The organism is Marinospirillum sp. (assembly GCF_035271045.1).
Lineage (GTDB): Bacteria > Pseudomonadota > Gammaproteobacteria > Pseudomonadales > Halomonadaceae > Marinospirillum.
This window is the reverse complement of record NZ_DATESC010000013.1, coordinates 1-57,604: the sequence shown is the minus strand read 5'-3', so window position 1 is coordinate 57,604 and position 57,604 is coordinate 1. Positions and strand designations below refer to the sequence as shown.

The window sequence follows — 57,604 nt, the reverse complement described above, 5'->3', positions numbered from 1 at the left end:
GACTCTGCAATAGCAGCTAAGCCGTCGCGGTCGGTGTTAGCATCACGAACAGCAGCCTGAGTTGCCACGCCACCTAATAGACGTGAAAGCAAGGAAACCTCTGTTCTACTGACTTGTGTATCAATTAAAGCGGCACCTTTCGCTGGTGACGTAACACCCGATTGTGCGCTTTGATTGTTAGCTTGCGATGGTCGTGCAGTGGATGTACCAAGCGGATTGATTCCGTTCATATTAGATTCCTCTATAAATAATGATTTACTTGTTTCTTATTAAGGTATTAAGGGGGTAGCTTCTATTTATTTTAAGTGCCGATAAATTATCGACCTCACAAAACAAAGCTTTAGAAGTAACTAATATGCTTGTTGTATAGGTAATCAGCACATGATTACCTATAAATTCACGAAAACGTAGTAAGACTACGCTCATGGGTGGGTTTTAGTTGATTAATTGGATGATAAATTTTTTTAATTAAGAACGTAAGTAGCTGAGTGTTAAATAAACGTAATACCTACGGTAAATAGCTTTTCAACTTCACGAATTTTATGTTTATCAACTAAAAATAAAATAACCTGATCGCCGGTTTGAATAACTAATTTATCGTGGGCAATCATGACTTCTTTATCTCTAACTAATGCGCCAATGGTAACGCCTTGTGGCAGATCAACGTCTTCAATGGCACGGCCAACAATTTTAGAGCTTTTTTCATCACCAATCGCCACGGCTTCTATGGCTTCTGCTGCACCGCGTCGCAGTGAGTGAACGTTTTTAACCTGCCCTCGCCTAACGTGGGTTAATAAGCTACCAATAGTTGCTTGTTGAGGCGAAAAAGCAATATCCACTTCACCAGCTTGTACTAGATCAACGTAAGCTGCGTTGTTAATTAAAGTCATTACTTTGCCAGCGCCCATGCGTTTAGCCAATAATGACGACATAATGTTCACTTCATCATCGTTAGTGACCGCACAAAAAATATCAATGTCATCAATGCTTTCTTCTTGCAGCAGGCTTTTATCGGTAGCAGAACCATTTAATACCACGGTGCGTTCGAGTTTTTCGGCTAATTCAATGCAGCGCTGTGGATTGTTTTCAATTAATTTAACTTGATATTCGTGTTCTAAACTTTCGGCAAGGCGTTCACCAATATTGCCACCACCGGCAATAACAATGCGTTTATAACTATGGTCAATTTTACGCATTTCACTCATCACGGCACGAATATCTTTGCGTGCAGCAATAAAAAACACCTCGTCATCGACTTGAATAATCGTATCGCCTTGGGGAATTAAGGCACGATCCCCTCTATAAATAGCAGCAACACGGGTATTAATATTGGGAATGTGTTTACGCAGCGCCGAAAGTTCTTGTCCGATTAAAGGGCCGCCATAATGAGCTTTTACTGCCACAAGTTGTACTAAGCCACCGGCAAAGTCTAGCACTTGTAACGCACCTGGGTATTCAATTAAGCGGCGAATATGGCTGGTAACGACTTGTTCAGGGCTAATCAGTACATCAATATCAAACCCTTTGCCCGGTTGGAAAATACCCTTGCGTGACAAGTAAGCGGCTGAACGTACCCGCGCTATTTTAGTGGGAGTGTTAAACAATGCTTGAGCAATTTGACACGCAACCATGTTGACTTCATCAGAGCTAGTCACAGCAATCAACATATCGGCATCTTCACAACCCGCTTGGCGCAACACAGCAGGGTAAGAGGCTTTGCCTTGAATAATGCGAATTTCAAGCTTATTTTGTAAATCGCGTAAACGGTTAGCATCGCTGTCAACAACGGTAATGTCGTTTTCTTCACCAGCAAGGTTTTCGGCTAAGCTACCACCAACTTGCCCTGCACCTAAGATAATAATTTTCATGCTAAAACCCTTTTAAGTACGCCAGAAAGCACGGGTGAAAAGAATCATAAAAGTAACGATTTCAAGTCGCCCTAGAATCATCCCAATGCTCATAAGCCACTTTCCTAAATCTGGCAAACTAGAAAAATTACCGGCAGGGCCAACCGTATCACCCAAACCAGGCCCTATATTAGCAACAGCGGTAACGGCTGAAGTAAAGCTGGTAATAAAATCTAAGCCCATAAAAGAAAGGGCTAAAGCCAAAATAGCGATGGTGGCAAAGAAGAAAAATGCAAAAGCAACCATTGAGCGAATGACGTCATCAGGCACGGGGCGACCGTTGTATTGTTGCGAGAAAACGCCACGAGGATGTAGCAGTGTCATCATTTGGTTACGCATAAGCACTAGCGATAATTGGTGACGAAAGACTTTAAAACCACCGCTAGTCGAGCCAGAGCAACCACCAATAAACATAATGTATAAGAAAAAAAGCACCGCAAAGTTGCCCCAGCCATTGTAGTCGGCGGATGAGAAGCCCGTTGTACTAACGACAGAGACAATATTAAACGCCGCTTGAGTTATGGCGGCTGACCACGCCCAATCGTGTTGAGTGACTAGGTAAAGTGCCATAATGATGACGGCAGTGACTAAAATTTTAGCCAAGGCTTGGGCTTGACTATCTTTAAACATAGGCAACGGATTGCCTTGAATCATGTGTACAAACAGCACAAAAGGCAGCGATCCTAAAAACATAAATACTACGCCAATCCATAAAATACTGGGCGTTGCCGCAAATTGCCCCATAGACGCATCGTAATTAGAAAAACCGCCCGTTGCAGAGGTTGTCATACCATGCACGATAGCATCAAAAATATTCATGCCAGCCAGCCAATAACTTAGAATGCAAAGTGTTGTTAAGCCCACGTATACCTTACCGATTGCTTTGGCAAGTGTGCCAGAACGGGGCAAGGCTTTTTCAGACCAGTCTGATGATTCGGATTGGAACAGGCGCATACCACCCACCTGCAAGAAGGGCAGAATTGCCATACCTAGAACGATAATCCCTATACCGCCTAACCACTGTAAAATAGCCCGCCATAACAAAACACCCTGCGACATACTATCCAATCCCGTTAAGATAGTGGCGCCAGTAGTGGTTAAACCAGAAACGCTTTCAAAAATAGCATCAGCAATAGAGAGTTGTGTTGAACCAAAAAATAATGGTAAAGCTGAAAAAAAACTTAACACCACCCAGCTAAGGGTCGTCAGCAAAAAAATCTGCCTGCCACGTAAGTGAAATGGGGCTAAAGAGCCAACAAAAACCATTGCGCCGCCACAGCTTAGTGTAAAGAGCATCGACAAGAAAAAAACATTGGTGTCTGTTGATTCCTCTTGAGAAGCCAGCAGCAATGTTGGTGCAATTTTAAAGCTACCCAGTAATAACAGCAGTAAGCCTAGCAACTTTATTAAAGGTGCTACCCATTCAAAACCCAGCCGCAGTAAAGAACTCTCTTGACGGCGCTTAGAGCGGCTTGTTTTTTTAGGGAAATTAGGTCTTGTAACAGACGACATAAGAGTCCTTGAGTGGTACTTTATTTTGGTCAGCAAGGATAACGTTAGTGCAGCAAAGTGGCTAGTATTCAGCGTTTTAAATAGTCATTTAAATAAATCAATAAATAAATGACTAGATAGCGAGTGTGGCAGTGGGTGGGATAAGGCGTTAATATTTTTCTTCAGAAAGCCATAATTCAGGTGTGAAACAGACTACTTGGTTACGTCCGGCATCTTTAGCTGCATAAAGCGCTACATCCGCATATTTTAAAACCTGCCAAAAGGCTTGCCCATTACCAGGGTAGTCAGCCAAACCTGCAGAAATGGTTTTATTAATTAATACGCTACCGGCTTTAAATTGAAATTTCTCAACGGCTTGGCGAATTTTTTCAGCAACCAAAAGACCTTGCTCGGCATTGGTATCGGGCAAAATAATTAAGAACTCTTCACCGCCATAACGGATTACCAAGTCAGAATCACGCACGTTGGCTTTAAGTATATTGGCCAAGTCAATTAAAATACTGTCACCAATATCGTGCCCGTAAGTATCATTTACCTTCTTAAAGTAATCTAAGTCCATCATGATTAAAGTCATGGATGTGCCGCGACGTTTGCATTGACTGACTAAGGTTTCTGAATATTCTTCAAGGAAACGGCGGTTGCGTAAGCCAGTCATGGCATCATTTAAAGTTGATTCTTTTAAGCTTGCCATTAAACTTTTTGCTTGTAATACCGGCGCTGCTTCACGTAGATAGGATTCTATTAAAGGCCGTGCATTTTTAGCACGTTGTAAATCTTCAGGCTGTAGCACTAATTGAATGACACTACCCACGCCACCGGATTGAATAACAGGTAAACAAAAATAGACCTTGTCATTTTGACGCGCTTCATTAGAAAAAGAACGGCAAATAAGCGTGTTTTCAGTACCGTTAATGCTGTGTCCTGTACGTACTACACGGCAGGCCGTACATTTTTCAGTGATGTCATTGTTGCACCAGTGAATCGGTGCTTGTGCTATACCATCAACACAAATAATATCAATTTTTTTCTTATTTTGATCGACTTCGTAAATAGAAAAATGATTAAAATTAAACTCTGTTTGAATAACCTCACTAATGCGTTGAAAAACTTCCTCGCTGGATTCGTCTTCTTCAATGGCTTGTTTAAACTGTGATACTTTGACCAAGCCAGATACGGTATTGGCAGTATCAGCCAATAAATCACCGTTTGTTGAGGGTTGTGATTGAATTAGGTGTGCTACGTTATGACGAATTTCACTAAGCTTGGTGGTAATGCCTTCAGATAAGCTATTAAAGTGGCGTGCAATCGCGCCTATTTCATCGTTGCTGCGCTGCTCAATACGAATACTAAAATCACCAGCTTTTGCTTGGCGAACAGCTTGTTCTATTTCATTGGCAGTTTTGACGAGTGGTTGTAATAAACGGCGTAAAAATAATAAAGAAATGATGGATAAAAGCGTTGTCGCCCCAACCAATATTAGAATAGTGATTAAAGCAGCGATGCGCATATGTTTTATAGATGCCGTTAGCGTAACCGCACCTAAGACTGAGTCTTCAGGAACGGCATGGCAATTTAAACAGTTAACATCACTTTTGTTGCTAGCAATATAAGGTACGGTAGCACGAAAATCAGCACTAAAATAACCACCTACTAGGGTATAAACTGCTTGGCCACTTTTAAGAACTTGTGAATCTATTGGGTCGGTAATACTTTCAATGGTTAAACCATCGCCAAACTGCTGCTGCACTAAAGGGCCGCGTATTACCCTTGCTTCATCTAAACCATCAATTTGTGCAATTCTATTAAGTAATGAGTCACGTTGATGAATCGTGCCATTTAGCATTGATTCAGTAAGCGCCACTCGTATCATTTCTGCTGCTGTGCGTGTGTGTTCTGTTGCAGAGCGTATCGAAAAGTCACGAAAAGATGCCAAGCTAGCTAAGGCGATAACAACAATAAGCACCAGCATAACTGAAGCGAGTGCTAATAGCGTTTTGGTTTGAAGTTTAAGCGTCGTCATGTCACTTTCCTTAGAGCGCTGTTATTATTTTCAAAGTGATTCTTAATACAGTCTTAATACCATAAGTAATTATTTTGTAACACAATTTCCTGTTAAGATTTTGTCCTATGGCAAAGCTTTAGTAAATATTTGTTGTGCTTATTTTTTATGGATTAAGTAAATTATGCTTAGGTATCAATATTTGAGTGAGGTAAATCTCTATGGAAGACTGGCGTAAATTAGCAGCTAAATCTGAACGTCACCCTGAGAAGATTCCTGAAAGACGTAAAAAAACAGGGCCATTACTAAAAATTATTAGTGTTTTTGGTTTTGTATCTTGGTTGCTTATGTTGCCTGTTCTGGTGCTCTTAGAAAAAGCGAAACCTGAATTACAAACTTTTTTTGACCGTTGGATGCATTTAGATGTTCAGTCAAGCTGGGATGTAACCTTGTATCGTTATGCTTTTTATTTAATGTTGTTGGTTATGTTTTTATCTTTTTTTGGTCTTGTGCTTAATGCGCTTAGAATGCGTCGCAGCACAGATACTTGGCGAATTAATTTGATCCTAGTTTTTTTGCTGTCTTTGTCTGGCGTTATTTATTACCTGCTCATTAAATAAAAACGCTAGGGTGGAATGCCCTAGCGTTATTTTACTTAGCTATTGGCTAATTTTTCTTTCAAAAAACTAACCGCATCTGCTAATTTAATGTTACTGGCTTCGGCATCTCGGCGGCCTTTGTATTCTAACTCGCCTTCATTAAGACTACGCTCACCAATCACGATGCGGTGTGGAATGCCCATCAGTTCTAAGTCAGCAAACTTAAAGCCAGGTCTGCCTTCGCGGTCATCTAGTAATACATCAACACCCGCTGCTTGTAGGTCTTTATATAATTGCTCGCTGGTTTCTTTAACCAACTCAGACTTGTGTGCGTTCATCGGCACTAATGCGACTTCAAAGGGTGCAATCGCAGCAGGCCAAATAATACCAGCTTCATCGTGGTTTTGTTCGATAGCAGAAGCAACGACGCGCGTTACACCTATGCCATAACAGCCCATTAACAGGGTCGCAGCCTTGCCATTTTCATCTAAGACAGTGGCATTCATCGCTTCAGAATATTGTTTGCCTAGTTGAAAAATATGCCCTACTTCAATGCCGCGCTTAATTTGTAATGTACCTTGACCATCGGGGCTAGGATCGCCTTCCACAACATTGCGCAGATCAGCCACGTCAACTAGCGGTAAATCACGTTCCCAATTAATGCCTAAATAGTGTTTGTCGTCTTGATTCGCACCGGCAGCAAAGTCGCTCATTAAGGCAACAGAACGGTCAATAATACACGGAATGGTTAAACCGATAGGGCCAATTGAACCGGCTGCAGCACCGACTGCTGCAGTGATTTCGGCATCGCTGGCCATTTCTAAGGGGTTAGCAACTTGGGGTAAGTTACCGGCTTTAATTTCATTTAGCGCATGATCGCCACGCACGACTAGGGCAATTAACCCCCCTTCAGTCGCTTTAACAATGAGCGTTTTAACGGTTTTTTCAATGCTTAAATTTAACGCTGCAACAAGCTGGTCAATGGTTTTAATGTCCGGTGTATCAACCAAACGCAGCGCTTCTGTTGCAGTCGCGCGTAACGTTGCAGTAGGTAGTGCTTCAGCTTTTTCAATATTAGCAGCGTAATCAGACGTATCAGAAAAAACGATATCATCTTCTCCTGAATTAGCGAGCACATGAAATTCATGTGAGCCACTGCCACCAATTGAGCCGTTATCCGCAATAACTGAACGAAATTTTAAGCCAATACGATTAAAAATATTAGTGTAGGCTTGGTGCATGATATCGTAAGTTTGCTGTAACGATTCTTGCGTTAAGTGAAATGAATAAGCATCTTTCATAATGAATTCGCGTGAGCGCATCACACCAAAACGGGGGCGAATTTCATCCCGAAATTTAGTTTGAACTTGGTAAAAATTCACCGGCAGTTGCTTGTACGAGCGCAGCTCTTTACGTACTAGGTCGGTAATTACTTCTTCGTGTGTTGGTCCAACACAAAATTCGCGATTATGGCGGTCATGCAAGCGTAATAATTCTTTGCCATACTTTTCCCAGCGCCCGGATTCTTGCCATAATTCAGCCGGTTGAATGGCCGGCATTAATACTTCTTGAGCACCTGCTTTGTCCATTTCTTCACGAACAATACGCTCTACTTTACGCAGCACGCGCAAGCCAACTGGCAGCCAAGTATAAAGCCCTGAGCTTAGGCTGCGTACTAAGCCTGCACGTAGCATTAGTTGGTGGCTAATCACTTGAGCGTCGTTGGGTGTTTCTTTTAAAGTAGCAATTAATAACTGTGATGCACGCATGAAATCAGTTTACCTTTTTAGTTAGCTATTCTTTTAGTCAAATATTTTTTAATTAGATAGTGGCTGTTGTAAAGCCATTTTCTCTGGTTTTATTGTGCCATCTAAGCCTGCAAAAAGCTGCTTGCTGTGCGTTAAAAATTCTTTTAAATCAGTACCTTTTAATTTATCTACACTGGGTAGCTCTGCTCGCATAGCATCAACGGGACGGCCACCAATATGCAGTTCATAATGCAAGTGAGGGCCGGTGCTGCGCCCAGTATTGCCAGTTTTACCAATAAGTTGCCCGCGCTTAATGTCTTGCCCTACTTTTACTTGTGAGCGCAATAAATGTAGGTAACGGGTTTCAAAGCCTTGGCCGTGGTCAATCGCAATGTAATTACCGGCAAAAGCGTGCCACTGGCTACGTACTACGCGGCCATCAGCGGGCGCTCTTACTTGTGTTCCTGTTGGTGTAGCAAAGTCAGTGCCATAATGTGGTTGCACGCGACCAGTAATTGGGTGGCGACGATTTAAGTTAAAGCGTGAACTAATGCGAAAGCGTTCTGCTAAAGGAATGCGGTCAAAAGGGGGAATTAAACTAATGCCTTCTGGGGTATAAAAACGACCGTCATTATGACGCGCTGCCCGAATTTGCATTCGATCGCCACTGTAATCAAAAGCAATTAAACGGGTTGAGTAAGGTCTAGGGTCGTTGCTTAACCATTCTTGTTCAACCAGTAAACTAAACGTATCACCATCACGCGCATCGCGGCGCAAAGGTAAGTGGCGGTCTAACGCCGTGGCAATAACGCCTTCTTGCCCTGCAATTTCTGGCATATTTTTTAAGCTGGTCACTAGTACGCCATTTAAAGTACCGGCTAAACGAAGCAATTTAACCTCACGTTGTGAAGTGAGATCACGAAAGCTAAAACCTTCATTTTCTCTTAGCCATTCTCGACCCACTGCACGGCTTTGCCATAAACGTAATGCTAACAATTGTCCGTCGCGGCTAGTTAGCCATTCAACGTGTTGCCCTGGTTGAATGCGGTTAAGGTAACGTTTGCCTTCTTTGTTATCGAGTAATGTATAGAGCGTTGCTAAAGGTAAGTGCCATTTTTCGGCCCAAAGTAGCGATAAAAGGTCGCCTTTTTGTAAGGTGTATTGCTCCCAATCAGGCGGTGGCGATAAAGGCGGGATCAGTGCATTATGAAAGTCAGTGGCTTCTAGGGCTTCTAACACTTCACTCATTTCTGGTGGTGGTTCTTCAGGTAAAGGTTCATCTTTGCTGTTGATAAAGTAAACCGCTAAAACTGTTGTTAAAATAAGGCTGCTAAAAAAAATTAAAGCCCAGTTTCTTGGGCGAGTTTTGGTGCGGTCTAGCATTATGGTCTCAAATATCGAGCCGGTAATAAGTGAAAAAGTAAAAAATCCGGCCAGCAGGTGCTTGGTTGTTGATTAGGATAAGCGCAAAAAAGTAAATAATAGCAAACTTATGCTATAACAATTTACTTTTCTCTTGCAAAGCCAATTGTAAGGGAAAGTTAAAAGTACTGCACTTTAGCAATGCTTTTGTACTATAAAAAACGTTTTTGTACTATAAAAAATAAAAGGAACAAATAGGTGAACCTTGAGGTGAAATGGCTGGAAGATTTTTTAGCCTTTGCGGCTACGCGTAATTTTTCAAAAGCCGCTGCACGGCGTTTTGTTACACAGCCCGCTTTTAGTCGTCGTATTCAGTCGTTAGAACGCGCCGTTGGCGTTACTTTGGTAGAACGGGGGCGATCACCTTTTGATCTCACTCCCGACGGGCAGTTGTTTTTAATCACAGCACGTAACGTTGTTGAACAGCTTAGCGATGCGCTGCAACACCTGCACGGTTTAGATCCCGCTTCCATTCAGTTATTAGAGTTTGCCGTAGCTCACTCGTTAGCATTTAATTTTTTTCCACAGTGGCTAAAGCGCTTACAAGTGGTGGTGGGTGAGGTTAGCACGCGTATGACGGCGATGAATGTGGGTGAGGCCACCCATGCGCTACGGGAAGGGCGCTGCGACTTAATGTTGGCTTACCATGACCCCTTGGGCAGCTTACAGCTTGATAATCGCTATTTTCCTTCTTTACGCATGGGGACGACAGAAATGTTGCCGGTTTGTGCTGTTAATACGCAAAACCAACCACTGTTTGCTTTAGATGCTTTAGAAGAACAAGAAGTCCCTTTATTGGCTTATACGCAGGGCGCTTTTTTAGAACGCTCGTTACAGATTTTATTACGCCAAAAGCCGGTGGGTTTACAGCTACGCACCGTTTATGAAACTGCGATGGCTGAAGGTTTAAAAGGCATGGCATTAGAAGGGCAGGGTGTGGCTTGGGTACCTAGATTAAGCATTGAGCGTGAACTGGCTGAAAATAAATTAGTGGTTTGTGGCGGTGAGCGTTGGACTATTCCTTTAGAAATACGCCTTTACCGCTGCACCTTAGTCCACAAACCTTCGGTAGAGCGGCTATGGCAAAGGCTAGCTAGTGATGCCGCTCAGGTAGAAGTGAAGGTTTAATTATCTATTTTTTGCCAATCAATCGGTAGATTAAGGCTGCTATTTGAACAGGCTAGCTGCAATTCTTCAGTGATAGATTTTACAGCAGCTAAGCCATAAGGTTCAGCCGTGCCAGAACCCCAAACGGGGTTAGGCCAAGCCGTATCGCTAGTGAAACGGGCAATGAGGTGTAAATGTAGCTGGGGTACTAGATTGCCCAGTGTTGCTACATTTAACTTATCAGCTTTTGTTAAAGGCTTAATCACTTGGCTTAAAAAATGCACTTCTTGCCATAGTTGCTGGTGATCGGTGCTGCTTAAATCGTGCAGTTCGCTAACATCAGCAATTTTAGGTATCAGTAGCAGCCAGTAAAACCGCTGGTCATTAATAAGCCGTAATTGGCAAAGTTTTAAATTAGCAAGGTGCAAGCTATCTTTAGCAAGCTTTGGGTGGAGTTTAAAAGTCATGATTAGCTCCTAGGCTTCTTATTGGGTGGTTTGTGTAGAACTTGGCGTAATGGCGTTAGTCTAGGCTATAATAACGCCTCGTAAAAATTCAGAAGCAATTAAGCAAACCATTTTATTTTTTATTTCTAAACACCTATATAACGGGAACTACTTATGCGAAGCCATTACTGTGGTGATTTGAACACAAGTCACTTAGATCAAGAAGTCGTTTTATGTGGCTGGGTTCATCGTCGCCGTGACCACGGTGGGGTTATTTTTCTTGATTTGCGTGATCGTAATGGCATTGCTCAGGTGGTGGTTAATCCTGATTGCGAAGCGGCTTTTACTAATGCCGACCGTTCACGCAGCGAATACGTTTTAAAAGTAACGGGCACGGTTCGTCATCGCCCTGAAGGTACGGTGAACCCTAATATGGCAACAGGCGAAATTGAATTACTTGCCAGCGCAGTTGAAGTGCTTAACACTTCTGAAACACCACCTTTTATGCTGGACGAACACGGCAAAGTGGGTGAAGAAATTCGCTTAAAATACCGTTATGTTGATTTACGCCGTACAGAAATGGCTGAAAAGCTACGTTTTCGTTCACGCGTTACCCATCAAATTCGTAACTTTTTAGAAGAGCAAGGTTTTTTAGACATAGAAACCCCTATTCTTACCCGTGCAACGCCAGAAGGTGCGCGTGATTACCTAGTGCCTAGCCGTACTCACGAAGGTCAGTTCTTTGCCTTGCCTCAATCACCGCAGCTCTTTAAACAGCTATTAATGGTGGCGGGTTTTGATCGTTATTACCAAATTGCTAAATGTTTCCGCGATGAAGATTTACGTGCGGATCGTCAGCCAGAATTTACCCAGATAGACATCGAAGCGTCTTTTATCGACGAAGCCAGCATTATGGGCACGGCAGAAAGCATGATTCGCAAAATCTTTAAAGGCTCGCTGGATGTTGAGCTAGGCGATTTTCCACATATGCCTTATGCAGAAGCGATGGAACGTTACGGTTCAGATAAGCCAGATTTGCGCATTCCATTAGAGTTGGTTGATGTAAGCGACTTAATGGCTGGTGTGGATTTTAAAGTTTTCTCTGGCCCAGCTACCGATCCTAAAGGCCGTGTTGCAGCGCTGAAAGTTAAAGGCGGCGGCGACCTTTCACGTAAGCAAATTGATGACTACACCAAGTTTGTTAGTATTTATGGCGCACGCGGTTTGGCGTGGATTAAAGTAAACAAACGTGCTGATGGCTTAGAAGGCTTGCAGTCGCCGATTGTTAAGTTTATGGAAGGTGTTGTTGAGCAGCTATTAGACCGTGTTGGCGCTGAAGATGGCGACATTATTTTCTTTGGTGCAGACAAAACCAAAATTGTTAACGAAGCGTTAGGTGCGCTACGTTGCAAGCTGGGTGAAGATTTAAACCTTTATACCACCCAGTGGGCACCGCTTTGGGTTGTTGATTTTCCTATGTTTGAAGAAAACAGTGATGGCAGCCTAAGTGCGCTTCACCACCCGTTTACCGCGCCTAAGTGTACACCTGAAGAACTAGAAGCCAGCCCTGCTGATAAGCTGTCACGGGCTTATGATATGGTGCTTAACGGTACTGAATTAGGTGGTGGTTCGATTCGTATTCATAACCAAGCCATGCAGCAAGCTGTGTTTCGTGTATTGGGTATTAGTGCCGAAGAACAGCAAGAAAAGTTTGGCTTCCTACTTGATGCATTAAAATTTGGTGCGCCACCGCACGGTGGTCTAGCTTTTGGTTTAGACCGTTTAATGATGCTGATGACTGGCGCTAAATCCATTCGTGAAGTGATTGCTTTCCCAAAAACTCAGTCTGCTGCTTGTGTAATGACCGATGCGCCGGGTGATGTTAGCCAAGCGCAGTTAAAAGAATTAAACCTACGTTTGCGTGTTAAAGCTCAAACTGAAGAATAAAAAATCTGAAATTGTGTGTAATTTAAGGAGTTAAAATGGCAGGTCACAGTAAGTGGGCCAATATCAAGCATCGTAAAGCATCGCAAGATGCTAAACGCGGTAAGATTTTTACTAAACTTATTCGTGAACTGACTGTGGCCGCCAAGGAAGGCGGTGCAGAAGTTGCCGATAATCCAAGACTGCGTGCGGCTGTTGATAAAGCTTTATCCAATAACATGACACGCGACACCATCGAGCGTGCTGTTGCGCGGGGTGCTGGCACTAACGAAGTCGACAATATGGAAGAAATTGTCTATGAAGGCTATGGGCCGGGTGGTGTTGCTGTTTTAGTGGAATGTTTAAGTGATAATCGTAATCGCACGGTAGGCGAAGTGCGTCATGCTTTTACCAAAAATGATGGTAATTTAGGCACGTCCGGTTCGGTCGCTTATTTATTTCAAAAGCGTGGTTATCTAATTTTTTCAGCAGAAGTAGAGGAAGATCAGCTATTAGAAGCAGCTTTAGAAGCCGGCGCTGAAGATGTAGTTACGCAAGACGATGGCAGTTTTGAAGTCTTCACTGAACAACAAAACTTTTTAGCCGTAAAAGAAGCTTTGGCTGCGGCTGGTTTTGAAGCAGAACAAGCCTCGGTTGCTATGTTGCCCGATGTGAATGCTGATGTGACAGATTTAGCGCTAGCAGAAAAAATCATTAAGTTAGTGGATATGTTAGAAGATTTGGATGATGTGCAAGAAGTCTATTCTAACGTTGATTTTTCTGCTGAAGTCATGGAACAACTGGGCTGATATGGCGCTTATCCTTGGCATTGATCCGGGTTCACGCATCACTGGTTATGGCTTAATTCATGCTAAAGGTAGTCAATTTAGTTACCTAGCCAGTGGCTGTATTCGGGTTAAAGCCGATGATTTACCTCAAAAGCTGGCACAAATTTATGCTAGTTTGTCGGAAATTATTGCACGCTATCAACCTGAACAAGTTGCCATAGAGCGCGTTTTTATGGCTAAAAATGCCGACTCAGCACTCAAGTTAGGACAGGCCAGAGGTACTGCTGTGGTTTGTGTTGCTAATCACGGCTTAGCGGTTAGCGAATACTCGGCCAAAGAAGTAAAGCTTGCTGTTACTGGCACAGGTGCTGCTGATAAAATTCAAGTGCAACACATGGTTAAATCCATTCTAAAACTGTCTGCTACACCCCAAGAAGATGCTGCCGATGCTTTAGCCATTGCTATGTGTCACGCCTATGCTAGCAGTGGTTTATTAGCTTTATCGGGGCAGCTTGCTGCTAAACGTGGCAGTAGCTGGCGCAATTTTGATCCCAATAGTCTTGTGCAGCGTTCCTAGGTGCAGGCTTGTTTGGTTTAAGAGCCAAGTAAGATAAGCAAGTAAAAAGAGTAAAAAGTTATGATGATAGGCCGTTTACAAGGTAAATTAGTGGTTAAGCAGCCGTCTTGGATTATTTTGGATATTCAAGGCGTAGGCTATGAAATTACTTTACCACTGTCGGTATTTGCTAGCTTGCCTGCTGTTGACGAACCACTAACGCTTTGGATTCACCAAGTGATTCGTGAAGATGCTAATTTACTTTATGGCTTTGCACGTTTAGAAGACCGTCAGTTATTTCGTGAGTTAGTCAAAGTTACTGGCATCGGCCCTAAAGTGGGTATCGCAATTATGTCTGCGATGGCCAGCAGTGCTTTGTTACAAGCGGTTCAAAATGAAGATTTACAAGCTTTAACGCGGATTCCAGGCATTGGTAAAAAAACCGCTGAACGCCTATTGATTGATTTAAGGGATAGATTAAAAGCTTGGCAGCCGCAACAAATGGCGCGTTTAGAATTAGAAGACGGCGTTGAAGCCAATTTTGCTACGGCTTTGCCTGTGGTGAACCCGATTGCTGAAGCAGAATCTGCTTTGGTGGCTTTGGGTTATAAATTAACCGAAGCTAGCCGTGCGATTGCTGCTGTTGCGGTGCAAGGCATGGATACTCAAGATTTAATTCGCGCAGCATTAAAAGGCATGGCTAAGTGATTGAAGATGATCGGCTGATTGCCGCCACTGAACAACCCCAAGATTACAGCCATGACCATGCGATACGCCCCAAAACTTTGGCGGATTACCGTGGTCAGCCGCAAGTTTGTGAGCAGATGGCGATTTTTATTCAAGCGGCGCGTGGGCGTAAAGAAGCTTTAGACCACACGTTGATTTTTGGCCCACCCGGTTTAGGTAAAACTACTTTAGCCAATATTATTGCCAGTGAAATGGGCGTTTCCATTAAAAGTACCTCTGGCCCGGTTATGGAAAAAGCCGGTGATTTAGCGGCCATGTTAACCAACCTTAGCGAAGGCGATGTGCTCTTTATTGATGAGATTCATCGCCTTAGCCCTGTTGTTGAAGAAATTCTTTACCCAGCAATGGAAGACTATCAGCTAGACATTATGATTGGTGAAGGCCCTGCGGCGCGTTCCATTAAATTAGATTTGCCACCTTTTACGTTAGTTGGTGCGACCACGCGTGCGGGTATGTTAACTGCACCTTTAAGAGACCGTTTTGGTATAACCCAGCGCCTAGAATTTTATTCTGTTCCTGATCTAACTTACATAGTTACCCGTTCCGCTAATCTTTTAGGTTTAACGGTTGAAGAAGGCGGCGCAGAAGAGATTGCCCGTCGTTCACGCGGTACACCACGCATCGCCAACCGTTTATTGCGCCGTGTTAGGGACTTTGCCGAAGTGAAGTTTGATGGTTGTATCAGTAAAAATTCAGCGGATATGGCGTTAAATCTATTGAATGTAGATACGCACGGTTTAGATTCGATGGATAGACGTATGCTGCTGGCGTTAATGGAAAAATTTGCAGGTGGCCCAGTGGGTGTTGATAGTTTGTCAGCGGCGATTTCTGAAGCAAGGGATACCATTGAAGAAGTCATCGAACCTTATTTAATACAGCAAGGCTTTATGATGCGTACCGCCCGTGGTCGTCAAGTAACCGATCAGGCTTGGCAGCACTTTGGCTTGATAAAACCATAATGAACGATTTTAGTTTACCCGTGCGCGTTTATTATGAAGACACTGATGCTGGCGGGATTGTTTATTATGTGAATTATTTGAAATTTATGGAAAGAGCGCGGACTGAATGGCTGCGTAGTTTAAATTTTAATCAATCTAATTTACCGGTGTTATTTGTGGTGCGTGATGTGCAATTAACTTACCACTTACCGGCGGTGTTAGACGATTTGTTAACCGTGCAGGTTAAGGTGATTAGCTATAAAGGTGCAAGAATAACTTTTAAGCAGCAAATAATCCGTGGAAGGGCGTTATTGTGTGCAGGAAGCGTTGAAGTCGCTTGTGTCGACCGTCAAAGTTTGCGACCCTGTCGCCTGCCTAAGTCGCTATTAGCGCACTTGCCGCAGCCACCTACTAAGTAAGTAAGATACCTTTTTATTATTAGCAAAGACGCAAGGAGTTCAAGTGCAACAGCTTACTTTTTTGGACATGATGTTAGGGTCCAGCGTATTTATTCAGTTTTTAATGCTGTGCCTTTTGCTTGGCTCTATTTTTTCTTGGGTCAGTATTTTTCAACGTTGGCAATTGTTTCGTCGCGCCCGCGCTGGGCATGAAAATTTTCGTGAGCGCTTTTGGTCAGGCATGGAATTATCTGAATTATTTCGTGATACCGAAGCTAACGAAGCTGAAGGTGCTGAACGCATTGTTTTTTCAGGCTTTAAAGCGTTTAACCGGATTCGTCAAAAAACCAATGACGCAACGGCGATTTTGGAAGCTGTTGACCGTTCGATGCGAATTGCTATTGCTGAAGAGCAAGACCGTTTAAATACAGGATTGCCTTTTTTAGCCACGATTGGTTCGGTTAGTCCACACGTTGGTTTGTTTGGTACGGTGTGGGGTATTATTGAAGCTTTTCGTAGTCTTGCTACTGTGCAACAAGCCACCTTTGCGGTGGTTGCGCCAGGTATGGCAGAGGCATTGATTACCACTGCGCTGGGTTTATTTGTAGCCATTCCTGCTGTAGTTGCTTACAACCGTTATTTGGCTTTGGGTGAGCTGTTATTAAACAACTATGAGAATTTTGCGGATGAATTTTCAGGCTTGTTACACCGCAGCCTAGTCACTAAAAAAGTAGACGCTGAGAAAGCTAATGGCTAAGTCCAGATTTCGTCGTAGAACGCCCAAATTGCCCATTTCTGAAGTTAACGTCTTGCCTTACATAGACGTGATGTTGGTATTGTTGGTTATTTTTATGATTACCGCACCGATTCTTACCCAAGGCGTTGACGTTGAGTTACCACAAGTGACTTCTGAGCCCATTAACAACGATGCTGAGCATGAGCCTGCTGTTATTTCGCTGGATGCTCAGGGGCGCTATTACTTAGAAATTGGCGCAGATTCTGATGAGCCTATGGAGTTATCTGTCATTATTAACCAAGTGGCGGCGTTAAAACGCCAAAACCCTCAATTGCCAGTGTTAGTCAGGGGTGATCGTCGTGTTTCTTATGGTGAGGTGGTTGTCTTGATGAGTGAGTTACAAGCAGCAGGTGTGACACAGGTGGGTTTGATTTCAAAGCCCTTAGAAGACCAGTAGTCGTCTTGGGTGAATAGGACTTTTGGATGAATAGGAATCTTGGGTGAAGCCAGTTAATTTGCCAATTTCAGTCACGCTAGCCTTGCTAATGCACGCGCTAGTTTTGGCGTTGTTGGTTTGGCAAAGTGCTGCTGAGCGTCAGATAAAACCACCAAAAGCCAGCGTCCCGATTATTAAGGCCACTATGATGGCAGAAGACCCTGCCACAACAAGGCGTGAACAAGCCATTAAAGATGCTGCTGAAGCGGCTAGGCAAGCGCAACTTAAACAAGAGCAACTTAAAATAGAAGCACAACGTTTAGCTGCTGAACAAGCCAAACAATTGCAAATAAAGCGCCAACAAGAAGCTGAACAAGCAAAAAAAGCTGAACAAGCAAAAAAAGCTGAACAAGAAAGACTGCTGCAGCTGAAACGTCAGCAAGAAGAAGCACGTAAGAAAAAGCTTGAAGAAGAGAAAAAATTACAGCAACAAAAAAAGCTTGAGCAAGCTAAAAAGTCTGAACAAGAAAAACAGCGTGAGTTAAAGCGTCAGCAAGAAGCAGAAGAAAAGCGAAAAATTGAAGAAAAAAGAAATACCCAAGCAGAGCAGCAACGCGCTGAAGAAGAAGCTATTCGCCGCCGCATAGAACAACAACGTGAACAAGAAAATCAGCGTCAACGGGCTGAAGAAGCAAGAATTTGGCAAGAAGCCGAGCGGGTTCGTGCAGAAAAAGTAGCGGCACAAGCAGTCGTTGATGCCGATGCGATTGCGAGTATGGAAAGCATTATGTTTGACATGATTTCAAGGCAATGGACAAGACCGCCGGGTATTAATAATGAACTAGAAACCATTTTACAAGTGCGCTTGCTGGGTACGGGAGCGTTGGCAATTAATGGTATTAGTATTGCTAAGAGTAGTGGCAATACGGCTTTTGACCGTTCGGCAATTCAAGCCATTGAGCGTGCTGCACCCTTTCCTTTACTGCGTTTAGAGCCGCGTCAACGCGATAGATTTAGGCAAATTGACTTTATATTCACACCGGAGGACTTAACGCAGTGATTAACTTATCAGTGATTAAATCTCGTCACTTCTTTGCGACGGTTATGTTGGTATTTGCATTGCTGTTAAGCTCTTTGGCACAAGCTAATTTAAGTATTCGTATCACCAAAGGCAGCGACCAAGCCATTCCTATTGCTATCGTGCCTTTTAGTTGGAGCGGCTTGGGCGGCTTAGATCAAGACGTTGCTAGCATTATTGGCGCTAACTTTACTAGAACGGGTTTGTTTCGTACTTTGCCGCGCGAAGATTTAGTTAGCTTGCCTACTAAAGGCAGTCAAGTGGTTTACCGCGATTGGCGTTTATTAAAAGTTAATTATTTAGTTATAGGCAGTATTGAATCGCTTGGCGGTCAACAAATACGCATTAATTATGAGTTGTTTGATGTTGCTAACCAAGAGCGGTTATTAGCAGAAAATGTGACTGGTAAGGTTATGGATTTACGCCGCCAAGCGCATTTAATCAGCGACCGAATTTATGAAAGGTTAACGGGTCAGCAAGGTATTTTCTCAACAAAAATCGCTTACGTGACAGCAAAGCAACAATATAAATCAGTTAATTATCGCTTACACGTTGCTGATGCTGATGGTCAAAGATCACGCAGTATTTTAAGTTCTATTTATCCGCTATTGTCGATTGATTGGTCGCCCGATGGTAAAAAGTTGGCGTATGTTTCCTTTGAAACCGGCCGCCCAGCAATATTTATTCACGAGCTAGCAACGGGTAAACGTATTCAGCTGACTAATTTTCAAGGCTTAAACGGTGCGCCTAGTTGGTCGCCCGATGGTAAAAAAATTGCAATGACTTTATCACGTGATGGTAATGCTGAAATTTATATTTACCATTTAGATAACCCACGTTTAACCCGAGTCACGCAACATTACGCGATAGACACTGAACCTTCGTGGTCGCCCGATGGAAAAAGTATTATCTTTACTTCAGATCGTAGTGGTGGCCCACAGGTTTATCGTATTAACTTAGCCAGTGGTGAAGAAGGTCGTGTGAGTTTTGATGGCAATTATAATGCGCGTCCTCGCTACTCGCCTGATGGTAAAGAAATTTTTATGATGCATAGGCCTTCGGGTGGTGGACTATTTGGCATTGCAGCACTTAATATGAGCACGGGTCGAACCCGAGTATTATCAACGTCACCTTTAGATCATTCACCGAGTGTATCGCCTAACGGTGCAATGGTTATTTATGCTTTAATGCGAGGTGAAAAAGGTGTGCTGGGTGTTGTCTCGACTGATGGCAGAATTCAGTACGAATTACCTGCTGAAAGTGGTGATGTATTGGAACCTGCTTGGTCGCCTTATCTGAAATAAAGAAATTTTAACTGTTAGGTTAAAGTAGTGACCTTAAACAATGGTTGTTAATGGTCGAGATGTAATAAAAAAAGTAACTGGAGAAAACTATGGAACTTATGAAAATCAGTAAGGTTTTTGCATTAGCAGCGGTTTTTGCATTGGTTGCAGGTTGTGGTGATGCGAACACACAAGATGATTTAGCTGAAGATGTCGTTGCAGAAGAAGTGCATTCTACTGACGCGACAGGCGTTAGCGTTGAATCTTTAGAAATGGATGCGAATAACGCGATGGCTGAAGCTGAAATTGCTGCTGCGGAAGCCGCTGCTGCGGAAGCCGCTGCTGCGGAAGCTGAAGCGAATAAACTCAAGGTGATTTTGCCTGCAATTCGTACTATTTATTTTGATTTTGATAAATCAAACATCCGTAGCGAATTCTACGATGTATTAAATGGTCACGCTGCTTACTTAATGGCTAATCCTTCTGCAAAAGTTAAACTAGAAGGCCACACTGATGCCCGTGGTTCTGCTGAATACAACAATGCACTAGGTGAATACCGTGGTAACGCTGTACAGCGTTATTTATCACTACAAGGTGTGTCTGCTAACCAGCTAGAAGTTGTGAGCTACGGTAAAATGAAGCTTGCAAATAAAGCTAATTCTAGTGAAGCACACAGCAAAAACCGTCGTGTAGTGTTTAATTACTAAACACAGTTGATGGAGTCCTCTGACGTGAAAGCAATTCAATATTTTGCCAAAGTCAGGGAAAGTGAGGGGGCTAATTTAGCCCCCCGTTTTCTTTTTACTTTAGCCTTTTTAATTCTTTTGTTGTTGCTTGCTGTAACACCTGTGCAAGCCAACGCTCGTTCTGCTGCCGTTGCTAACGCTGAGATTATGATGCAGTTGGAGCAAATGCAGTTAGAAATAAAAGCGTTGCGTAATATGGTTGAAAAGCAAGAAAACAACCTTTCAAAAATGCAAACAGAGCAGCGTAATCGTTATTTAGATTTAGACCAACGCGCCCAAGACTATGCCAAACGTATCCTTAGTTTAGAAGAACGCCCGATAAGTTTGCCACCTAGCCTTGCTACTGCACCTGTCGCAGTAACTGCACCTCTAGTCACTGCTGCTGCACCATCAGCTTCAAAAACGACTTTAAAAACCACTTCAGAAGCAACCAGTGATCGTGATGCTTATAATAAAGCTTATGCACACGTTCCAGAGCAGCGTTTTGAAGATGCCATTAACAGCTTTCAAACTTTTATTCGCCAATACCCAGACTCACGTCTAATCGGTAATGCTTATTATTGGTTAGGCGAAATTTATATGGCGCAAAACCGCACTGCTGATGCTGAAAAAATGTTTAATGTGGTGATAAATAATCACCCAGACAGTTTTAAAATTGCGGACTCTAAATATAAATTAGGTTTAATTTATTCGCGCTATGGCAATAATGATAAAGCACAAGAAATGATGGAAGCGATTATTGCTAAACACCCGCGTGAACCAGCCGCTGACCATGCGCGTGGCTACCTTAAAAAGTAACGCGTTTAAAAATAACGACCTTAAAAACAACTTTGGATTTAAATTATGTTGTGTCAATTTGATTATCAGCCAGCGCAAGATTTATTAAAAGATAAAGTTATTTTAGTAACCGGTGCCGGTGCAGGCATTGGACGCGCTGCTGCTAAAGCCTATGCCGCACAAGGTGCAACAGTGGTTTTATTGGGTAGAACCATTAAAAAGCTAGAAGCCGTTTATGATGAGATTGTAGCAGCAGGTGGCGCAGAGCCAGCTATTTATCCATTAAACCTAGAAGGTGCTGTTTGGCCTGATTACCAAACGATGGCAGATAAACTGTATGAAACCTTTGGTCGCCTAGACGGTGTTTTGCATAATGCCAGTATTTTAGGCACGCTTAGCCCAGTGCAGTCTTATAATCCTGAGTTGTGGCAGCGAGTCATGCACATTAATTTTAATGCCCCTGTTATGCTGCAACAAGCAACTTTAGCACTCTTGCAAGAAGCAGACGATGCTTCGATTATCTTTACTTCTTCTTCGGTAGGTCGAGTAGGGCGAGCTTTTTGGGGGCCTTATGCGGCGTCTAAATTTGCGACGGAAGGTTTGGTGCAAATACTGTCACAAGAGTTAGAAAACATTAGCAATGTGCGTGTAAACAGCTTGAATCCAGGCGCTACGCGTACCCAAATGCGTGCGGATGCTTTTCCAGCGGAACACCCTAATACTTTACGTCCACCAGAAGAAATTATGGGTACTTACCTGTATTTAATGGGTGCTGACAGCAAGGGCGTGACTGGGCAAATGTTTAATGCCCAGCTAGATCGGTAGTTACAGTTTTGGCAGCTTAATCGTTACGCTTAATCCACCACTGGCTAGATTATGCAGAGTAATGCTGCCGTTATGCGCTCGAATCACTTTTTTAGCAATCGACAAACCTAGCCCAATACCGCCGGTTTCGGTGCTGCGGCTATTATCTCCACGCACAAAAGGTTCAAACACCTTTTCTAGCAGTGCGTCTGGAATACCAGGACCTTTATCTTCAAGGGTAATTACCGCATCGGTTGCGTTGCAGAACAAGCTCACCCGCGCTTCTTTGCCATAACGCAGGGCGTTATCAATTAAATTCCCAAATGCGCGTGTTAACTCAACCTGTCTGCCCATCAAAGTTAGTGGTTTGGTTTGGTCTACAGCCATGTCTAAAGTTACGCCACGGTTGTCACAAAGCCAAGTTAATAGCTCAGCTAAATCAATCAGTTCTAATTTTTCAAATGCCCCTTCACCGCGTGCAAAAGCCATTAAACCTTCTGCCATTACTGCCATTTCTTCTAAGGTGCGAATCATAGGATCACGCGCTTCATCGTCCAACATTTCGGCACGAATTCGCAAAGAAGTAATGGGTGTGCGTAAATCATGCCCAACGGCTGCTAAAGTTCGGGTGCGTTCGGCATCAAAACTGGCAATTTGTGCTTGCATGGTGTTAAACGCTTGGGCAGCATCGCGTACTTCTTTGGCACCTGTTTCCACCAGCCGTACTGAACGATCACCGCATCCAGCCGCTTTTGCTGCTTTTGCCAAAGCATTTAAAGGCTGTGTCAGGCGGCGTACAAACAATAGTCCAACACCAAGAACGGCAATCAGTGATACGCCCAAGATTAGTAAAAATAAGCCTTTATCCGTGTTTGCGCTTTTATAGCGTTCACCACTGGTCGCCACATTTAGCCAAGCCGTTGTTTTAATATTTGGGCTTGTATTCTGTTCGTTATACAGTGCAATCGACAGGGTGATAACGTTAAAACCTCGGGGTGGTAGCGGGTGATGGCTATTGCTACGGCGCTCGCTGACTTCACGTATTGCAACGCGTACTTCACGTCCATTAAGTGCTTCAGCTAACCTTTTGCTTAACGAAATAGACCTTGGGTCACTGGCTTGGATGACAACTAATGGCGCAGGTGTCACGCTGACTCTTGCCATACGTGTAGAAGCATTGCGTGTAATCCTTGATCGAATATTAGGTGCTACTGATTCCAACGCAGGCACTAACGCTACAATCCTTTCAACTTCTTGACCTTCGCGTGCGGCTTGATCTTGTTGCGTTTGTTGTAGTGAAAAAGCCCCAAAAACTACCAGATTAGCCAGTAACAGTGTAATAACTAATAGCCAAGTAAAACGTGCTGCTAAACCATCGGGAAGGTAGTTTATCCAACGTTTTTTCATGCTTTGTCAAGCTTTGTTGTAGGTTGAATATCGGTAACTAGGGCATAGCCGCCACCCCAGTCAGTTACTAATAGCTGCGGTTGCTTGGGATCGCGTTCAATTTTTCGGCGCAAGCGACTGATCTGGTTATCAATAGCGCGATCATAAGCTTTGGCATCGCGTCCAGCGGTTAAATCTAACAAACGTGAACGGCTAATCACTTGGTGAGGATGGTCTAAAAAAACCTGTAATAGTTTATTTTCTGCTGACGTTAGCTCTACTCGCCGACCGTCTTGGTGATTAAGTTTTCGGGTGATTGGGTCGTGTGTCCAACCGGCAAAGCAGCGTTGTTCGGTTAAAATAACTGCAGCTAAAGGCGGTACGCGCCGGAACACTGCCCGAATTCTTGCCAGTAATTCCCGTGGATTAAAAGGCTTTACCAAATAATCATCGGCACCCATTTCTAAGCCAATAATGCGATCTGTTTCATCTGCCATCGCTGTTAACAAAATCACCGGTGGCCCACCTTGCGCGACCAACCAACGGCACAGGCTTAATCCATCTTCGCCAGGCATCATTACATCTAAAACAACTAAGTCAATTGCTGCTGTGTCAAGGCTTCGGCGGGCTTCGGCAGCATTGGCAGCCAGCTGGATACGATAACCCTGTTTACGCAGGTATTGACCTAAAGGTTCACGAATATCGCGTGCGTCATCCACAATTAAAATGTGTGGTTCAATTGAATCCGACATAGATTAACGGCTCTCTATTGGTTTTTTTTGACTTATCTATAAATCTAAATGTACTGAATTAAGTCTAGTTTGCTTAGAAATTGGTGATATAGCCATTGGCTAGCACTGTGTTTGTTCATTCATTTGTCGCAAATGGTATCAATGCTTAGTGTTGCGACACATAACGACAAAACAGCACCTTGACTGACACACCTTTAGCTTATTAATGGCTTAGATTAGTGGCTTGAGCAACAAGCTGATTCAAATTTTAATTCAAACTAAACAAGGTACTTAATAATGAAATTTACTCAAACTTTTTCAATGCTGCTGGTTGTTTTAATTACATTGGCTGCTGGTGCTGCAATGGCTAACGATAAAGCCTCTTCCTCTCATCACTTTGCTAAATCTGGTTTTGGGAAGCATCATGGTAATCGCGGGCATTTTGGTATGCAGCAACAGTTCTTTAAGCAAATTGATGCCGATGCCGATGGTGAAATTACGCAACAAGAATTAGATACCTTTCGTGCTGCTAAAGTTAAAGCGGCGGATGCTAATAAAGACGGTGCATTAAGCCTTAAAGAGTTTGAGCCTGTTTATCAGGAAATGACTAGAACGCGTATGGTTCGTGCTTTTCAGGGGTTAGATAGCAATGGTAATGGTGTGATTAGCAAAGAAGAAATGGATGATCGTTTTGGTAATATGATGCAACGCATGGACAAAAAAAGATCGCAACGTCAGCAGTAATTAATAACCTTTTAGCATTGAAAATATAAAGAAAAGTAGAATTTTTTATGAAAATTTAGGTCGAAGTATAATATACCTAGATGATGGCAGATTTACTTTCTATTTCTGCTGTTTAATTGACTAAAAATGACCAAAAGGCAAGCAAGTATGTCACGATACTTTAGCTGGACTCACTTAACTTTAATTACTTTGCTAATTGCTATCATAGGCTTGATATTAACCAGCAGCCCGCTTGCCAAAGCTAAGGCTGCTCAATCTGATTTCTTGCAATCGTTAGTCGCGTTGCAAGGTGTAACAGGTGGAGACTTTACTGTGAAACTTGATAATAGCCAGCCTACTTTAATTAAACTTTGGGCAAGTTGGTGTCCACTGTGTTTATCTGAATTAGCGCAAACAGAAGCTTGGGTTATTGACCCAGATTTTGCTAATGCTAATTTAGTGACCTTAGCATCCCCCGGTCAGTTAGGAGAAATGCCGCTTAATGAATTCAAAGACTGGTATGCGGGTTTGGATTACCCTGATTTGCCGGTGCAGCTAGACCCTACTGGTGACTTGGTGAAAAGTTTTGGTGTGCAAGTTTACCCTAGCTGGGTTGTTTTGGATGCGAATGGTAAATTACAGCGAGTGATTAAAGGCAGTATTAATAAAGCACAAGCCTTGGCGTTAATTGCGAATCCTGATACTGATTTGAAGCAGCATCAAGCTACTTTTTATCAACCAAAACAACAGCAAGCCGCAGCGCTAATTAACACCAAAAGTATTTATTTAGCTGGTGGCTGTTTTTGGGGTGTTGAAGGTTATTTTGAACGCATTAATGGTGTGGTTGACGTTGTTTCTGGTTATGCCAATGGTCGCACTAAAAGCCCTAGTTATGAAGATGTGATTTATCGTAATACGGGTCATGCTGAAGCCGTTAAAGTGACTTATAACCCTGATTTATTAAGTGTAGATGATTTATTGCTATACTTTTTTCGGATTATTGACCCGACCAGTTTAAACAAACAAGGTAACGATAGAGGCACGCAATACCGCACAGGTATTTATACCACTGACTTAGCCGAGCAGCGTATCGTTGCTACTGCTTTAGCCAAGTTAGAAGAAAAATATACCAAGCCGATTGTGGTAGAAAATATGCCTTTAAGTCATTTTTATTTGGCTGAAGAGTACCATCAAGATTACTTACTTAAAAATCCGAATGGCTATTGCCACGTTGATTTAAATAAAGCTGATATTCCATTGCCTAATCAATCGACTAACAAAGCTGCCACAGATAAACATACTAGCCAAGCTTTTGATGCAAGTAGTTATCAAAAACCTGCTGCTGATGTGCTTAAACAGCGTTTAACGGCTAACCAGTATTATGTGACGCAAAATAGCGGTACAGAAAGAGCATTTACGCATGAATATGACGACCTATTCGAATCAGGTTTGTATGTCGATGTGGTCAGCGGTCAACCTTTGTTTAGTTCTAAAGATAAATATCAGTCAGGTTGTGGTTGGCCCAGTTTTGTAAAGCCAATTCAAGCTGAAGTTGTGACTGAAATAGTTGATAATAGCTATAATATGCGCCGCATAGAAGTGCGTAGCCAGTTAGCCGATTCACACCTAGGTCATGTTTTCCCTGATGGCCCAAGCGACAGAGGTGGTTTACGTTATTGCATCAACGGTGCTAGCTTGTTATTTATTCCTTTGGCTGATATGCAAGCTAAGGGCTACGCCAACTGGTTGCCAGCGGTTAAATAACGAATAGAAAAAACCGCTGCTAATATGCTTCCCTATGTATTTTATCTAGGAACTACCCTGTGCTAGACCTTTTTTATGCTGGCGGTTGGTTGATGTTGCCCCTGTTGTTGAGTTCTGTCGTTGCACTTGCGATTATCTTGGAGCGTTTATGGGCGTTGCGCTCTAGTTATGCTATACCGCAGGCGTTGCAACGCATTCGGGCTGCGGGTACTAAAAAAGATGCCATCAAAACGGCGGGCGCTCATGAAGTGCATCGACTAGAAAAATACCTAAGCCCGCTGGGTACGATTGCCAGTATTACGCCTTTGTTAGGCTTGTTGGGAACGGTGGTGGGGATGATTGATGTCTTTCAGCAACTTGACTTAGCTGCTGGCAACGCGCAACAGTTAGCGGGTGGTATTTCGTTAGCCTTAATGACGACTGCAACGGGGTTAAGTGTTGCGATTCCTACTTTGGTGATGCACCGTTATTTTATTCGTAAAGTCGACGATCTGGTGGTTATTTTAGAAGCTGAAGCACAAAAAATATGCGATTTAAACGCCAACGCTTAGAACCTGCTGATTTGAATATGACACCACTGATTGACGTGGTGTTTTTGTTGTTGATTTTTTTTATGGTCAGCGCTCGCTTGCCAGAACAAGCACTTAATTTACAATTACCCACAGCTAATACCGCTGAAATACAAACACCATCTTTACCTAATATCAGTGTGTTAAGTTTATATGCTAATGGGCGTATTTTATTTAACGACCAAACCCAAGTTAGCCTTGAACAACTTGAAGCTGACCTAATTCAGCTTAACAAGGATTCATCCAGTATAATTGAAGCCTTGTTAATTCAAGCTGAAAGTAATACCCAACACCAGCAACTGGTCTTTGCATTAGACTTAGCAAGGCGTTTAGGCATCGAAAAGGTTAGAATAGCCACTCAGCCGTTATAGCGTTTAAAAGTTAGTTTTTAAAAAGAGATGCTTGTGAAAGAACAAATTCCTCCCGTTGCACCTATTAAACCTGTACCAACTGGCATAAAAGCCTATCTCCGTTTATTGTCCTATGTTCGTCCTTATTGGCCTGCTTTTGTGCTGAGTGTGATGGGTTATGCCCTTTATGCGGCTTCTAGTACGGCTTTTGCACAGGTGATGAAATTGTTGGTCGACTCCATTCAAGATGGCATGGGGGAGCAGCGTTTGTACTTTCCGTTGCTGGTCGTGGGTATTTTTGTTTTACGCGGTGTGGGTACTTTTTTTGGTACTTATTTTATGAGCTATGTGGCTAGGCAGTTAGTTCATTACCTTCGCCTTGATTTATTCAAACGTTTTTTAGTTTTGCCTTCACGTTTTTATGACCAGCATTCTTCAGGGCATCTAGTTTCGCGGCTTACTTTTAATGTGGAGCAAGTCACGGGTGCAGCCACCAATGCGGTTACTGTATTGGTGCGTGAAGGTTTGTTTGTTATTGGTTTAATGAGCTATTTACTGTGGGTTAACTGGCAGTTGGCACTGGTTTTTGTGGCGGTGTCGCCCATTATTGGTGTGGTGGTTAGTTATGCGAGCAGGCGTTTTCGTAGAATAAGCCATCGCATTCAAAACTCGGTGGGTGATGTGACGCACGTTGCCTCTGAAACGCTGCAAGGTTATCGCGTGGTGCGTAGTTTTGGCGGTACTGAATTTGAATACCAGCGCTTTTTAAAAGCCAGCGAGTATAACCGCACACAAGCCATGAAAATGGCGCTAACCAAAGCGATTAGTACGCCGGTGGTGCAAACTATTGTCGCTATGGCGCTGGGTTTGTTAGTTTGGTTGGCACTATCGCCTGATTTAATGGGCGAAATGACCCCAGGTGAATTCATTGCATTTTTAACTGCTGCCTCACTAATGGCAAAACCACTGCGTCAACTCACTGAAATCAACAATACCATTCAACAAGGTTTGGCTGCTGCACTGGATGTTTTTACTTACCTCGATGCACCAGAGGAAGAAGATACGGGCACAAAAACGTTAGTCCGTGCTAAAGGTGAAATTTGCTTTAAAAATGTTAGTTTTCGTTATGGCGAAGACCTACCACTGGCATTGACTAATATAAACTTCACGGCGCAATCGGGTGAAATGATTGCCCTTGTGGGGCGTTCAGGTGGCGGTAAATCAACCCTTGCCAACTTAATTCCGCGTTTTTATGATGCAACTGAAGGCGAAATTCAGCTAGACGGTGTTGCGTTGCCAGCGTTAACTTTAACGAATTTGCGTGAACACATTGCCCTAGTGACTCAGCAGGTTACGCTGTTTAACGCTACCTTAGCCGCCAACATTGCTTATGGCATAAAAGATCCCGACCCTAAAGCCGTAGAAGCAGCCGCCAAAGCAGCTTATGTGCTGGACTTTGCTGAAAAATTACCACTGGGCTTAAATACGCTAGTGGGTGATAACGGTGTTTTATTATCGGGTGGACAGCGCCAACGCATCGCCATTGCGCGTGCGATTATGAAAGATGCACCTATTTTAATTTTAGATGAAGCAACATCAGCCTTAGACACCGAATCAGAACGCTACATTCAACAAGCGCTAGAAGAGGTTATGAAAAATCGAACAACGTTTGTGATTGCTCACCGTTTATCCACTGTTGAAAAAGCTGATCGCATTCTAGTCATAGATAAAGGTCAAATTGTAGAAGAAGGTGACCACCAAACCTTGCTCGCTAAAAACGGTGCTTATGCTCAACTACACCAACTGCAATTTCAAGATAGTTAATTTTAAGGATGATTAATCCAAATGCTTAAATTACAACATTGGATCGAAGCGCGTTGGTATGCCGTTAGTCCGGGTGCTTTAAAATTATTAATGCCTTTAGAAAAGCTGTATTTACAGTTATTGGCGCAACGAAAAAAAGCGTATCACAATGGTCAGAAAACTGCCTATCATCCAAGTGTGCCGGTGATTATTGTGGGTAATATCACCGTAGGTGGCAGTGGTAAATCACCGTTGGTGGCTGCGTTGGCTAAACATTTTGCCAGTCTTGGCTATAAACCAGGCATTGTGAGCCGAGGTTATGGTGGTAAAGCCCGTTGTTACCCACAAAGCGTGACGATTCATAGTGATCCGCAACAGGTGGGCGATGAGCCATTAATGCTGGCGCAGCAAACGGGTTTACCTATCGTAGTAGACCCCAAGCGTTCTAATGCAGTTAAGCAGCTAATTGAAGAAGAAGGTTGCGATTTAATTATTGCAGACGATGGATTGCAGCACTTGGCATTAGGCCGTGATATTGAGATTGTAGTGATTGATGCCCAGCGCGGTTTAGGCAATGGTCGCTGTCTGCCGATTGGCCCGTTGCGTGAACCACCTAGTCGTTTAAGCAGCGTAGATTGGGTTATCGTTCAAGGTACGCTAGCCAGTCAAGCACCGCTGTTTAATGTACCGTTAAAAAATCCGCTGCAAAACTATGAGCTGGAATTTTCAGGCTGGCGCAGGGGTGATGGGCATTGGCAAAAAAATTGCCCTTTTAGCCAAGGTGAAGCCGTTCATGCATTGGCTGGTATTGGTAATCCGTCACGGTTTTTTAACCAGTTAAAAAACTTAGGTTTAATCGTTACTGAACATCCATTAGTTGACCATGCTCAATTGACTCAGCAACATTTAGAATTTAATGATGACCAGCCTCTAGTGATGACTGCTAAAGATGCAGTAAAGTTGCAAGAATGGATGAACGAAAAACACTGGATAGCAGAAGTAACCGCAAATTTGCAGCCAGACTTTCTCTGCCAGTTACAAGAAGAAGTTGCAGATATTTACAAAAGTTATGTAAACTCAACTGGAAGTACACATAAAAAATAACAGGCTACCGCCGAGGAAATACTATGAAAAATCTACTCAAACCCAGTCGCCTTGCCCTAGCGGTAGCAGCAATAGCGCTACCCTTAACTGCTACAGCAAACCAATCACTCAACGCTGCAGGTTATGCCAGCACTATTGGTGGCGTAATAAATGAAGGCAGCGTACATTCCAGCAGCTTCAACCCAGCCGGCAACAACCTATTAGTTAATAAAACCGACAAGTTCCGTTTTGGTTATTTAAGTAATTTAGGTGGTTATGTAGAAATAGGCGAGTCTGACGACCTAGACAAAAAAGTTGATGGATTAGTAGATGATATGGATGCAGTGGATAATTTTACTGCTCAAGACATAAATTACCTAAAAAGTCGCTATGGTGATTTAGGGAATAATGAAGCTGCTTATTACGAAGCCATAGCTAACCGCGCCAACACAGAAATTATTGCCGACCTAGAAAAAGGCGGGCAATTAAGAGCAGGTGGGCAACTGCAAGTACCACTAACACCCTTCTTAATTCGTAGCAATTCAGCACGTGGTACTTTTAGTATTAATGCTGCTGCCAGTATGCAAATGAAAGGTGCTTTCCTGAGCGGTCCTTTAGGAGTTAAAACAACTTTTAAAACGAATAATAATCAAGACCTAGGCTCATTAGACATCGATTTAGTCAAGGCAGCAGGTGCATATAAAGATATTGAAACGATTGTAGATGGTAGCGATACAACAGCAAACAAAATTGCAGCCATAAAGGCAAAGCTACTAGCTAGTGGCATTTTGACTGAACAAAATAAAACAGTAATTGAAGACCTACAAAAGAACCCAACAAAGCTTAACTCTATAGACACTAATAAAACAGAATCGACTATTACTACTGACTCAGGCCTAGACATTAAAGCTGCAGTTGTTACGCACTTAGGCTTTGGTTATGGCACTAACCTAACCAACTGGTTAGAGCTAAATGATAAACACGGTCAGTTAGAAGCAGGTGTGCGTTTAAATATCTACAATGTAGAAGCGGGGCGTAACTTTGTTTCACTGCAAGCAGAAGCTAATGATAACAATGAAGACAGTGATACAAGTGACAAGCTTACCGAAGATTTCTTAGATAATACAACAACCACAACAGGTGTAGGTCTAGACTTAGGCTTCCTATGGCACAGTGATAACTACCAAGCAGGTATTACCTTCTACAACCTTAACGAGCCTAGCTTTGATTACCCGGACCTAAATACCTACCTAAGTAAAACCGATGGTACACTAACAGCTCTGCAAGGGTTAGAAGCAGCAGGCAAAACCAAAGTAGCCGATTCAGTAACCCTAACCCGCCATGCTGTAATAGAAGGCGCTTATTACACAGATAACCGCAACTGGATGATTCAAGGCGCTTACACCCTAGGCACAGCCACCAACTTTGTGGGTGATGAATTCCAAAACCTACACCTATCAGCCGGCTACTACCCAAAAACCGCCTGGATTCCAGGCCTAAGAGCAGGCTACAGCAAAAATATGAAAGGCTCAGAACTCAGCAAAATCCACGCAGGTGCAACTTTTTTTGGTATCATGCACCTCGATTTAGCCGTAGCCACCAACAAATCCTCTTTTGATGGAGACGAAATACCCCGCTACGCAGCAATCAGCCTTGGCTTTGAAGAAAAATTCTAAGTTAGTATTTTGTGATTTAAAAATTAGAGCACCCTTTTTTGGGTGCTTTTTTAATGTTGGTTACACTTTAACGGCTGTTCAGCGTTTAACCGAGGTAAGGGTTGGGCGACTGGGCGCAACCTAATGCTAGGTATTAATTATAGTTTTTGATTTGATTTAGCTATTAAACACTTAGATTAATACACAAGGACGTGTTATTGATCGCCATTTTTTTACCTTGATAAGTCTATGTAAATTAGCTATACAGGACAGTCATGGATAAAGTTATGGTTAAGGAGGATTAATGCTAAACGAACAAACCGCCAGCAAAAATTATTTTAAATACTGGGGTAAAGCGCAACATAAACCCAATCAAATCGGCACGCATTATTCCCTTCTACCCTACCACCTTTTGCCTTATCACTGTTTAGATGTTGCTGCTGTTGGTAAAGCGGTTTTCTCTGCTAATCAAGCTTTAACCCGTGATTTAGCACACTTTTTAGAATTAACCGAAGAGCAGCTGACAAACCTGTTTTGTTTTATGCTGGCGCTGCATGATTTAGGTAAATTCTCCTCATCTTTTCAAAAACTCTATTTATCTAATACTGATGACCTTTATAACCCTGTTGATTGCGCTGATTATGATGGAAAAAATTTTCGGCATGACCGTATGGGGCTGTATTTTTGGACGATTATTCAAGACGAAGTTTTAATGGTCTTAACTCAAGGTGAAGACGTTGATAGTCGAGGTTTAATGCGTGTGCAAGACACGCTGATGATCTTAGCAGACTGCGTTTTAGGGCATCACGGACAGCCGATTAATAAAAATGATCCTAATGCTATTAAAGCATTTGTTGAAGAGCATAATGAGCAGGCTGTTATAGCATTTGTAAAAGATATCCTGCCTATTTTTAATCCTCAAATAGCTTTAGAAAAGCTAGCTTCAAAAGATTGGCAGAAAAGACTAAAACAAGTTAGTTGGCACTTAGCTGGTATTGCAGTCGTCACTGATTGGATAGGTTCGGACAGTAACTTCTTTCACTATCAAACAGAAAAAATCCCCCTATCTGAATACTGGTCTATGGCTCAAGCAGCAGCGCAACGTGCATTAGAAGCTACCGATCTTTGGCAACCACTCAATGTGCAGCCATTTTCATCTATTCAAAAGTATTATGGTTTTTCGCCAACACCGCTACAGGATTGGGCTGAAACAGTTGTCGTCGACAAAACCTCGCAATTATTTATTCTTGAAGATGTGACTGGTGCAGGTAAAACAGAAGCCGCATTAGCCTTAACACATCGTTTAATGGCAGCAGGTGCTGCAGAAGGTTTTTATTTTGGTTTACCCACTATGGCTACTTCTAACGCCATGTTTAGCCGTGTAGCCAAACATTATCAGCAAATGCTTAGCGGTAATGAAGGCAAGAAACCAAGCATTGTTTTAGCGCACGGTGCGCGAGAAATGAGTGATTTATTTCGTGAAGCTGTGCTAGCAACAGGCATAACAGATAGCGATTATAACCAAGCCGATCAAACAGCAACGGCTCAATGTAATCATTGGTTAGCTGATTCAAGAAAAAAAGCTTTACTTGCCCCAGTCGGGGTAGGAACCATCGACCAAGCTTTGCTGGCTGTTTTGCCACGCCGCCACCAATCGTTACGTCTATTGGGTTTGAACCGCAAAGTGCTGATATTTGATGAGGTTCATGCTGCAGATGAATTTATGTTTGAGCTACTTGAAAGCTTACTAGCTTTACATTTTCATCAGGGTGGTTCAGCTATTTTATTAACCGCTACGCTAGCCAAAAAACAGCGCCAACGCTTAGTTGATATTTGGCTGACAGCGGGTGGTTTACCTAAGCAAGCGTTGCAGCAAGAAGCTTTTCCTTTAGCTACTCAAGTGGCACTTAGCCAAGAGCAGCCCTTACAAGAATATTCATTAGAAAGCCGCGCCGATGTTAGTAGGGAAGTAGTAGTAAAACTAATTAATGATTTAGAAACTGTTATTGAAACAGTGCTTAATGCGGTGGCTAAAGGTGAATGTGTGGTTTGGGTTCGCAACACCGTTAACGATGCACTGGATGCTTACCAACTGCTTAGCGAACGCATGGATAATCCTAAAGACTGTTTGCTATTTCATAGCCGCTTTGTTTTGCAAGATAGGAAGGAAATTGAAGCGCGGGTGTTAGCTATCTTTGGAAAAAAAAGCGGTGAGCTTGAGCGCAGAGGTAAAGTTTTAATTGCCACGCAAGTGTTTCAAGAAAGTCTTGATGCCGATGCTGACTTAATGATTTCAGATATTTGCCCAATAGATGATTTGATACAACGTGCTGGACGTTTGCATCGCCATACGCGTAATAGCAGCAAAGCTTATGAGCGCAATATAAAAGATACAAGACTTGCTCCAGTGTTATTTGTACACGCGCCAGAATGGGATGCTAACCCAGCGTCAGATTGGTTAAGTAAAGGTTTTCAACATACTGAATATATCTACCGTTCACCAGGGCGTTTGTGGCTTGGTCAACGCGAATTGATGAAATTGGGCGCAATTCGTATGCCAGAAGAAGCACGCCAGTTAATAGAATCTGTTTACAGTGATAGTTCCTATGAGCAAATTCCTGACACTTTAAAACATAAAGAACACCAGCTTCTTGGTGAGCAGCTCAATAAAGCAGCTAAGGCAAAGTCCAGTGTTATCAAGTGGCAGCGCCACGGCTACAGCGCAAAAAGTGCGGATGGTTGGTATGAGGATAATTCAGATATTAGTACCCGTTACAGCGAAATTGAAACCGTAGAAGTGGTTCTACTGAAGCAAACAGAAGCTAATGGGTTAGCTTTTTGGGTAGATGATGTGCGTTTTGGATTGCCACTTAGCACGGTCAAACTGTCTAAAAATAAATACGCAGATAAGTTGGCAAAAATTCCGGCGCACCTTGAGCACGCTTTAGAGCAACTACAAAAGCAGCATAAGCACTTGAAGTACTTAAAAGTTTGGCTTCCTGAAACAGACCCTACTTTTACTTACGATGCAGTGGTGGGGTTTTCTGAGTAACAAATTCTTTGAGAAGTAGTTTTTTGAAAAGTAAAACCCCGCTAAAGCGGGGAACGTTACATTTTGGGTGGAGAAGAATCTCTACCTAACGGTTCATCTCCAGTCTTATCTGGAGAACGTGCTGATTATATCACCCGCTGCAAGTCAGGTAAGGAAATGGCTATAAATGACTAAAAAATTCTTTCTTTATTTTTAAGAAGATTCTCTTCCTAACTTAATAATTGTTTACTTACGCTTTTAAAGCTCGTATTCTTTTTGCAGTTGGGTGCTTTTGTGTGGCTGCATTCTGAAAATTTGAGGTGAATTAAATGAGTAAAAACCTGTTGAAAGATCCATTCTTTCCATTTTTATTACGTGATGGTACAGAAAAGGTGTTGCCTTTATCGGCGATTGCCAATGCTGAAGTGGTTGATTTTGCACTACCAAGAGCAGATTTTCAGGGCGCTGCTTATCAGCTTGCCATTGGTGTATTGCAAACTGTGTTAGCACCTGAAGATAGAGCTGACTGGCATGATCTTTATGAAGAAGCGCCTAGCAAAGCAGAGTTGCAAGCGGCTTTTGATGAAGCTGCTCATGCTTTTAATGTGACAGGTGATGGCGCTTTGTTTATGCAGGATTTAGATCCGTTAGCGGAATCTAAACCAACAACGGTAGCCGGTTTACTGATTGAGGCTCCTGGTGCTAATGGTCTGAAACTGAATACTGATCACTTTATTAAGCGCGGCATTGGCAGTGTTATGTCGTTAGAAATGGCAGTTTTAGCTTTATTTACTTTGCAAATTAATGCACCCGCAGGTGGCGTTGGACACCGTGTAGGTTTGCGGGGCGGTGGCCCGTTAACTACTTTGATTTTGCCAACAGCAGAAGATGCAACCTTATGGCAAAAGTTGTGGTTTAACGTAATTAACTTAGACGTGTGGAGTTATGACCAACCTGACTTACACAGTGCAACTGTTTTTCCTTGGTTAGCGCCCACTAAGTTAAGTAATAAAAAAGGTACCGAGATTTACGCATCAGACGTACACCCGTTGCATATGTTTTGGGCGATGCCACGGCGTATGCGTTTAATGGTTAATGAAACTGCTGACACTTGCCAAATAAGTGGCCTATTAGCCGAGCAAACAGTCATTGAATATCGCACTCAAAATTACGGTGGTAACTATTCGGGTAGCTGGCGCCACCCACTTACGCCTTATAAGCATGATCCTAAAAAACCTGAAGAGGATAACTTATCTGCTAAAGGGCAGCCTGGTGGTTTAACTTATAAAATATGGGATGCGTTAACTTTAACGGATAATTCTGAAGGGCAAAATTGCGCGTTAGTGATCGAACATTTTTATCAAGTAGTTAATGGTTTTGAAAGCTTGCTTGGAGAACTGCCACGGCTTTGGGTATTTGGTTTTGATATGGATAATATGAAAGCACGTGGCTGGTATTCTGTTTCTATGCCTTTATTTGCGATCCCTGCTGCACAGCAAGCTAATGTATTACGCCCCATTAAAGTTCTGCAAAGCTTAGCATCAAATGCTTTATGGCATTGTCGTACTCAAATTAAAGCAGCTTGGTTCGAAAAGCCTAGTGATGCCAAAGGTGATACATCTTTTATTGATTTAGAGTTTTGGCAACGCAGTGAAGCTGCTTTTTATACCGCTGTGCAGCAACTAATTAATCAACAGCCAAATGCTAGAGAAATACTGGATGCCGAGTTTGCAAACCCGTGGCTTAACGCGCTAAGAAATACCTGCATTAATTTATTTGATCAATATGCTTTATCGGCTGGTTTGGGCGATCAACGCTCTATGGCAAAACGTATTCATGCACGTCGCGCTTTAATGGGGTGGTTGTTTGGTGGCAAAGACATTAAGGCATTTATTTCTAATCATAAAATTTCCACCATTAAAAAGGAGGTCGCTTAATGAAAACTAAGGATAACGAGACTGAACTGCTGGTATTGCGCTGGTGGCAAAGTATGTTTTTGTCGCCTGCTGAGCTGAAAGAAAATAATAACTTTCCTGCTTCTACAGCACAAAAAGCCCAGCTTAAACGTTGTGAAAGTATTGATGCAGCAATGTTAAGCGAAGGTTTTAGGACGCTTTGGTTTGCCTTGCCTGAATCGTTAACTGAATTCGCTAAACCCAGTGATCTTGAATGCTGGGCAACCATTGCAGCAGCGTTAGTGCATGTAAAAAGCAACTCTAAAAATAAACTAGCAGCAGCAGCAGGCAGTAAAGGCGATGGCAGTAAATCCATTGTGAGTGAACTGCGGTTTGCACAGTTGCAGGGTGCTAAAACACCTGAAGACTTCTTACGCCGTTTACGCCGTATTTTGCAGCAAATTAAGGGTGATGTTTCTGTTACTGTTTTAGCAAACGATATTCAGCAATGGTTTAGTGAATACTACGCTTTAATGCCACGCAAAGCGGATAAACGCATTGCTGTGCGATGGGCTATGGATTATTACCAAGCTGCATCTATGACTGCTAAAAAATAGACTACTAAAAAACAAATCAATGTTAACTATTGTTTAAATTAAAGAAAAGGAATGATTATGAGCCAATTTATTCAGCTGCACCTTTTAACGTCTTACGCACCTTCTAACCTTAACCGTGATGATTTAGGTCGCCCTAAAACTGCAAAAATGGGCGGTTTTGAACGCCTGCGTGTTAGCTCACAAAGCTTAAAGCGTAACTGGCGTATTTCTGAACTTTTTAAAGAAGCAATGGCCGGTCATATTGGCATTCGTACCAAGCGTTTTGGTGTTGAGGTTTATGAAGCCTTGTTAGCCGCAGATGTTAAAGAAAAGTCGGCAAAAGAATGGGCGGTTATGATTGCGGGTGTATTTGGTAAAGGTAAAAAAGATTCACTTGAAATTGAACAGCTAGCGCATATTAGCCCTGCTGAAAAAGCGGATACATTGGCGCTGATTAAGTTGTTGGCTGCTGAAAACAGAGTTCCTACTGAAGCCGAGTTAAAACTTCTTAAAGCGGATAGCACAGCAGTGGATATTGCATTATTTGGACGTATGTTGGCTTCTAGCCCTGCTTACAATGTTGAAGCGGCTTGCCAAGTTGCTCACGCTATCAGTGTTCATAGCGTTGTAGTGGAAGATGATTATTTTACTGCTGTTGATGATCTAAATGATGGAAAAATAGATTCCGGCTCTTCACACATAGGCGAATCAGGTTTTGCAGCCGCATTGTTTTATAGCTACATTTGCATTAATAAGTCGCAATTAATTGCAAACCTAGACGGTAATGAAGCATTGGCTAATCAGGCCATTCAAGCGTTAACCGAAGCGGCTGTAAAAATTTCACCTAAAGGAAAACAAAATAGCTTTGCTTCGCGTGCTTATGCCAGTTTTGTTTTAGCAGAAAAAGGTTCGCAACAACCACGCTCCCTTTCGGTTGCATTTTTAAAGCCTGTTGATGCAGAAGACCAAGCTACAACTGCGATTGAAGCTTTACAGTTGCAGGCTGAAAACTTTGATAAAGTTTACGGCGCTTGTGCTGATGAACGCTATACCATTAACGCTAACAAGGGTGAAGGTAGTTTTGATGAGTTAGCAAAATTCATTACGCAATAATGGAGGCGGCGTTATGAAGCCATATTTGGTTTTTCGGTTATATGGAGCTTTGGCTAGCTGGGGCGTGTCTGCTGTGGGTGGCGATAGGCCCACAGCAGTGCAACCCACCCGTTCTGCTTTACTAGGTTTATTGGCATCTGGTTTGGGTATTGAACGTGATAAGGAAGATGAACTACAAGCATTGCAACAAAGTGTGCAGCTAGCGGTTAAGCAAACCGTACCTAGCGCTTTAATGCGTGACTACCAAACAGCACAAGTGCCTACGCACAGTAATAAAATCAATCACTTAACGCGTAAGAGTGAGTTAGAAGTTGATAAGTTAAATACGGTTCTTTCAAGTCGAGATTACCGTTGCGATGCGGTTTGGATTGTGGCAGTTTCTTTAACTTCATCCGCTAGTTTTACCTTAGAGCAGCTACAGCAGGGCTTATTAAAGCCAGTTTATAGTTTGTACTTAGGGCGTAAATCTTGTCCGTTAGCTGTGCCAGTACAGCCTAAAATAATTGAAGTTGTTTTGCTTAAAGATGCTTTGGATACTGAATTTCCGCCATTAACTCGTTCAGAAAAAGAAGACAAGCTATGGCTGAATTCAAGCGGCTGGGTAACTTATTTTTGGGAAGGTGACAAACACGCCTTTGAATCCCAACAAATAATTACGACTCACCCTTGGGATGAACCAGTGAATAGGCAACGTTGGCAGTTTAAACAACGGTCTATGCACCAGCTATCAGTTAAGGAAGATGCTTAATGTTTTTATCAAAAGTAACCTTGCAGCGCACGGCTCAAGCAACAGGCGAGCTGGCTAAACTTATGAGTAATGGTGTCTATTCAGCACACCAATTACTGTGGAGTCTTTTTCGAGATAAAGAAGAGCGTGAATTTATTTTTCGAGAAGAGGTAGGACTAGGCGGTAGACCGGATTTTTTTGTTTTATCAACCTCAATGCCAACTGCTGATAATACGGTATTGCGTGTGCAAACCAAACAGTTTCAGCCACAACTGGTTAGCGGCCAACGCCTAGGGTTTAAATTGCGTGTAAACCCTACCGTTTGTATTACAGACAGTGGCGGCAAAAGCAGGCGACATGATGTGCTTATGCATGCCAAAAAACAGATGGCGGCTGGCGCGACTCAATCATCAACAGATTTAGCAATGGTGATGCAGCAAGCAGCCCATGCTTGGATTGCTGATGAACAGCGCTTAAAAAACTGGGGTGTTCAACTAGATGCTTTACCTGAAATGGTGAGTTATACACAACATAAAAGTAAAAAAATAACCGGACAGCAGGTGCAGTTTTCCAGCGTGGATTTTCAAGGTGTGCTTACCATAAATGAACCAAAAGCATTTTTAGCACAATATATAAAAGGATTTGGACGCGCTAAAGCTTTGGGCTGTGGGTTAATGCTGGTTAGACCAATTTAATGGCGTTTATCCCTTTAAGGCCTATCCCTATTAAAGATCGTAACTCCATGATTTTTATAGGCAAAGGTAATGTTGATGTAAGGGATGGTGCTTTTGTTGTGATTGATGAAGTACATGGTGAGCGAATGCACATTCCAGTGGGTTCTGTGGTGTGCATTATGCTTGAGCCTGGTATACGGATAAGTCATGCTGCGGTTAAGTTGGCAGCAACAACAGGCACTTTATTAATTTGGGTGGGTGATGCTGGTGTTCGGCTTTACTCTGCTGGTCAGCCAGGTGGTGCGCGTTCAGATAAATTACTCTACCAAGCAAAACTGGCTTTAGATGAGGATTTGCGTTTAAAAGTTGTGCGTAAAATGTTTGAAATTCGTTTCCAAGAAAATGCACCACAACGGCGCAGTGTTGACCAGTTACGTGGTATTGAAGGGGCGCGAGTAAGAGCGACTTATAAAATGTTGGCTAAACAATATGGTGTGCAGTGGAATGGGCGAAAGTATGACCCTAAAGATTGGGAAAAAGGTGATGTGATTAATCGCTGCATTAGTGCTGCCACTGCTTGTTTGTATGGTGTGACCGAAGCTGCCGTTTTAGCGGCAGGTTATGCTCCAGCCATCGGCTATTTGCATACGGGTAAGCCGTTATCTTTTGTGTACGATATAGCCGATTTAATTAAATTTGATACTGTTGTACCTGTAGCTTTCAAAATTGCGGCTAGGTATCCACTTGAACCTGATAGAGAGGTAAGAACTGCTTGCCGTGATGTTTTTCGTACCAGCAAAACATTACGTAATCTTATTCCTTTAATTGAAGAAGTGCTTGCTGCTGGCGAAATTACACCACCGCCACCGCCAGCTGATTCTCAACCACCTGCCTTACCAGAACCTGAAAGCATTGGCGATGAAGGACACCGTGTAGGTTAAAGGAGAAACTTATGAGTATGTTGGTTGTGGTGACTGAAGCAGTACCACCACGTTTGCGTGGTCGATTAGCCGTTTGGCTGCTTGAAATACGTGCTGGTGTGTATGTGGGTGATGTAAGTCGCCGGATTCGTGAAATGGTTTGGTATCAAGTTGAAGCTTTAGCCGAAGACGGCAATGTTGTTATGGCCTGGGGAACGAATACGGAATCTGGGTTTGATTTCATTACTTATGGTGAAAATCGAAGAATGCCTATTGATTTTGATGGCTTTAGGCTGGTTAAGTTTTTGCCAGATAGCGTAAATTTATAAGGAAGATAGCTCTTTAAAAAAGTGGATTTTTATTGGTATATTTTTGACTGATTAATTTCTTTAATTAAATCAAACGTGTACACTTAGAGTGTTCCCCGTAACCACGGGGCTAAACCGGACGGCCAGCCCTTTGTACCCATGCGCCCCATGTGTTCCCCGTAACCACGGGGCTAAACCGTTTTAGTTTTATTTACTAGACTAAATCTTATGGTGTTCCCCGTAACCACGGGGCTAAACCGGCTAAAAATTCAGGCCAAATAATCATTAGTTCGTGTTCCCCGTAACCACGGGGCTAAACCGTCTTTTATAGGTTTTACAGGCCAGCGGCTAGGGTGTTCCCCGTAACCACGGGGCTAAACCGAAAACTGAAAAAGTATCTATTGATGTAAGTCAGTGTTCCCCGTAACCACGGGGCTAAACCGTTCGAGCACCTTTAGATATGTGGGAGAAGCAAGTGTTCCCCGTAACCACGGGGCTAAACCGAGCGCCTAGCAGTTTTGCAGCGTGAAGAGCAAGTGTTCCCCGTAACCACGGGGCTAAACCGCATACTTAGTACCGCGCAACGGTGCTGTTTGCGTGTTCCCCGTAACCACGGGGCTAAACCGCCGGTCTGTAACGGATGCGTTTTTACGGCTCAGTGTTCCCCGTAACCACGGGGCTAAACCGAACTGCTCTTTTTGTCGCTCTATACCGTCTCGGTGTTCCCCGTAACCACGGGGCTAAACCGTAACGAACCGATGGAAGGCCCGATAGATGGTGGTGTTCCCCGTAACCACGGGGCTAAACCGGCAACGCAAATTAGCTAGAATTAGTGCCGATTGTGTTCCCCGTAACCACGGGGCTAAACCGAAAATACAGATATTATCGTTTTTAGACTAAATGTGTTCCCCGTAACCACGGGGCTAAACCGCTTTAACATTCAATCCACAGAGGGATTGGTTCGTGTTCCCCGTAACCACGGGGCTAAACCGCCAATGCAGCAGCCACAACAGCAGTACCAAGCGTGTTCCCCGTAACCACGGGGCTAAACCGCGTGTAGCGTGATACGTTTCCAACCTGCATTGGTGTTCCCCGTAACCACGGGGCTAAACCGGCATTCTTAGCTACCCTCACCTGTTCACACCAGTGTTCCCCGTAACCACGGGGCTAAACCGTGAATGAGTTAAACGCAGCCCAAACTATTACAGTGTTCCCCGTAACCACGGGGCTAAACCGAAATGATTTATAGCCGCCTGCAAATTCAACCTGTGTTCCCCGTAACCACGGGGCTAAACCGATGCGTTTCCAGCCAGCCTTGCGCCTTGATTCGTGTTCCCCGTAACCACGGGGCTAAACCGCATGAGTCATGTTCATTTTGTGGGCTTTACGCGTGTTCCCCGTAACCACGGGGCTAAACCGATATTCTTCAGATTGAAGACAGACTAATTACAGTGTTCCCCGTAACCACGGGGCTAAACCGAAACAGGTAGATGCCGGTAGTTGCGAGCTATGGTGTTCCCCGTAACCACGGGGCTAAACCGCTTGCATTAAATTCCCTACCGCTGCTGCTGTTGTGTTCCCCGTAACCACGGGGCTAAACCGCCAAATGCTTGAAACAGGTTAACTAAAACCGTGTGTTCCCCGTAACCACGGGGCTAAACCGGTGTGCAACTATGTTTGCTTGCAATGTATTTTGTGTTCCCCGTAACCACGGGGCTAAACCGTTAAACACGGCGGTCTAGTTTGCTTACTGACAGTGTTCCCCGTAACCACGGGGCTAAACCGCCTAAAGGTGCTGCGGTCAGGGAAACAGTGAAGTGTTCCCCGTAACCACGGGGCTAAACCGCCTATTAGGTTTTGGCGATATGATGTCGGGTGGTGTTCCCCGTAACCACGGGGCTAAACCGAAACTTTTGTTCTCCTTTATCCGTTAGTTTTTGTGTTCCCCGTAACCACGGGGCTAAACCGATGGGGGTATAAAGCCGCTCTTTACGGATGGTGTGTTCCCCGTAACCACGGGGCTAAACCGCGTGATGCTTCCCATTTTTGCCTGTTTCGGAAGTGTTCCCCGTAACCACGGGGCTAAACCGCAATCAGGATTGCGGTTAATCACATGCTAGATGTGTTCCCCGTAACCACGGGGCTAAACCGAATACAATCAGCAGATAAAAGACTTTGAAGAAGTGTTCCCCGTAACCACGGGGCTAAACCGGGTTACGAAGCAGCAGAAAAAACGGCGATTGAGTGTTCCCCGTAACCACGGGGCTAAACCGCTTTCTTTTTGGGCAACCAAGAGCCGTCTTTAGTGTTCCCCGTAACCACGGGGCTAAACCGGCGATTGGCGATCTAGGCTTTGATAACAATGAGTGTTCCCCGTAACCACGGGGCTAAACCGTTGCCGAGGTTTGGCGGCGAGATTGGCGACCAGTGTTCCCCGTAACCACGGGGCTAAACCGGGATCAGTCAGCAGTTTTTGCAATGAGTGTTAGTGTTCCCCGTAACCACGGGGCTAAACCGTAACAACTACCAGAAATAAAATAGCCATATAAGTGTTCCCCGTAACCACGGGGCTAAACCGCACCAAAGCTCTAGCGTTGGAGTTGGTTTTTCTGTGTTCCCCGTAACCACGGGGCTAAACCGGTTGGTTTGGTTGATGAGCCTATCGGTTTGTTGTGTTCCCCGTAACCACGGGGCTAAACCGGTCTTGAGCATCATCTTAATTTTCATCGTACGGTGTTCCCCGTAACCACGGGGCTAAACCGCCATGCAGTCATGGCAGCAGCCAGGTGCAGCAGTGTTCCCCGTAACCACGGGGCTAAACCGGGGGTCGTATTGTAAAAGCTAAAAAGAAATAAGTGTTCCCCGTAACCACGGGGCTAAACCGTGCTAGACCAGCTTGCCCGTGATTTACGCATTGTGTTCCCCGTAACCACGGGGCTAAACCGTTAGGTCACGAGTGCGACTTTTTAACAATTACGTGTTCCCCGTAACCACGGGGCTAAACCGTGCCTGCACTAGCTGAAGAAGCAAGGCAAGCGGTGTTCCCCGTAACCACGGGGCTAAACCGTCAAGCCCAAAGTCAAAAGCCAGATCAGCGCAGTGTTCCCCGTAACCACGGGGCTAAACCGGCGGGTCAATTCGATTTGATGGCAGATGATGCGTGTTCCCCGTAACCACGGGGCTAAACCGCGATAGGTGACGAAAAAACGCCAAGGGTTATCGTGTTCCCCGTAACCACGGGGCTAAACCGGAGCAATGCGGCAATGAAAGAAGTGGGTAAGAGTGTTCCCCGTAACCACGGGGCTAAACCGCTCATGCCTACGGTTTTCGGGGTTACTGGTTGGTGTTCCCCGTAACCACGGGGCTAAACCGCGTCAACGTGACGACATAGAGCGACCAAAAGAGTGTTCCCCGTAACCACGGGGCTAAACCGCAAATGCGGTAAAAATTCCGCTCGGGTCTAAAGTGTTCCCCGTAACCACGGGGCTAAACCGCCTAGCGCTTTGGCATGACGAAGAAGAAAAAAGTGTTCCCCGTAACCACGGGGCTAAACCGCCGATAGTCTCGCCAAGATCCGTTCGCCTTTTGTGTTCCCCGTAACCACGGGGCTAAACCGTCCAGGTTTGTTTTTGTAGCGACCGGTGCGCTGTGTTCCCCGTAACCACGGGGCTAAACCGCCGGTCAAATGGTAGTGCGGTGTACCAGATTGGTGTTCCCCGTAACCACGGGGCTAAACCGTACACACTACTTAGTACCATGGCTTCAACTTAGTGTTCCCCGTAACCACGGGGCTAAACCGTTTTGGCATAGGTAAAACCCCTTTTCGATCAAGTGTTCCCCGTAACCACGGGGCTAAACCGCTTCTTTAACGGATTTATGGGTTACCAGCTTGGTGTTCCCCGTAACCACGGGGCTAAACCGTCATCAGAAACTGGCTGATATTCAACCGCCGTGTGTTCCCCGTAACCACGGGGCTAAACCGCAACATCCCCGCCTGGGCTATTAATCTCTAAGGTGTTCCCCGTAACCACGGGGCTAAACCGCCAAACGGCAATCATCTAAACTGTAACCTCCCGTGTTCCCCGTAACCACGGGGCTAAACCGCGTGTGCCGTGTGTTGTTGCTGGGGTCGTCTTGTGTTCCCCGTAACCACGGGGCTAAACCGTGAAAACTATCGTAAAAGCAGGTTTAGCGACAGTGTTCCCCGTAACCACGGGGCTAAACCGCCTCTGCAAGTTCGTTCGCTCGCTGGGTTGTGGTGTTCCCCGTAACCACGGGGCTAAACCGCAGAGAACGGGAGCGAGAATATATACGCAGAAGTGTTCCCCGTAACCACGGGGCTAAACCGCCTTCACCATAGGCGGCATCCTGAGCGTTACTGTGTTCCCCGTAACCACGGGGCTAAACCGCGCTTAAATTGGCTGCTTGTCGCTCTTGTTCCGTGTTCCCCGTAACCACGGGGCTAAACCGGTGAACGCAGTCCGTCGGCTGAGTATTTGTCAGTGTTCCCCGTAACCACGGGGCTAAACCGCTATGTCGGCTTGTAAAAAATGCGCTTCCTTCGTGTTCCCCGTAACCACGGGGCTAAACCTCATTCAAATAGGTTGGCACAAACCGCAACAGAGTGTTCCCCGTAACCACGGGGCTAAACCGGCAACTCAACATGCGCGCTTCAACGGGGCGCTGTGTTCCCCGTAACCACGGGGCTAAACCGTTGTGCCTTTTTCATGGAGTGGTAACGAGCAGGTGTTCCCCGTAACCACGGGGCTAAACCGGCTAGCGGCGTTGTTCTGATAGGTTGCGTCTCGTGTTCCCCGTAACCACGGGGCTAAACCGCCCGGGCACTGCATGAATAAACCTGCGACGAAGTGTTCCCCGTAACCACGGGGCTAAACCGAGAGTTATGACGCTTTTATGCTGGTTGTCAAAGTGTTCCCCGTAACCACGGGGCTAAACCGCTGCTCAATCAGGCTTTGTTTTCGGCTTTGCAGTGTTCCCCGTAACCACGGGGCTAAACCTGCCAGATTTCCAGCCTGTTCTGTAATCCAGCCGTGTTCCCCGTAACCACGGGGCTAAACCGCCTGTTAAAGCGCAATTTGGCAGCTTTTATAGGTGTTCCCCGTAACCACGGGGCTAAACCGAGTGAGAGAGAGTGCCATCTACTGTCTAGTAGGTGTTCCCCGTAACCACGGGGCTAAACCGGCATATATGTTGTCGCTTAATATCTCAGCTAAGTGTTCCCCGTAACCACGGGGCTAAACCGCGACTTAAATATCGCTTATCCAAACGGATCAAGTGTTCCCCGTAACCACGGGGCTAAACCGCTATTAACGTCTATGTCAGAGACCGCAAAATAGTGTTCCCCGTAACCACGGGGCTAAACCGCTGATGCTACTGAGGCGGCTAAAAAGGCTGCTGTGTTCCCCGTAACCACGGGGCTAAACCGGGGGTTTTGCAGCAGAGCATGAATCGACTCTCGTGTTCCCCGTAACCACGGGGCTAAACCGCATTTCTTGACCCTGATATTCTGGGGCTTTATGTGTTCCCCGTAACCACGGGGCTAAACCGCCGCCTTTATGTATATCTGGATGTTGGGAATAGTGTTCCCCGTAACCACGGGGCTAAACCGCTTAATAAGGCTTTGGTTTTATCTCTATCGCCGTGTTCCCCGTAACCACGGGGCTAAACCGGTAGTAGCAGTGTAAAGCGGTGTCACCAATAAGTGTTCCCCGTAACCACGGGGCTAAACCGATGAATGTTAAATATGATCACGAAAATAAAGAGTGTTCCCCGTAACCACGGGGCTAAACCGCACAAACAGCAGCTTAAACAGCTTAAACAGCCGTGTTCCCCGTAACCACGGGGCTAAACCGCAGAAAACAAAGCAGCAGATGAAGCAGCCCAGGTGTTCCCCGTAACCACGGGGCTAAACCGGGTTAGAGGGGTATAGAGGGTCTATACTATAGGTGTTCCCCGTAACCACGGGGCTAAACCGTCAAAACAGCTACGTTTTTTCTGGCTGATGGAGTGTTCCCCGTAACCACGGGGCTAAACCGTAAAAGCAGTTAAAAATGACTATGTTGCACATGTGTTCCCCGTAACCACGGGGCTAAACCGTAATTTGTCGTGCTTATTTATTGCAAGTTTATGTGTTCCCCGTAACCACGGGGCTAAACCGGTTCTGAAGTTGAATATATGCTTTCTAAAGGTGTGTTCCCCGTAACCACGGGGCTAAACCGCCTTTTTGTCGTGTTGGATAGTCAGCAAGAAAGTGTTCCCCGTAACCACGGGGCTAAACCGATGCAAAACGGTGGGATGACACCTTCATGTATGTGTTCCCCGTAACCACGGGGCTAAACCGCAGTCATGGCGCTAACCATGTGGGGTAACAAGGTGTTCCCCGTAACCACGGGGCTAAACCGTGTGGATTCCCGTATCGAATGCTAGATATATGAAAAGTCCACTACCGCATAGGCAGCTCAGAAATCCGTAGTAACAGGCTTCATTCTGCTATTTTATTAGCTTTAAAGCATCTAAACTAACCACCAAATTAGTCGATGAATAATGGCAGTTTTTAGGTGCAAAGGCTTGAGGTTTAATTTTGTTTATAAATGCATTTAGGTGGTTTTTTTTACTGAGCTTACTGTTTTTTTCAGCTCAAACCTTTGCCGCACCTGTTTTTGTGGGAAAAGATGTAGCTTATCAGTTGTATATTGATAATGAACATCAGCTAGACTTTGAAGGGTTTAGAGAGCGTGTTAAACAGGGTGATTTGCAAATACAGCATAAACCCTTGTCTAGGGGCTATGTTCGGCCTACTTTTTGGCTGCATTGGGTTTTTCCTGCCGAACACTTTGTTAACCAAGACCAGTTACTGCTGATTACCCCTAACTTTGTTGATGAAGTAACTATTTATTATCGACCAGTGGGTGATTCTGCTGCTGAATGGGTTAAGCGAGAAGCTGGCGATATTACGCCTGGAATAAGAGGGGATTTAGACTACCGCTTCCCTGTATTCAAAATTCCACAAACACAATCACCGCATTTAGGCTATGAGTTTGTGGTGCGTATCAAAACAATTAGTACGGTAATTTTTGAAGCCAGTTTGTGGCAACCCCAAGCGTTTGTAGAGTACACGGCTAAACAAACCAGTTATTTAAGCTTTTATTTGGGCTTGGCTGCTATCTCAACTTTTTTAGCCGTTGTTTTAGCTTTTATTATACGATCTAGACTACTCTGGGCTGTTACGGGCTATTCGTCTGTCTACGTTCTTATTGCCTCTATCCAAGGCTATGTAACTTGGCTATTGCCCAATATTAACTTTCCATTACAACATTATTTAACGAATATTGCCTCGCTAGTTTCTTATGCATTTTTAATCTGGGTAAGTGTTGAAGCTTTAAATCTTAAAACCTATTTACCTAAAATTTATAAATTTATGTTGGGTTTTATGTTGTTAGTTATTTCTCAGGTAGTATTAATACCTTTAGACCTTTATGGTAAGGGTTTTGAATTTCAAGGTATTATTTATTTAATAATTGCAATTATATTTTTTATTAGCTTTTTTTATGTTTGGCATAAAGAAAGATATCGACCACTAACTTTACTGCTTAGTCTAAGTCCTTTTATTTGTTTTTTAGCTAGCTTTTTATCCTTAGCGATTCTTTTAGGTTGGATTAGTTATGACCGGCGTATTTACTTAATTTGGCAATATGCACCTATTTTTAATACACTTTTAGTCACCGTATTGGCAGTTATGCGTTCTTATGAAGAAAAAGGTCTACGCCAAGAGCATTTGTTAATGAAGCGAGAGTTGCAGATTGAACGTGAAGCCGGTTTTCATCAGCGGCAATTTATGGGCATGGTTTCACATGAATTTCGTACGCCACTGAGTATCATTTCTATGGCATTACAAAATTTACACCTTGTAGAACAACCTAACCAGCAAATAAAACAGCGTTATAAGCGCATTCAAAGGGCTACAGAGCGCCTAGTACAACTAACAGACAACTGTTTAGCCGATTCACGCATTTCTGCCAAGGCATTGCACCTAGAAAAAGAGCCAGTTAATTGGGGGCAGCTTTTAGAAGAATCGACAGCACTGGCTTCTTTTTCTGAACAACATAAATTAGTGATAACGTTTGATGGGCAGTTAAGTTATTTTAGTAAGTTAACTAGCTACTCATTTAATGGAGATAAAGCACTATTACAAATTGCTTTATCTAATTTGGTTGATAATGCTGTAAAACATACCCCTAAAGGTGAAATATGCCTAGATTTAAGTATTCAGTATGAAGGGTATGTTTTAACCATTACAGATCAAGGTAAGGGTGTTGCACCTGAAATGGTTGAGCAGCTTTTTGAGCGCTATCAACACAAGTCTTCATCAACTATTAAAAGCTATGGATTAGGCTTATTTGTAGCACATGAGATAATAGAAGCCCATGCTGGTTGTTTGGAATTAATTAAAAACACCCGCCAAGGCTGCTCTTTTCAACTCAAGCTACCATTATAAATTTTTTTATTGCTCGAATAGGAGAAAATAATGCTAAAAAAACCTACCTTAGCTATCATTGAAGATAATTTAGATTTACAAGAAGAGTTGAGTTTTTTTCTTGAAGCCAAGGGTTACAACTGCTGGTTCGCTGCTAGTGCTGAGGAGTTCTGGAAAGAACTGCACCTACAAAAAGCAGATATATTTTTAATTGATATTGGCCTACCTGGTGAAGATGGTTTTAGTCTTATTAAACACTTAATTAGATTGGGTGACTTTGGTTTAATTGTTATTACAGCCAGAGGTGGTAAGCAAGATTATCTACAAGGGCTTAGCTTAGGTGCAGACCTTTATTTAGTTAAGCCAGTTAATTTTTCTGATTTGAACGATAAGCTAGAAAGTTTGTGGCAGCGGATGCAAGTTGCTAGACAGGAAGCAAGCTTAGAAACATCAGAAAACTTTGCAGTTGATTATAAAGAAAATGATAAAAGAGGTTGGCTATTAGATAAAGTAGATTGTTGTTTAGTTGAACCTAAAGGATGTAAGTTAGATTTAACACAACAAGAAAAAGATTTACTGGAACTTTTATTACAACAACCTAATCAAATTATTAGTCGATCTTACATTAATGACACCTTATTTAAACACTTGGAAAATAATGATGTACATAGAGTTGATGTTATTGTTAGTCGTTTAAGAAAAAAAGCTAAAGCTTGGGAGTTTTATTTACCACTAAGGTCTGTTTTTGGTAAAGGTTTGGCTTTTATAATAAATGAATAAAAAAACCAGCCTCAAGTTTTCTTGAGGCTGGTTAAGTTTAGCTAGTATTTAAAAGTTAAACCGCCCACTGAACCATAAGCGCGGGTCGTTACCCTTGCTATCTGCTTGTGAATCACCGCCTGAAAGCGACCAAGCAAGGCTGGCATCCAATTGCAAAGCAGACCACTGATAGCTACTGCCTAAACCAGCGCCTGATACACGGCGTTTGCCATTGTTGGTATCGCCACGGCTGCTTTGCCCAGCATCCACAAACGCATAAGGCGTTAGCCCAAAAGGTGTGGCATAACGGGTTTCTAATTGCGCCACTAGGCCACGGCTGTCAGAGCCTTCAGAAGTAGGGTAAGCACGCACGCCTTGTGGCCCGCCTAGTGAAAAGCTTTCTGAGCCGTCTAATGTTTTTTGATCGGCCCATTGTGCATTAATTTTGGTAATCAATGTCCAGCGTGTAGCTAAGTTTTGCATGCGAATTACTTGCAAGTTTAGCTTGGTAAAACTTTGGTCGCTAGAAACTGCAGCGCTTTGGTCTATGTCTAACTGCCCTGGTGTTAAAATTAACTGCCCATAGGTTAAACCGCCGCCGGCAAACGCATCACGCTTATCAAAGTTGAGTTGCAGCGGTAAAGCATGACTAGCAGTGGCTTTGTTATAGCCAGCAACGCCTTTATCATCTAAGTCTTTGTATTGGTAAGTTGCCTGTATTGAAAGGTTAGCCTGTTGGCTACGAATTAGTGGATAACTTAACCCAGCACTCGTTACTGCTGCGGTGCCTTCATAGCCTTTAAAACCTTTGCCAAGGGTGTAATCAGTATAGGAATGCCCCAAATTAGCTGTTAAGCCTGAAGCGCCCACCGGCAGGCTGTATTGAATACCACCTAGCCAAGTTTGTTCACTGGAATATAGCCAAGAAAAATTCAGCTGATCACCCACGGTAAACAAGCGATTGGCCTTTAAATTACCCGTGGCACGGTAAGCCCCTGAAAAACGGCTACCGTGGTTGTCAAAACCAACATCCCCTGAAAAACGCTGAGTTGCAGTTACAGCCACGTCTAAATCACCCGTACCTTGGGCGCTACCTGGGCGCACCACGGGGGTGGCCTGCATTCCAGGTAAGTCATTTAAAATTAATAAACTGCGTTCAAGTGGTACAGAAGCAATAATTTCTGTTGGCTTTAAATTGGCTAAAAAGCCTTGCGCGGTGGCGGCTAGTTTTTCATCACCACTGTCGCTTCTTGCTTCAACCTGACCATAGCGCCCTTCAACTACTTGAATAGTTAGCTGGCCTTGTTTCATGGCTTGGGCAGGAATTAATGCCCGTGCAAAAGGGTAGCCACTGGCACGGTAAAAGTTAGTGATTTGTTCGGCTAGGTTACGCAAGCCTGCTAAATCTTGGGGGCTTTCTAAAGCCGTTTCTAGCTGGGCTAACAATACTTCATCTGAAAATAAGGTATTACCACTTAAAATAACCTGCGTTAAAGCCACCGTTTGCCCGCCGGGTTGAGTGGTTTGCCCAGCATCGCTAGGCAGTTGTAGCTGAATATCTGACTTTTTAGGTGCGCTAAGCTGTGGCTGGTTTTGTTGCAAAATTTGCCCAGCGCCCAAGGGCGGCTCTTGAGCAAGTGCTGAATTAGCACCCAGCATCGCCAAGGCAAAAACTGACAAGGGTAGTAATTTAAAGTGGCTGAGTTGCATGGTAGGCTCCTTAATTTTGTAGAATAACTTAAAATTACTGTTCGTCATTGGCTAAACCATCCACGTTAAGACCACCTTGGATTACAAACACCTGAACAAGCGAGTTTGCATCTATACCTGAACCAGTGGCTTGTTCATTTACCCCATCAGTGTCATCTACCTCAACCAATTCCAAGTTACCAGATTGTTGTATCCCGCTAGTTCCATCTGTATTGGGATTGCTATTATTAACAGCATTGCCATTCACTGGCGGTAAACTATTGCTTCTAGTGTTGTTAGCCGATGTAAAAGTATTGTTGTTAACTTGTTGAATATTAGCAATTACCTGTTGAACCGGCTTGTTCGAAGGAGCAGGCGGTTCAGTAGGTGCAACCGGAACAACTGGCTTATCAGGCTCTGGCTTTGGATCTGGCTTTGGATCTGGCTTCGGATCTGGCTTTGGATCTGGCTTTGGATCTGGCTTTGGCACTACAGCTGCCGCAGCGATGGTTAGCTTGCCTGCTTCAAAAGTAATGGCATAGTTAGGGTCATTAACTGAACCTTGTTGAATGGCATAATCTCCCACGCTTTCACCTGCTTCACGGCTTAATGCACCGTTTAAACTTTCACCAGTTACCAAGCCGCAATTGCTTGAAAGCGAACCGCAGCTAGTTTTAAAAGTGAGCGCTGGGTCTGCAATACTTTCATTTTTGTTAAAGCTATCTGCTGTAACGGTAATGGGACGAGGAGTGATATTGGCAGTTAAGTCATCGCTATTTAAGGTGTAGTTACTAGCATCAGCACCGGTTAGGCTAAGGCCACTTACCTCTATAGCTTTATCTTGCCCTACATTTTTATCAGTAAAGCTGCTGCTTGCGGTTCCTAAAATTTCTACCATGTCGCCAGTTAACCCGCTGACTGTTGCTGTGCCACTAAACACAAGGTTTGTAGTGCCGTCATACACTTTGTTATCGTAGGTTAGGCCGCTAATAGTAATTTTCTTTTTATCAATGGTTAACTCATTGTTTATTTCACTATATTTTATAAGGTAGCCTAACTTGTTACTAAGTCCATCCTTGTATTTTATATCGTACGTTCCTGCTTTATAATTATTACTAGTAGATTTTGTTGCATCTATTTCAAAGTTTGCAGTGCCTTCTAAAATAGAAGCAGTCTCACCATTAACGTAACCGCTGCTGATGTAGTCTAAGCTTGGCAATGCATCTCCATAAGTTATATTTTTTTCATTAGGCTTAATCGTTACTATTGGCTGCTCTCTATAAATAAGGTATGAGCCATCGCTTAGTGCACTAGTATAACCATTACTAGATTCATCTGAATTGTATCTGAATCTATTGGATCCACTTCCTATCAATGTTGCTAGTGCGGTGCTGCCATCAATACTGCCTGTATAAAATGTTGACCTTCCATTAACTCCAGTTATTATTGATCCGTTTTTATAAACAATGTCTCCACCTGTTTTTGTGCCGTGATCTATATCTAACCCCGAGTTTAATGTAATTGCAGTATCTGTTGTTGCGTCTGATTTTATCTTATTATCAATTATTAAGTCTCCATTGCTGACTGATATTTTTATATTTTCTAATGAGCTTATTCCATCGATTCCATTAACACTGCCAATTGTTAGCTCTTGTGCATTTAAAAAATCTAAGTTTTTTACATTTGCAGCCAAGGTTTTTATTTTATTTTTTTGATCGAAAAAAACACTCGCATTGGATGCATTGATTGAAAGATTGTCTACATTTAAAATTCCTGAATTGTTGACATTGTTGCCAGTTGTTATTACAGTTAGGGTTTTGTTTTCTGCAATACTTATATTACCTAAAGTTACCTTGTTTTTTGAAATAACTTCAGTGTGTTGATTGAAACTATAGTTATCTAATACTAAGTCACCTGTTTTTTCTGATCCAAAAACCAATTTACTGAAATTAGGACTAAAAAGGCCATCAGTACCAAACATTGAACTAGGGTTGAACCAAGCTGTACTTGTATCTACTGGTGTAGAGCTTTGAATATAGAGTGCTTTATTTTCTGTTTTAGGTGCAAGAGTTAATATACCACTACTTTGTATTTTACTTGAAGAAAAAGTACCACTTCCAAAGACTTGATTTGCTTTTATAGTGTCTGCAATTATATTTATATTACTACTAGAGGAAGTTACAGGAGAAGCTATACCAAAACCACTAGGTAATGAATCTATATATCCTATAGTGTTGTTGTTTACAACATCAGCGTAAGTAGAAACATTTCCTTTTTCTCCAGTTATAGTTATATCACCACTATTGGCTAAAACAAAAGCATTAGGTTCTAAGTGCACTCCACCAGCATGAGTTATAACATTTCTTCCATATCCTTCTAGGTATATATTTCCTCCACTTGTTGCTGCGAGTAAAATTCCACTATCACTAGTTCCCCAAAGAAAAGTTCCCCAACCGTTTGTTGATGTTCCAGTTCTTGCATCCCCATAAAACTTAATTGCATCTCCTGAAGTAGCAGAAGATAAAATTTTTGTATAGCCTTTAAAATTAGTTTCAATAGCATTACTCGAGCCATTTCTCCCTTGCGCTACTCCTACGAAAGAAATTTTTCCTGTTCCGGCATCAATTGTATTACTTCCATGTAATCTAATTCCATTTGCATTTGTAGTAGCAGAGTCATCTGAAGAATTATATGATTCATAATATTCAGCACCTTTACCCCTAAGTGTTATATCTCCACCATTTGTTGTTATAGTTGCTGAATCGATTGTGATACCATTTCCATGCACATTATCCATACCCTGAGCATAACCAGTTGCTATATCCAAGCCGCCTGAAAAAGTTAAAAATCCACCATTTGTATTTATTGTCGCGCCTTGAGAAGCATTACTTTTTAACCATATAACCCCACCGTTTGTTTCATTGCTGTTTGATTGAAATATAGTATTAAGTGCTCCACTAGTAGATTCTATTTTAAAACCTTTTTCCATAACTATATGGTCTGTTGCTTTAAGTGTTAGATTTGAATTAGCACTTCCAGATTTATTTATTTGTCCTTTGTCTAAATTAATTCTTCCAGTAGCATTTGCGTTCACAGAGCCTGAACCTGTTATATTTATAGCACTTCCTACGGTTGAAAAATTAATTCCATTTGATCCTTTACCTTTTGTGCCATTTAGTGTAAGTGTTCCATTTTCTATATTTATGATACCTGTTGTTCCAGAAACTGCAGTATCTCCTAACGCTATACCGTCAGAATATGTATGACTAACTCCATTAATAGATATATCTCCACTACCTTGTGTAGAAATAGAACCACTTATATTTACTCCTCTACTAGCTATAGATGTATGTCCTTCTCCCTTAATAGTTATATTTCCACCTTGAGCATCAAGAGAACCATTGATAGATACCCCTCTTGTAATGGCATTTCCTTCAACTGTATTTCCTCTTCCATCATAATATGAATAGCCTGACAGAGGGTCTAATCCCCCACCAATAGTGATATTGCCACCGTTAGTATTTATACTTGACCCTACAGGCACCCAAACAGAACCACTTCGATATGCATTCGTATCTACTGCAGTATCACCCGCTCGGCTCCAAAGCACTACATTTAATGAAGCATTTGAACTATCAATGCTTCCTACAGTAGAAAATGTACTGCTGCTATTGCCTCCATATCCATCTGCAAAAACGATACTACTATAGGCTTTAAGAGTTAAGGTGCTTTCATTTGCACCTGTATAATTAATATTTGAAGCTACAAATATATCTCCTCTAGTTCCGCTTTGACTACTTGAAGTATCAGGAGTATTTGTTCCATCTGTTTCAATAGTAACATTGCCACTTTCAAGTGCAGTTCCAATAGCCGCTGCTAAAGTAGCATCAATCGTTATATCGAAAGGATCAATTAACCATTCACCTGCTTTAATTTGGGTGTTTTCTTTAACTTCAAATTTAGCTGCACTGGTTTCGATAAATCCACCTTTACCACTAATAGATGCGCTAGCATCTAAAGTGCCTGCCACTTGCACTGTGCCACTATCCATATCGCCCATTAGCATAATCGTGCCGTCTTCACCGCTAGCGAGGGTTTGTGCCTGGGTGATGCCGGTGTGGTTAATCACGCTGCTGGTGAGTGTATTAGCAGCTTTAGCGGTTAAGTAAACGGTACCGCCATCGGCTTTTATTGCGCCGCCTTGTTCTATGTAAGTTTCAAGCTCTGACGCTTCAACTTCAATTTTAACCGGGCCGCCTAGGTCTAATACAACTTTGCTACCTGCGCCCATTAAGGTGTTGCCTTTTGGAGTGCTAATACTGCCGGTGTTAATAATTTTGGCGGCAATAAACGCTACTGTGCCACCGTTTAAGGTTTGAATATTGCCTTGGTTAATGACCGCATTGCTGCTGTTGCCTTCAAAACGGTAATTACCATCCATAAAGTTTTGATTGGTAATGTTTAAAGTAGAAGCCACCAAAGAACCCACATCCACCCGTGCGCTGGGGCTAAATAGAATGCCGTTGGGGTTAACTAAAAACACTTGGCCGTTGGCATTTAATGCACCACGAATATTGGAAACTTGATCGCCTAACACGCGGTTTAGCGCAGCGGCTTGGGCGTTGGGCTGTACAAAGTTTACGCTGGCATCTTTACCAATAGAGAAGCTTTGCCAATCTACCACCATAGTTTGGCTAGTTTGGTTGATGGTCATATTTTGACCATTGCTGATAATTTGCCCGTTACCGGCAGTAACCTGGCCGCCTGTTGGTAGGTTATTGGCTAAAGCAAAGGAGGGGAGGGCGATCATTAGTAAACTGCCCGCAGCTAGCTGGGGTAAGGAACGCAGGCGTTGGCCTTTGCTGGCGGTGGTTGCTTTACCATTGCTAGATGCACATTCAGAAACGGCTTGCCAAACTTGGCGGGTTTTATTCCAAACAACCTTATAAATAGCATTCATATAACACCTCAACTTCAGCTTTACGGTTTTTAACAAAACTTACGATTAGGCTTAGTTTGAAGTGTTTTTTTTGTGGGTGTCAGTCTCAAAACTCTCAAAAGTCACAAGAAATAACATAGATGAGGGTGTTTTTTTTGCTTTGTTACAAAACTTTTTTTGTGAAGTGTTAATTTGTCGCTCACATTACCAAAGCGAGCGATTAAGCCTTTACTACGACACTTAATCAGTCAGTCTGTGTTTATCAAAATCGCGTAAGACCTCGTACTTTGAGTGCGAGTATGGGTAGCGAGGGTTGCGTAAGCAGCCCCTTAATAGGTCGCTAAAGTCTTTGCAGCATAGATTAACACTGGTAGTGTATACAGCATGATAAAACACACCAAGACATTAAAAGTTCGAGTACGCGATAAACATAAAGCTTTGCTTA

At 43.3% G+C, this 57,604-nt stretch carries 43 protein-coding genes and 1 CRISPR repeat array; of the genes, 32 read left to right on the top strand and 11 right to left on the bottom strand.

Annotated features, from left to right (window positions below; translation table 11 throughout):
• The 4 genes from VJY63_RS05465 to VJY63_RS05450 form a co-directional block, all read right to left on the bottom strand.
• A partial coding sequence (locus tag VJY63_RS05465) for a hypothetical protein (RefSeq protein WP_324048823.1) occupies positions 1–230 on the bottom strand: 230 nt, incomplete at its 3' end.
• A gap of 261 nt (positions 231–491) precedes the next feature.
• Entirely contained in the window at positions 492–1,868 is a 1,377-nt protein-coding gene (gene trkA, locus VJY63_RS05460) for a Trk system potassium transporter TrkA (protein WP_324048821.1), read from the bottom strand.
• Positions 1,869–1,880: 12 nt separating this feature from the next.
• Positions 1,881–3,419, bottom strand: a complete 1,539-nt coding sequence (locus VJY63_RS05455) for a TrkH family potassium uptake protein (protein ID WP_324048819.1) — start codon at positions 3,417–3,419, stop codon at positions 1,881–1,883.
• 148 nt (positions 3,420–3,567) lie between these two features.
• Positions 3,568–5,439 (bottom strand): diguanylate cyclase, encoded by a 1,872-nt coding sequence (locus VJY63_RS05450; protein ID WP_324048817.1) that lies wholly within the window; start codon positions 5,437–5,439, stop codon positions 3,568–3,570.
• A 200-nt stretch (positions 5,440–5,639) separates the two neighbouring features.
• Between VJY63_RS05450 and VJY63_RS05445 the strand changes: the two genes are divergently transcribed.
• Entirely contained in the window at positions 5,640–6,038 is a 399-nt protein-coding gene (locus tag VJY63_RS05445) for a hypothetical protein (protein WP_324048815.1), read from the top strand.
• 35 nt (positions 6,039–6,073) lie between these two features.
• Here the strand turns inward: VJY63_RS05445 and VJY63_RS05440 are convergent, their stop codons facing one another.
• Together VJY63_RS05440 and VJY63_RS05435 are read right to left on the bottom strand one after the other, a co-directional pair.
• The gene (locus VJY63_RS05440; RefSeq protein WP_324048813.1) at positions 6,074–7,786 is read right to left on the bottom strand and encodes a proline--tRNA ligase; all 1,713 of its coding nucleotides are present in this window, start codon (positions 7,784–7,786) and stop codon (positions 6,074–6,076) included.
• A gap of 48 nt (positions 7,787–7,834) precedes the next feature.
• A complete protein-coding gene (locus tag VJY63_RS05435) occupies positions 7,835–9,148 on the bottom strand; it encodes a peptidoglycan DD-metalloendopeptidase family protein (protein WP_324048811.1) in 1,314 nt (437 codons plus the stop codon).
• 237 nt (positions 9,149–9,385) lie between these two features.
• Here VJY63_RS05435 and VJY63_RS05430 point away from each other — a divergent pair, with 237 nt between their 5' ends.
• Positions 9,386–10,315 carry a LysR substrate-binding domain-containing protein gene (locus tag VJY63_RS05430; RefSeq protein ID WP_324048809.1) on the top strand — a complete coding sequence of 310 codons (930 nt, stop codon included), beginning with the start codon at positions 9,386–9,388 and terminating at the stop codon, positions 10,313–10,315.
• Here VJY63_RS05430 and VJY63_RS05425 read toward each other — a convergent pair.
• Positions 10,312–10,761, bottom strand: a complete 450-nt coding sequence (locus VJY63_RS05425; protein ID WP_324048807.1) for an HIT family protein — start codon at positions 10,759–10,761, stop codon at positions 10,312–10,314. The two genes, VJY63_RS05430 and VJY63_RS05425, sit on opposite strands and share 4 nt — an antisense overlap.
• Before the next feature lie 153 nt (positions 10,762–10,914).
• Here VJY63_RS05425 and aspS point away from each other — a divergent pair, with 153 nt between their 5' ends.
• The 13 genes from aspS (at position 10,915) to VJY63_RS05360 (ending at position 21,971) form a co-directional block, all read left to right on the top strand.
• Positions 10,915–12,687 (top strand): aspartate--tRNA ligase, encoded by a 1,773-nt coding sequence (gene aspS, locus VJY63_RS05420; RefSeq protein WP_324048805.1) that lies wholly within the window; start codon positions 10,915–10,917, stop codon positions 12,685–12,687.
• A 35-nt stretch (positions 12,688–12,722) separates the two neighbouring features.
• Complete coding sequence (locus VJY63_RS05415; RefSeq protein ID WP_324048804.1) at positions 12,723–13,472, top strand: YebC/PmpR family DNA-binding transcriptional regulator; 750 nt, start codon at positions 12,723–12,725, stop codon at positions 13,470–13,472.
• A 1-nt stretch (position 13,473) separates the two neighbouring features.
• Positions 13,474–14,028 (top strand): crossover junction endodeoxyribonuclease RuvC, encoded by a 555-nt coding sequence (gene ruvC, locus VJY63_RS05410; protein ID WP_324048802.1) that lies wholly within the window; start codon positions 13,474–13,476, stop codon positions 14,026–14,028.
• A 60-nt stretch (positions 14,029–14,088) separates the two neighbouring features.
• Positions 14,089–14,715, top strand: a complete 627-nt coding sequence (gene ruvA / locus VJY63_RS05405) for a Holliday junction branch migration protein RuvA (RefSeq protein WP_324048800.1) — start codon at positions 14,089–14,091, stop codon at positions 14,713–14,715.
• Complete coding sequence (gene ruvB, locus VJY63_RS05400) at positions 14,712–15,713, top strand: Holliday junction branch migration DNA helicase RuvB (RefSeq protein ID WP_324048798.1); 1,002 nt, start codon at positions 14,712–14,714, stop codon at positions 15,711–15,713. The genes ruvA and ruvB overlap by 4 nt, the downstream gene beginning before the upstream one ends.
• Complete coding sequence (gene ybgC, locus VJY63_RS05395; protein WP_324048796.1) at positions 15,713–16,111, top strand: tol-pal system-associated acyl-CoA thioesterase; 399 nt, start codon at positions 15,713–15,715, stop codon at positions 16,109–16,111. Before ruvB ends, ybgC begins: the two co-directional genes overlap by 1 nt.
• 43 nt (positions 16,112–16,154) lie before the next feature.
• Positions 16,155–16,847, top strand: coding sequence for a protein TolQ (tolQ, locus tag VJY63_RS05390; RefSeq protein WP_324048794.1), 693 nt, complete (start codon positions 16,155–16,157; stop codon positions 16,845–16,847).
• Complete coding sequence (tolR, locus tag VJY63_RS05385; protein ID WP_324048792.1) at positions 16,840–17,283, top strand: protein TolR; 444 nt, start codon at positions 16,840–16,842, stop codon at positions 17,281–17,283. Before tolQ ends, tolR begins: the two co-directional genes overlap by 8 nt.
• Before the next feature lie 43 nt (positions 17,284–17,326).
• Positions 17,327–18,322 (top strand): cell envelope integrity protein TolA, encoded by a 996-nt coding sequence (gene tolA / locus VJY63_RS05380; RefSeq protein ID WP_324048790.1) that lies wholly within the window; start codon positions 17,327–17,329, stop codon positions 18,320–18,322.
• Positions 18,319–19,644 carry a Tol-Pal system beta propeller repeat protein TolB gene (gene tolB, locus VJY63_RS05375; protein WP_324048788.1) on the top strand — a complete coding sequence of 442 codons (1,326 nt, stop codon included), beginning with the start codon at positions 18,319–18,321 and terminating at the stop codon, positions 19,642–19,644. Before tolA ends, tolB begins: the two co-directional genes overlap by 4 nt.
• 89 nt (positions 19,645–19,733) lie before the next feature.
• On the top strand, positions 19,734–20,330 hold the full coding sequence (locus VJY63_RS05370) for an OmpA family protein (protein WP_324048786.1): 597 nt from the start codon (positions 19,734–19,736) through the stop codon (positions 20,328–20,330).
• Between the two features lie 24 nt (positions 20,331–20,354).
• Positions 20,355–21,167, top strand: coding sequence for a tol-pal system protein YbgF (gene ybgF / locus VJY63_RS05365; protein WP_324048784.1), 813 nt, complete (start codon positions 20,355–20,357; stop codon positions 21,165–21,167).
• 45 nt (positions 21,168–21,212) lie between these two features.
• Positions 21,213–21,971, top strand: a complete 759-nt coding sequence (locus tag VJY63_RS05360) for a YciK family oxidoreductase (RefSeq protein ID WP_324048783.1) — start codon at positions 21,213–21,215, stop codon at positions 21,969–21,971.
• Here the strand turns inward: VJY63_RS05360 and VJY63_RS05355 are convergent, their stop codons facing one another.
• Both VJY63_RS05355 and VJY63_RS05350 read right to left on the bottom strand, forming a co-directional pair.
• Entirely contained in the window at positions 21,972–23,357 is a 1,386-nt protein-coding gene (locus VJY63_RS05355; RefSeq protein ID WP_324048782.1) for an ATP-binding protein, read from the bottom strand. It abuts the gene before it with no gap.
• Positions 23,354–24,088, bottom strand: a complete 735-nt coding sequence (locus VJY63_RS05350) for a response regulator (RefSeq protein WP_324048780.1) — start codon at positions 24,086–24,088, stop codon at positions 23,354–23,356. The genes VJY63_RS05355 and VJY63_RS05350 overlap by 4 nt, the downstream gene beginning before the upstream one ends.
• 276 nt (positions 24,089–24,364) lie before the next feature.
• On the opposite strand from VJY63_RS05350, the gene VJY63_RS05345 reads away from it, so the two are divergent.
• From VJY63_RS05345 to VJY63_RS05265, 17 genes are all read left to right on the top strand, one after another.
• Positions 24,365–24,811, top strand: a complete 447-nt coding sequence (locus VJY63_RS05345) for a hypothetical protein (protein WP_324048778.1) — start codon at positions 24,365–24,367, stop codon at positions 24,809–24,811.
• A 147-nt stretch (positions 24,812–24,958) separates the two neighbouring features.
• On the top strand, positions 24,959–26,554 hold the full coding sequence (gene msrAB / locus VJY63_RS05340; protein WP_324048776.1) for a bifunctional peptide-methionine (S)-S-oxide reductase MsrA/peptide-methionine (R)-S-oxide reductase MsrB: 1,596 nt from the start codon (positions 24,959–24,961) through the stop codon (positions 26,552–26,554).
• A gap of 59 nt (positions 26,555–26,613) precedes the next feature.
• Positions 26,614–27,105: a MotA/TolQ/ExbB proton channel family protein gene (locus VJY63_RS05335; protein ID WP_324048774.1), complete on the top strand. Its 492-nt coding sequence runs from the start codon at positions 26,614–26,616 to the stop codon at positions 27,103–27,105.
• Positions 27,081–27,494 (top strand): biopolymer transporter ExbD, encoded by a 414-nt coding sequence (locus VJY63_RS05330; RefSeq protein ID WP_324048771.1) that lies wholly within the window; start codon positions 27,081–27,083, stop codon positions 27,492–27,494. Before VJY63_RS05335 ends, VJY63_RS05330 begins: the two co-directional genes overlap by 25 nt.
• 33 nt (positions 27,495–27,527) lie before the next feature.
• Positions 27,528–29,297: a lipid A export permease/ATP-binding protein MsbA gene (gene msbA / locus VJY63_RS05325; RefSeq protein WP_324048769.1), complete on the top strand. Its 1,770-nt coding sequence runs from the start codon at positions 27,528–27,530 to the stop codon at positions 29,295–29,297.
• Between the two features lie 21 nt (positions 29,298–29,318).
• On the top strand, positions 29,319–30,380 hold the full coding sequence (gene lpxK / locus VJY63_RS05320; RefSeq protein ID WP_324048767.1) for a tetraacyldisaccharide 4'-kinase: 1,062 nt from the start codon (positions 29,319–29,321) through the stop codon (positions 30,378–30,380).
• A 23-nt stretch (positions 30,381–30,403) separates the two neighbouring features.
• Positions 30,404–32,035, top strand: a complete 1,632-nt coding sequence (gene traF, locus VJY63_RS05315) for a conjugal transfer protein TraF (RefSeq protein WP_324048765.1) — start codon at positions 30,404–30,406, stop codon at positions 32,033–32,035.
• Positions 32,036–32,318: 283 nt separating this feature from the next.
• Entirely contained in the window at positions 32,319–35,066 is a 2,748-nt protein-coding gene (cas3, locus tag VJY63_RS05310) for a CRISPR-associated helicase Cas3' (protein ID WP_324048764.1), read from the top strand.
• A 308-nt stretch (positions 35,067–35,374) separates the two neighbouring features.
• Positions 35,375–36,982 carry a type I-E CRISPR-associated protein Cse1/CasA gene (gene casA, locus VJY63_RS05305; RefSeq protein ID WP_324048762.1) on the top strand — a complete coding sequence of 536 codons (1,608 nt, stop codon included), beginning with the start codon at positions 35,375–35,377 and terminating at the stop codon, positions 36,980–36,982.
• Positions 36,982–37,557 (top strand): type I-E CRISPR-associated protein Cse2/CasB, encoded by a 576-nt coding sequence (gene casB, locus VJY63_RS05300; RefSeq protein WP_324048760.1) that lies wholly within the window; start codon positions 36,982–36,984, stop codon positions 37,555–37,557. Before casA ends, casB begins: the two co-directional genes overlap by 1 nt.
• Positions 37,558–37,614: 57 nt before the next feature.
• Positions 37,615–38,649 (top strand): type I-E CRISPR-associated protein Cas7/Cse4/CasC, encoded by a 1,035-nt coding sequence (gene cas7e / locus VJY63_RS05295; protein WP_324048758.1) that lies wholly within the window; start codon positions 37,615–37,617, stop codon positions 38,647–38,649.
• A gap of 13 nt (positions 38,650–38,662) precedes the next feature.
• Positions 38,663–39,397, top strand: a complete 735-nt coding sequence (cas5e, locus tag VJY63_RS05290; protein WP_324048756.1) for a type I-E CRISPR-associated protein Cas5/CasD — start codon at positions 38,663–38,665, stop codon at positions 39,395–39,397.
• The gene (gene cas6e / locus VJY63_RS05285; RefSeq protein ID WP_324048754.1) at positions 39,397–40,071 is read left to right on the top strand and encodes a type I-E CRISPR-associated protein Cas6/Cse3/CasE; all 675 of its coding nucleotides are present in this window, start codon (positions 39,397–39,399) and stop codon (positions 40,069–40,071) included. The genes cas5e and cas6e overlap by 1 nt, the downstream gene beginning before the upstream one ends.
• Positions 40,071–40,991 carry a type I-E CRISPR-associated endonuclease Cas1e gene (cas1e, locus tag VJY63_RS05280; protein ID WP_324048752.1) on the top strand — a complete coding sequence of 307 codons (921 nt, stop codon included), beginning with the start codon at positions 40,071–40,073 and terminating at the stop codon, positions 40,989–40,991. Before cas6e ends, cas1e begins: the two co-directional genes overlap by 1 nt.
• Positions 40,992–41,002: 11 nt before the next feature.
• The gene (cas2e, locus tag VJY63_RS05275) at positions 41,003–41,299 is read left to right on the top strand and encodes a type I-E CRISPR-associated endoribonuclease Cas2e (RefSeq protein ID WP_324048750.1); all 297 of its coding nucleotides are present in this window, start codon (positions 41,003–41,005) and stop codon (positions 41,297–41,299) included.
• An 88-nt stretch (positions 41,300–41,387) separates the two neighbouring features.
• Positions 41,388–47,700: direct repeats of the CRISPR family, unit length 29 nt; unit sequence GTGTTCCCCGTAACCACGGGGCTAAACCG.
• Positions 47,701–47,960: 260 nt separating this feature from the next.
• Entirely contained in the window at positions 47,961–49,793 is a 1,833-nt protein-coding gene (locus VJY63_RS05270; RefSeq protein ID WP_324048748.1) for an ATP-binding protein, read from the top strand.
• 30 nt (positions 49,794–49,823) lie between these two features.
• Positions 49,824–50,552 (top strand): response regulator transcription factor, encoded by a 729-nt coding sequence (locus VJY63_RS05265; protein ID WP_324048746.1) that lies wholly within the window; start codon positions 49,824–49,826, stop codon positions 50,550–50,552.
• Positions 50,553–50,600: 48 nt separating this feature from the next.
• Here the strand turns inward: VJY63_RS05265 and VJY63_RS05260 are convergent, their stop codons facing one another.
• Together VJY63_RS05260 and VJY63_RS05255 are read right to left on the bottom strand one after the other, a co-directional pair.
• Positions 50,601–52,241, bottom strand: coding sequence for a ShlB/FhaC/HecB family hemolysin secretion/activation protein (locus tag VJY63_RS05260; protein WP_324048744.1), 1,641 nt, complete (start codon positions 52,239–52,241; stop codon positions 50,601–50,603).
• Between the two features lie 34 nt (positions 52,242–52,275).
• A complete protein-coding gene (locus tag VJY63_RS05255) occupies positions 52,276–57,180 on the bottom strand; it encodes a filamentous hemagglutinin N-terminal domain-containing protein (RefSeq protein ID WP_324048742.1) in 4,905 nt (1,634 codons plus the stop codon).
• Between the last annotated feature and the right edge of the window lie 424 nt (positions 57,181–57,604).

What these genes read in the sequence shown, in the direction of transcription:
- ruvC (WP_324048802.1), top strand. Translation starts at nt 13,474, where the DNA reads ATGGCGCTTATCCTTGGCATTGATCCGGGTTCACGCATCACTGGTTAT.
- lpxK (WP_324048767.1), top strand. Translation starts at nt 29,319, where the DNA reads ATGCTTAAATTACAACATTGGATCGAAGCGCGTTGGTATGCCGTTAGT.
- VJY63_RS05435 (WP_324048811.1), bottom strand. Translation starts at nt 9,148, where the DNA reads ATGCTAGACCGCACCAAAACTCGCCCAAGAAACTGGGCTTTAATTTTT.
- traF (WP_324048765.1), top strand. Translation starts at nt 30,404, where the DNA reads ATGAAAAATCTACTCAAACCCAGTCGCCTTGCCCTAGCGGTAGCAGCA.
- VJY63_RS05360 (WP_324048783.1), top strand. Translation starts at nt 21,213, where the DNA reads ATGTTGTGTCAATTTGATTATCAGCCAGCGCAAGATTTATTAAAAGAT.
- VJY63_RS05445 (WP_324048815.1), top strand. Translation starts at nt 5,640, where the DNA reads ATGGAAGACTGGCGTAAATTAGCAGCTAAATCTGAACGTCACCCTGAG.
- cas5e (WP_324048756.1), top strand. Translation starts at nt 38,663, where the DNA reads ATGAAGCCATATTTGGTTTTTCGGTTATATGGAGCTTTGGCTAGCTGG.
- trkA (WP_324048821.1), bottom strand. Translation starts at nt 1,868, where the DNA reads ATGAAAATTATTATCTTAGGTGCAGGGCAAGTTGGTGGTAGCTTAGCC.
- VJY63_RS05440 (WP_324048813.1), bottom strand. Translation starts at nt 7,786, where the DNA reads ATGCGTGCATCACAGTTATTAATTGCTACTTTAAAAGAAACACCCAAC.
- cas7e (WP_324048758.1), top strand. Translation starts at nt 37,615, where the DNA reads ATGAGCCAATTTATTCAGCTGCACCTTTTAACGTCTTACGCACCTTCT.
- cas3 (WP_324048764.1), top strand. Translation starts at nt 32,319, where the DNA reads ATGCTAAACGAACAAACCGCCAGCAAAAATTATTTTAAATACTGGGGT.
- VJY63_RS05450 (WP_324048817.1), bottom strand. Translation starts at nt 5,439, where the DNA reads ATGACGACGCTTAAACTTCAAACCAAAACGCTATTAGCACTCGCTTCA.
- VJY63_RS05455 (WP_324048819.1), bottom strand. Translation starts at nt 3,419, where the DNA reads ATGTCGTCTGTTACAAGACCTAATTTCCCTAAAAAAACAAGCCGCTCT.
- VJY63_RS05260 (WP_324048744.1), bottom strand. Translation starts at nt 52,241, where the DNA reads ATGCAACTCAGCCACTTTAAATTACTACCCTTGTCAGTTTTTGCCTTG.
- cas2e (WP_324048750.1), top strand. Translation starts at nt 41,003, where the DNA reads ATGAGTATGTTGGTTGTGGTGACTGAAGCAGTACCACCACGTTTGCGT.
- VJY63_RS05330 (WP_324048771.1), top strand. Translation starts at nt 27,081, where the DNA reads ATGCGATTTAAACGCCAACGCTTAGAACCTGCTGATTTGAATATGACA.
- VJY63_RS05415 (WP_324048804.1), top strand. Translation starts at nt 12,723, where the DNA reads ATGGCAGGTCACAGTAAGTGGGCCAATATCAAGCATCGTAAAGCATCG.
- VJY63_RS05355 (WP_324048782.1), bottom strand. Translation starts at nt 23,357, where the DNA reads ATGAAAAAACGTTGGATAAACTACCTTCCCGATGGTTTAGCAGCACGT.
- cas1e (WP_324048752.1), top strand. Translation starts at nt 40,071, where the DNA reads ATGGCGTTTATCCCTTTAAGGCCTATCCCTATTAAAGATCGTAACTCC.
- msrAB (WP_324048776.1), top strand. Translation starts at nt 24,959, where the DNA reads ATGTCACGATACTTTAGCTGGACTCACTTAACTTTAATTACTTTGCTA.
- VJY63_RS05350 (WP_324048780.1), bottom strand. Translation starts at nt 24,088, where the DNA reads ATGTCGGATTCAATTGAACCACACATTTTAATTGTGGATGACGCACGC.
- casA (WP_324048762.1), top strand. Translation starts at nt 35,375, where the DNA reads ATGAGTAAAAACCTGTTGAAAGATCCATTCTTTCCATTTTTATTACGT.
- cas6e (WP_324048754.1), top strand. Translation starts at nt 39,397, where the DNA reads ATGTTTTTATCAAAAGTAACCTTGCAGCGCACGGCTCAAGCAACAGGC.
- ruvA (WP_324048800.1), top strand. Translation starts at nt 14,089, where the DNA reads ATGATGATAGGCCGTTTACAAGGTAAATTAGTGGTTAAGCAGCCGTCT.
- tolR (WP_324048792.1), top strand. Translation starts at nt 16,840, where the DNA reads ATGGCTAAGTCCAGATTTCGTCGTAGAACGCCCAAATTGCCCATTTCT.
- VJY63_RS05265 (WP_324048746.1), top strand. Translation starts at nt 49,824, where the DNA reads ATGCTAAAAAAACCTACCTTAGCTATCATTGAAGATAATTTAGATTTA.
- casB (WP_324048760.1), top strand. Translation starts at nt 36,982, where the DNA reads ATGAAAACTAAGGATAACGAGACTGAACTGCTGGTATTGCGCTGGTGG.
- VJY63_RS05425 (WP_324048807.1), bottom strand. Translation starts at nt 10,761, where the DNA reads ATGACTTTTAAACTCCACCCAAAGCTTGCTAAAGATAGCTTGCACCTT.
- VJY63_RS05345 (WP_324048778.1), top strand. Translation starts at nt 24,365, where the DNA reads ATGAAATTTACTCAAACTTTTTCAATGCTGCTGGTTGTTTTAATTACA.
- VJY63_RS05370 (WP_324048786.1), top strand. Translation starts at nt 19,734, where the DNA reads ATGGAACTTATGAAAATCAGTAAGGTTTTTGCATTAGCAGCGGTTTTT.
- VJY63_RS05255 (WP_324048742.1), bottom strand. Translation starts at nt 57,180, where the DNA reads ATGAATGCTATTTATAAGGTTGTTTGGAATAAAACCCGCCAAGTTTGG.
- aspS (WP_324048805.1), top strand. Translation starts at nt 10,915, where the DNA reads ATGCGAAGCCATTACTGTGGTGATTTGAACACAAGTCACTTAGATCAA.
- ybgC (WP_324048796.1), top strand. Translation starts at nt 15,713, where the DNA reads ATGAACGATTTTAGTTTACCCGTGCGCGTTTATTATGAAGACACTGAT.